Annotated in this window: 54 protein-coding genes, 1 tRNA gene and 1 pseudogene (2 of these 56 running past the window's edge); 39 read left to right on the top strand and 17 right to left on the bottom strand. The window is 38.7% G+C overall.

Going from position 1 to position 57,671, the window contains the following annotated elements; genetic code table 11:
* The 3 genes and pseudogenes from GYM71_RS02950 to GYM71_RS02960 all read right to left on the bottom strand — a co-directional run.
* A pseudogene (locus tag GYM71_RS02950) lies at positions 1-1,061 on the bottom strand (IS1182 family transposase); it reaches 716 nt to the left of the window's first position.
* Positions 1,062-1,230: 169 nt separating this feature from the next.
* Positions 1,231-1,602 carry a bacteriocin immunity protein gene (locus GYM71_RS02955; protein WP_103751979.1) on the bottom strand — a complete coding sequence of 124 codons (372 nt, stop codon included), beginning with the start codon at positions 1,600-1,602 and terminating at the stop codon, positions 1,231-1,233.
* Between the two features lie 4 nt (positions 1,603-1,606).
* Positions 1,607-2,371 (bottom strand): DeoR/GlpR family DNA-binding transcription regulator, encoded by a 765-nt coding sequence (locus GYM71_RS02960; protein ID WP_220220847.1) that lies wholly within the window; start codon positions 2,369-2,371, stop codon positions 1,607-1,609.
* Between the two features lie 288 nt (positions 2,372-2,659).
* Here GYM71_RS02960 and GYM71_RS02965 point away from each other — a divergent pair, with 288 nt between their 5' ends.
* Positions 2,660-5,059, top strand: coding sequence for a phosphoketolase family protein (locus tag GYM71_RS02965; RefSeq protein ID WP_220220848.1), 2,400 nt, complete (start codon positions 2,660-2,662; stop codon positions 5,057-5,059).
* Positions 5,060-5,132: 73 nt separating this feature from the next.
* Here the strand turns inward: GYM71_RS02965 and GYM71_RS02970 are convergent, their stop codons facing one another.
* Positions 5,133-6,488 carry a PTS transporter subunit EIIC gene (locus tag GYM71_RS02970; protein ID WP_220220849.1) on the bottom strand — a complete coding sequence of 452 codons (1,356 nt, stop codon included), beginning with the start codon at positions 6,486-6,488 and terminating at the stop codon, positions 5,133-5,135.
* Between the two features lie 414 nt (positions 6,489-6,902).
* Between GYM71_RS02970 and GYM71_RS02975 the strand changes: the two genes are divergently transcribed.
* The 3 genes from GYM71_RS02975 (at position 6,903) to GYM71_RS02985 (ending at position 12,128) form a co-directional block, all read left to right on the top strand.
* Positions 6,903-8,096 (top strand): bifunctional metallophosphatase/5'-nucleotidase, encoded by a 1,194-nt coding sequence (locus tag GYM71_RS02975; protein WP_220220850.1) that lies wholly within the window; start codon positions 6,903-6,905, stop codon positions 8,094-8,096.
* Positions 8,097-8,106: 10 nt separating this feature from the next.
* Positions 8,107-9,279: a nucleoside transporter C-terminal domain-containing protein gene (locus GYM71_RS10515; protein WP_220220851.1), complete on the top strand. Its 1,173-nt coding sequence runs from the start codon at positions 8,107-8,109 to the stop codon at positions 9,277-9,279.
* A 179-nt stretch (positions 9,280-9,458) separates the two neighbouring features.
* A complete protein-coding gene (locus GYM71_RS02985; RefSeq protein ID WP_220220852.1) occupies positions 9,459-12,128 on the top strand; it encodes a calcium-translocating P-type ATPase, PMCA-type in 2,670 nt (889 codons plus the stop codon).
* 122 nt (positions 12,129-12,250) lie between these two features.
* On the opposite strand, the gene GYM71_RS02990 is transcribed toward GYM71_RS02985, so the two are convergent.
* Positions 12,251-12,700 carry a GAF domain-containing protein gene (locus tag GYM71_RS02990; protein WP_103751986.1) on the bottom strand — a complete coding sequence of 150 codons (450 nt, stop codon included), beginning with the start codon at positions 12,698-12,700 and terminating at the stop codon, positions 12,251-12,253.
* A gap of 318 nt (positions 12,701-13,018) precedes the next feature.
* Between GYM71_RS02990 and GYM71_RS02995 the strand changes: the two genes are divergently transcribed.
* The 13 genes from GYM71_RS02995 to GYM71_RS03055 all read left to right on the top strand — a co-directional run bounded on the left by GYM71_RS02995 (position 13,019) and on the right by GYM71_RS03055 (position 26,013).
* Entirely contained in the window at positions 13,019-13,756 is a 738-nt protein-coding gene (locus tag GYM71_RS02995; RefSeq protein ID WP_103751987.1) for an amino acid ABC transporter ATP-binding protein, read from the top strand.
* An 11-nt stretch (positions 13,757-13,767) separates the two neighbouring features.
* Positions 13,768-14,583 (top strand): transporter substrate-binding domain-containing protein, encoded by an 816-nt coding sequence (locus tag GYM71_RS03000; protein WP_103751988.1) that lies wholly within the window; start codon positions 13,768-13,770, stop codon positions 14,581-14,583.
* Positions 14,580-15,218: an amino acid ABC transporter permease gene (locus tag GYM71_RS03005; protein ID WP_103751989.1), complete on the top strand. Its 639-nt coding sequence runs from the start codon at positions 14,580-14,582 to the stop codon at positions 15,216-15,218. The genes GYM71_RS03000 and GYM71_RS03005 overlap by 4 nt, the downstream gene beginning before the upstream one ends.
* Before the next feature lie 16 nt (positions 15,219-15,234).
* Positions 15,235-15,888, top strand: a complete 654-nt coding sequence (locus GYM71_RS03010; protein WP_220220853.1) for an amino acid ABC transporter permease — start codon at positions 15,235-15,237, stop codon at positions 15,886-15,888.
* A gap of 225 nt (positions 15,889-16,113) precedes the next feature.
* Positions 16,114-17,091, top strand: coding sequence for an SIS domain-containing protein (locus GYM71_RS03015; RefSeq protein ID WP_220220854.1), 978 nt, complete (start codon positions 16,114-16,116; stop codon positions 17,089-17,091).
* Between the two features lie 13 nt (positions 17,092-17,104).
* Positions 17,105-17,920: a PfkB family carbohydrate kinase gene (locus GYM71_RS03020; protein ID WP_220220855.1), complete on the top strand. Its 816-nt coding sequence runs from the start codon at positions 17,105-17,107 to the stop codon at positions 17,918-17,920.
* 15 nt (positions 17,921-17,935) lie between these two features.
* Positions 17,936-19,555 carry a peptide ABC transporter substrate-binding protein gene (locus GYM71_RS03025; protein WP_220220856.1) on the top strand — a complete coding sequence of 540 codons (1,620 nt, stop codon included), beginning with the start codon at positions 17,936-17,938 and terminating at the stop codon, positions 19,553-19,555.
* A 229-nt stretch (positions 19,556-19,784) separates the two neighbouring features.
* Positions 19,785-21,407 carry a peptide ABC transporter substrate-binding protein gene (locus tag GYM71_RS03030; RefSeq protein WP_220220857.1) on the top strand — a complete coding sequence of 541 codons (1,623 nt, stop codon included), beginning with the start codon at positions 19,785-19,787 and terminating at the stop codon, positions 21,405-21,407.
* An 83-nt stretch (positions 21,408-21,490) separates the two neighbouring features.
* The gene (locus GYM71_RS03035; RefSeq protein ID WP_103751995.1) at positions 21,491-22,423 is read left to right on the top strand and encodes an ABC transporter permease; all 933 of its coding nucleotides are present in this window, start codon (positions 21,491-21,493) and stop codon (positions 22,421-22,423) included.
* A gap of 1 nt (position 22,424) precedes the next feature.
* Positions 22,425-23,333, top strand: a complete 909-nt coding sequence (locus GYM71_RS03040) for an ABC transporter permease (RefSeq protein WP_164715361.1) — start codon at positions 22,425-22,427, stop codon at positions 23,331-23,333.
* A 10-nt stretch (positions 23,334-23,343) separates the two neighbouring features.
* On the top strand, positions 23,344-24,423 hold the full coding sequence (locus tag GYM71_RS03045; protein WP_220220858.1) for an ABC transporter ATP-binding protein: 1,080 nt from the start codon (positions 23,344-23,346) through the stop codon (positions 24,421-24,423).
* Positions 24,413-25,312, top strand: a complete 900-nt coding sequence (locus tag GYM71_RS03050) for an ATP-binding cassette domain-containing protein (protein WP_220220859.1) — start codon at positions 24,413-24,415, stop codon at positions 25,310-25,312. The genes GYM71_RS03045 and GYM71_RS03050 overlap by 11 nt, the downstream gene beginning before the upstream one ends.
* A gap of 164 nt (positions 25,313-25,476) precedes the next feature.
* The gene (locus GYM71_RS03055; protein WP_220220860.1) at positions 25,477-26,013 is read left to right on the top strand and encodes a ClbS/DfsB family four-helix bundle protein; all 537 of its coding nucleotides are present in this window, start codon (positions 25,477-25,479) and stop codon (positions 26,011-26,013) included.
* Positions 26,014-26,049: 36 nt separating this feature from the next.
* Here the strand turns inward: GYM71_RS03055 and GYM71_RS03060 are convergent, their stop codons facing one another.
* Genes GYM71_RS03060 through GYM71_RS03070 form a run of 3 tightly spaced genes read right to left on the bottom strand, consistent with a single transcriptional unit; the run spans position 26,050 to position 28,556 of the window.
* Positions 26,050-26,670, bottom strand: coding sequence for a TetR/AcrR family transcriptional regulator (locus GYM71_RS03060; protein ID WP_103752000.1), 621 nt, complete (start codon positions 26,668-26,670; stop codon positions 26,050-26,052).
* 21 nt (positions 26,671-26,691) lie between these two features.
* Positions 26,692-27,831: an ABC transporter permease gene (locus GYM71_RS03065; RefSeq protein WP_220220861.1), complete on the bottom strand. Its 1,140-nt coding sequence runs from the start codon at positions 27,829-27,831 to the stop codon at positions 26,692-26,694.
* Positions 27,828-28,556 carry an ABC transporter ATP-binding protein gene (locus GYM71_RS03070; protein ID WP_220220862.1) on the bottom strand — a complete coding sequence of 243 codons (729 nt, stop codon included), beginning with the start codon at positions 28,554-28,556 and terminating at the stop codon, positions 27,828-27,830. Before GYM71_RS03070 ends, GYM71_RS03065 begins: the two co-directional genes overlap by 4 nt.
* A gap of 189 nt (positions 28,557-28,745) precedes the next feature.
* On the opposite strand from GYM71_RS03070, the gene GYM71_RS03075 reads away from it, so the two are divergent.
* Entirely contained in the window at positions 28,746-29,525 is a 780-nt protein-coding gene (locus tag GYM71_RS03075) for a GntR family transcriptional regulator (protein WP_220220863.1), read from the top strand.
* A 113-nt stretch (positions 29,526-29,638) separates the two neighbouring features.
* Here GYM71_RS03075 and GYM71_RS03080 read toward each other — a convergent pair whose 3' ends face one another.
* The gene (locus GYM71_RS03080) at positions 29,639-30,379 is read right to left on the bottom strand and encodes a CPBP family intramembrane glutamic endopeptidase (protein WP_220220864.1); all 741 of its coding nucleotides are present in this window, start codon (positions 30,377-30,379) and stop codon (positions 29,639-29,641) included.
* Between the two features lie 219 nt (positions 30,380-30,598).
* Here GYM71_RS03080 and GYM71_RS03085 point away from each other — a divergent pair, with 219 nt between their 5' ends.
* Positions 30,599-31,447 (top strand): aldo/keto reductase, encoded by an 849-nt coding sequence (locus GYM71_RS03085; protein ID WP_220221171.1) that lies wholly within the window; start codon positions 30,599-30,601, stop codon positions 31,445-31,447.
* A 55-nt stretch (positions 31,448-31,502) separates the two neighbouring features.
* Here GYM71_RS03085 and GYM71_RS03090 read toward each other — a convergent pair whose 3' ends face one another.
* Entirely contained in the window at positions 31,503-31,817 is a 315-nt protein-coding gene (locus GYM71_RS03090) for a CPBP family intramembrane glutamic endopeptidase (RefSeq protein ID WP_220220865.1), read from the bottom strand.
* Between the two features lie 146 nt (positions 31,818-31,963).
* Between GYM71_RS03090 and GYM71_RS03095 the strand changes: the two genes are divergently transcribed.
* The 19 genes from GYM71_RS03095 (at position 31,964) to GYM71_RS03185 (ending at position 51,179) form a co-directional block, all read left to right on the top strand.
* Positions 31,964-33,106, top strand: a complete 1,143-nt coding sequence (locus GYM71_RS03095) for a CDP-glycerol glycerophosphotransferase family protein (protein WP_220220866.1) — start codon at positions 31,964-31,966, stop codon at positions 33,104-33,106.
* 10 nt (positions 33,107-33,116) lie between these two features.
* Positions 33,117-34,547: an oligosaccharide flippase family protein gene (locus GYM71_RS03100; RefSeq protein ID WP_103752007.1), complete on the top strand. Its 1,431-nt coding sequence runs from the start codon at positions 33,117-33,119 to the stop codon at positions 34,545-34,547.
* 2 nt (positions 34,548-34,549) lie between these two features.
* Positions 34,550-35,248 (top strand): glycosyltransferase family 32 protein, encoded by a 699-nt coding sequence (locus GYM71_RS03105; RefSeq protein ID WP_220220867.1) that lies wholly within the window; start codon positions 34,550-34,552, stop codon positions 35,246-35,248.
* A complete protein-coding gene (locus GYM71_RS03110; protein WP_220220868.1) occupies positions 35,248-35,706 on the top strand; it encodes a SprT family protein in 459 nt (152 codons plus the stop codon). The genes GYM71_RS03105 and GYM71_RS03110 overlap by 1 nt, the downstream gene beginning before the upstream one ends.
* A 116-nt stretch (positions 35,707-35,822) precedes the next feature.
* Positions 35,823-36,515: a MarR family winged helix-turn-helix transcriptional regulator gene (locus GYM71_RS03115; protein WP_220220869.1), complete on the top strand. Its 693-nt coding sequence runs from the start codon at positions 35,823-35,825 to the stop codon at positions 36,513-36,515.
* Between the two features lie 76 nt (positions 36,516-36,591).
* The gene (locus GYM71_RS03120; RefSeq protein WP_220220870.1) at positions 36,592-38,343 is read left to right on the top strand and encodes an ABC transporter ATP-binding protein; all 1,752 of its coding nucleotides are present in this window, start codon (positions 36,592-36,594) and stop codon (positions 38,341-38,343) included.
* 189 nt (positions 38,344-38,532) lie between these two features.
* Entirely contained in the window at positions 38,533-38,958 is a 426-nt protein-coding gene (locus GYM71_RS03125; RefSeq protein WP_220220871.1) for an SRPBCC family protein, read from the top strand.
* Positions 38,951-39,400 (top strand): MarR family winged helix-turn-helix transcriptional regulator, encoded by a 450-nt coding sequence (locus GYM71_RS03130; RefSeq protein WP_220220872.1) that lies wholly within the window; start codon positions 38,951-38,953, stop codon positions 39,398-39,400. The genes GYM71_RS03125 and GYM71_RS03130 overlap by 8 nt, the downstream gene beginning before the upstream one ends.
* Positions 39,401-39,579: 179 nt before the next feature.
* Positions 39,580-39,666: transfer RNA gene (locus GYM71_RS03135), tRNA-Leu, on the top strand.
* A gap of 162 nt (positions 39,667-39,828) precedes the next feature.
* Positions 39,829-40,476, top strand: a complete 648-nt coding sequence (locus GYM71_RS03140) for a glycoside hydrolase family 73 protein (protein WP_103752014.1) — start codon at positions 39,829-39,831, stop codon at positions 40,474-40,476.
* Between the two features lie 80 nt (positions 40,477-40,556).
* Positions 40,557-42,800, top strand: a complete 2,244-nt coding sequence (gene pcrA / locus GYM71_RS03145) for a DNA helicase PcrA (RefSeq protein WP_220220873.1) — start codon at positions 40,557-40,559, stop codon at positions 42,798-42,800.
* Between the two features lie 47 nt (positions 42,801-42,847).
* Complete coding sequence (gene ligA, locus GYM71_RS03150; protein ID WP_220220874.1) at positions 42,848-44,860, top strand: NAD-dependent DNA ligase LigA; 2,013 nt, start codon at positions 42,848-42,850, stop codon at positions 44,858-44,860.
* 14 nt (positions 44,861-44,874) lie between these two features.
* Positions 44,875-46,014: a CamS family sex pheromone protein gene (locus GYM71_RS03155; protein ID WP_220220875.1), complete on the top strand. Its 1,140-nt coding sequence runs from the start codon at positions 44,875-44,877 to the stop codon at positions 46,012-46,014.
* A gap of 12 nt (positions 46,015-46,026) precedes the next feature.
* Positions 46,027-46,329 (top strand): Asp-tRNA(Asn)/Glu-tRNA(Gln) amidotransferase subunit GatC, encoded by a 303-nt coding sequence (gene gatC / locus GYM71_RS03160; protein WP_220220876.1) that lies wholly within the window; start codon positions 46,027-46,029, stop codon positions 46,327-46,329.
* Complete coding sequence (gatA, locus tag GYM71_RS03165) at positions 46,329-47,768, top strand: Asp-tRNA(Asn)/Glu-tRNA(Gln) amidotransferase subunit GatA (protein WP_220220877.1); 1,440 nt, start codon at positions 46,329-46,331, stop codon at positions 47,766-47,768. Before gatC ends, gatA begins: the two co-directional genes overlap by 1 nt.
* A 3-nt stretch (positions 47,769-47,771) precedes the next feature.
* A complete protein-coding gene (gene gatB / locus GYM71_RS03170) occupies positions 47,772-49,202 on the top strand; it encodes an Asp-tRNA(Asn)/Glu-tRNA(Gln) amidotransferase subunit GatB (RefSeq protein WP_103752020.1) in 1,431 nt (476 codons plus the stop codon).
* A gap of 31 nt (positions 49,203-49,233) precedes the next feature.
* Entirely contained in the window at positions 49,234-50,154 is a 921-nt protein-coding gene (locus tag GYM71_RS03175; RefSeq protein ID WP_220220878.1) for a diacylglycerol kinase family lipid kinase, read from the top strand.
* A gap of 282 nt (positions 50,155-50,436) precedes the next feature.
* A complete protein-coding gene (locus tag GYM71_RS03180; RefSeq protein WP_220220879.1) occupies positions 50,437-50,817 on the top strand; it encodes a YbgA family protein in 381 nt (126 codons plus the stop codon).
* The gene (locus tag GYM71_RS03185) at positions 50,814-51,179 is read left to right on the top strand and encodes a TIGR02328 family protein (RefSeq protein ID WP_220220880.1); all 366 of its coding nucleotides are present in this window, start codon (positions 50,814-50,816) and stop codon (positions 51,177-51,179) included. The genes GYM71_RS03180 and GYM71_RS03185 overlap by 4 nt, the downstream gene beginning before the upstream one ends.
* Positions 51,180-51,384: 205 nt before the next feature.
* On the opposite strand, the gene GYM71_RS03190 is transcribed toward GYM71_RS03185, so the two are convergent.
* A complete protein-coding gene (locus tag GYM71_RS03190) occupies positions 51,385-52,383 on the bottom strand; it encodes a choloylglycine hydrolase family protein (RefSeq protein ID WP_220220881.1) in 999 nt (332 codons plus the stop codon).
* A gap of 264 nt (positions 52,384-52,647) precedes the next feature.
* Positions 52,648-53,358, bottom strand: coding sequence for a Bax inhibitor-1/YccA family protein (locus tag GYM71_RS03195; RefSeq protein ID WP_220220882.1), 711 nt, complete (start codon positions 53,356-53,358; stop codon positions 52,648-52,650).
* 175 nt (positions 53,359-53,533) lie between these two features.
* Between GYM71_RS03195 and rlmD the strand changes: the two genes are divergently transcribed.
* Entirely contained in the window at positions 53,534-54,886 is a 1,353-nt protein-coding gene (gene rlmD / locus GYM71_RS03200) for a 23S rRNA (uracil(1939)-C(5))-methyltransferase RlmD (RefSeq protein WP_220220883.1), read from the top strand.
* Positions 54,887-55,134: 248 nt separating this feature from the next.
* Here rlmD and GYM71_RS03205 read toward each other — a convergent pair whose 3' ends face one another.
* The 5 genes from GYM71_RS03205 to GYM71_RS03225 all read right to left on the bottom strand — a co-directional run.
* The gene (locus tag GYM71_RS03205; RefSeq protein ID WP_220220884.1) at positions 55,135-55,293 is read right to left on the bottom strand and encodes a hypothetical protein; all 159 of its coding nucleotides are present in this window, start codon (positions 55,291-55,293) and stop codon (positions 55,135-55,137) included.
* 107 nt (positions 55,294-55,400) lie between these two features.
* Complete coding sequence (locus tag GYM71_RS03210; RefSeq protein ID WP_220220885.1) at positions 55,401-55,679, bottom strand: type II toxin-antitoxin system RelE family toxin; 279 nt, start codon at positions 55,677-55,679, stop codon at positions 55,401-55,403.
* A 2-nt stretch (positions 55,680-55,681) separates the two neighbouring features.
* Entirely contained in the window at positions 55,682-55,909 is a 228-nt protein-coding gene (gene relB, locus GYM71_RS03215) for a type II toxin-antitoxin system RelB family antitoxin (protein WP_220220886.1), read from the bottom strand.
* A 580-nt stretch (positions 55,910-56,489) separates the two neighbouring features.
* Positions 56,490-57,446, bottom strand: coding sequence for an alpha/beta hydrolase (locus GYM71_RS03220; protein WP_244986843.1), 957 nt, complete (start codon positions 57,444-57,446; stop codon positions 56,490-56,492).
* Positions 57,447-57,604: 158 nt separating this feature from the next.
* Positions 57,605-57,671, bottom strand: partial view of a hypothetical protein gene (locus GYM71_RS03225; RefSeq protein WP_220220887.1) — the final stretch only. It continues 182 nt past the right edge of the window; 67 of the gene's 249 nt are visible here — the last part of the coding sequence; its start codon lies beyond the right edge, outside the window; it ends in the stop codon at positions 57,605-57,607.

Genomic DNA, 57,671 nt, shown 5'->3' on the forward strand with positions numbered 1-57,671 from the left:
TGCTTGCCAAAGTGGTCGGTTAGCTCAGCGTAGTTATACTCGCTGCCGTAGCCCGCATCAGCGACAATTGTATCAAAGTCGCCTAAAACGGCCAGCTGCTCAAGAAAAGGTACCAAGGTTCTGGTGTCAGTTGAGTTAGGATACAGGGCATAATCAATAACATACTGATTGCTGGTCGCAACCTGCAGATTGTAGCCCGGCTTTAGCTGCCCGTTAAGCATCGGGTCTTCCTTCATGCGCATAAAGGTGGCATCGTGGTCAGTCTTAGAGAAGCTATTGCGACCCTTAAAAAGCGCTTGGTATTCTTCGTACTTCTGGGCACGCGGCTGATAGTCGCGTCGGATTCGGTGAAACAGCTTTTTTAAGCGCCGCCGTTTTTGCTTCTGCTTAGATCCGCCGGGAATTGCTTTCGGCTCATTGGCAATCGCTTGGTCCAGTCGCTCGACTTCTGCTGCAACTTCATTGGCCAGCTGGTTTAGCCCCTGACTGCTCTGCACTTCTTCGGCTGCCATGGCCTTAACCACTTCTTCCTCCACTAATTCTTGGTAGAGTGCCAATGCTTCATCCTGCAATTTAGCTTGGAAGCGGTCAACGGCCTTGCGCCAAACAAAGGAATACTTGTTGGCATCAGCTTCAACCTTGGTACCGTCAATAAAAAGGGCATGCTCATAAACCAGGCCCTCTTCTTGAAGTAGGTGGTTAAAGTAAAGGAAGCACTTTTTAATCAGCTGGTTGGCGTGCTTGCTGGCACGAAAGTTATTAATCGTGTGATAAGACATGGTCTGCTGGTCAGCCAAATACATCATGGGCAGATTTTCAGTTAGCATCTGGGCAATCTTGCGCCCGGAAAAGACCTTGCGGCTATAGGCAAAAAGCAAGATTTTAAGCATTCGAGCCGGATGGTAGGCTGGACGACCAGTAGCAGAAGACTCACCCTCAAGCACAGCTAGGGGAATAGAGTCAACAAACTGACTAATAGCATGAACGAGGTGATTTTGCGGAATAGTAAAGTCTAAATTAAGTACTAAAGCAGTCTGGCCTGTGGTATAATTTTGGTACATTGTTTTTGGTCTCCGTTCTATTTGAAGTTGGATAATTAAATAATAACAAGACCAAGAAAGAATGTATACAGAAAAAACGTTGAACTAGTAAGTTCAACGTTTTTTTAATAGTCTAAGAAAATAGTTTCTTCCCAGACTCTTTTTGGATACATTTTATCTAAAAAAGAAACTAACTATTTTTAAATTGGCGTAAATCCGTAATGGGCCCAGAATAGACAAAGTTCAAATTGATCTTCTTTGTATTTGTACCCAAAAGTTGCAATAAATTTTGTTGCTCACAAGTTAAATGCAAATGCTCTAAAGCAATCGTTGCTTGAATGTACATCACTAATTTTCCTGTATATGCCAGCGGGTGGTCATGACAGTCGAATTTGCGCATTACCAGGCCAATTGCATCACGTATTTTGCGGTATTTACCAATATTTAGCTCATTATAGATATTGTTGAAAAAACTATTATAAAACTGTTCTAATTCTTGATAAACCTCTTTATCTAACTGTTTATTCTGAATAGCAGAATGGTTAGTAAAAAAGATTTGCATGACCTCACTTCCTTAGCACCGGAATAATTTGCGTACTCGGTGAAAAACAACTTTGCATTTCTTGTGACAAAGGTGTGTCTGTGATCAACACGTCAATTTGTTCAAGGGGAATAGACATAAAAGGAGAAGTGTTTTGACTGTTAAACTTGTATTGCTCTGCAACCACAACGACTTGCTTTGCTCTAGAGGCGGCGAGTCTGGTCAACTCAGAATCACTCATTCTATTCGAATATATGCCATCTTTTTTAACATTTGAAGTTCCAATAAAAGCGGTGTTAAAACTCATTCGTTCCAACGTTTTTAATGAAGTCACAGAATAACTAAAGCGATGTTCTTTATCAATTTTTCCACCTAATAACCGTACAGCAGGCATTCTTGATTGCATCAATTCTAGGGAGTTATCAATTGAATTGGTGACAATCTGGATATCGATACCATTAATGAGTTCGCATAGTTTTTTTAGGGTAGTGGAAGGACCAATAAAATCGCATTGGTTAGGGTGAACAAAACGTTGGGCCATCTGAGCCATTTTAGTTTTAATGGGTGAATCAATTTGGTTTCTTGTTAAAAAGTTGGGCACGTTCTCCTGATTATTTGCCAGCAGGCCACCATGAACACGGATAGCTTGTCCTGTTGAGGTTAAGCGCAACACATCACGACGAGCGGTATCAAATGAAACATTAAAATAATTAGCTAAATCTCTAGTAACTAAATGGTGTTTCTGATTCAATAACTGCCTAATTTCATGAATTCGTTCTTCTTGTGTCATTGCCATTTCTCCTAAAAATAATCTAGCATTCTTTTAAATAGTAATTAATGAAATATTCAGTATATAGTTCTTATTTTAAGTACTTATCAGTATTTGAGCAACTAAATACTTAAAAGCTGCTTATTCTAAAGCCGATTAAAATTACCTTTTGACAATTTAGGAATTAAGTAAATGCGAATTTGATAATTGGGACGAACCAATTTTTAGAATGGTTGAACTTTTTGAGAAAATTGGTATAATATTCGTATAAAGTTAATTGAAGTTAATAACAGCTATAGGAGACACAATATGGCAGTAGATTACGATTCAAAAGAATTTTTAAAGAGTGTTGATGCACACTGGCGTGCAGCCAATTATTTATCGGTAGGTCAACTTTTCTTAATGAGCAATCCATTATTAAAGCATGACTTAGAGGCAAAAGAAGTAAAACCTAAACCAATCGGTCACTGGGGTACTATTTCACCGCAAAACTTTATTTATGCGCACTTAAACCGGGTAATTAAAAAGTATAACTTGGATATGTTTTACATTGAAGGTTCGGGTCATGGTGGTCAAGTTATGGTTTCAAACTCATATCTTGATGGTTCATATAGTGAACTTTACCCGGAGATTCAGCAAAATGAAGAAGGAATGACTAAGCTATTTAAACGGTTTAGTTTTCCTGGTGGTTCTGCTTCTCACGCTGCTCCTGAAACGCCAGGATCAATGCATGAAGGTGGAGAATTAGGCTATTCAATTTCTCACGGTACCGGTGCAATTTTAGATAATCCTGATGTCATCGCAGCAGTCGAAGTTGGTGATGGTGAAGCTGAAACTGGCCCACTTGCAGCTAGTTGGTTTAGCGATAAGTTCATTAATCCAATTAAAGATGGTGCTGTTTTACCTATTTTACAAATTAATGGTTTCAAGATTTCTAACCCAACAATTGTTTCACGAATGAGCGATGAAGAGTTAACCAAGTATTTCGAAGGTATGGGTTGGCATCCGTATATTATTTCCGCCTATAATGGTGGCGAATTTGATGGTTACAAAGATCATATGCAAGTTCACAAAGAAATGGCCAAATTGATGGACACAGTTATTGAGGAAATCAAGGCTATTCAAAAGAATGCACGTGAAAATAATGATACTACTTTGCCTCATTGGCCAATGATTATTTTCCGTGTACCTAAGGGTTGGACCGGTCCTAAATTTGATGTTGATGGCAATCCAGTTGAAAACTCATTCAGAGCACACCAGATTCCAATTCCCGTAGCTCAAGACTCAATGGAACACAAGGATATGTTAATTGATTGGCTGAAGAGCTATCATCCTGAAGACTTATTTGATGAAAATGGTGCACCTACTGATTTAGTCTTGGCTGACAATGTTGACGGCGACAGTCGAATGGCAATGAATCCGATTACTAATGGTGGTAAGGATGCCAAGCGCTTAAGTCTTCCTGACTACCGGAAGTTTGCCCTTAAGTTTGACCAACCTGGTTCTGTTGAAGCAGAAGATATGACGGAATGGGCTAAATACTTAAACGCAATTGCAGAACTTAATCCAGACAACTTCCGCGGCTTTGGTCCTGACGAAACTAAGTCTAACCGGCTATTTAAGTTTATTGATGAACAAAAGCGGCAATGGGAAAGTTCTGTTCATACTCCAAATGATGAAAACTTGGCTCCAAGTGGTCGGTTAATTGATTCGCAGTTGTCTGAGCACCAAGATGAAGGTTGGCTTGAAGGCTATGTTTTATCTGGACGTCATGGATTCTTCGCTACTTACGAATCATTTGGTCGTGTCGTTGACTCAATGCTAACGCAACACATGAAGTGGTTGAGAAAGGCAAAGGAACAATATTGGCGTAAGGATTACCCTTCACTTAACTTTGTTGCTACATCAACTGTATTCCAACAAGATCACAATGGTTACACCCACCAAGATCCAGGTATTTTGACTCATATGTATGAGAAGAATCGGCCAGATTTAGTTCACGAATATCTGCCTGCAGATACTAACTCATTATTAGCCGTTTCTGCCAAAGCATTTAGTGACCGTGAATGTATCAATATTCTGGTAACTTCTAAACAAGTTCGGCCACAATGGTTCTCAGTAGAAGAGGCAGCACGGTTAGCTGATCATGGCTTATCATATATTGATTGGGCATCAACAGATGGTCACGACAAACCTGACGTTGTCTTTGCTTCAACTGAAACTGAACCAACAATTGAATCCTTGGCCGCAATTGATTTATTGCATAAGAATTTCCCAGACTTGAAGATTCGCTACATTAATGTAGTTGATGTGATGAAGTTGATGAATCCGGCAGACAATCCAAATGCAATTTCAACTGAAGAATTCGATCAATTATTCCCAAGTGATGTGCCGGTGATCTTTGCATGGCACGGTTACAAAGCAATGATGCAATCAATTTGGTTTGGTCGTGGACGTAATAACGTTCATATTCACTGCTATGAAGAAAATGGTGATATTACCACACCATTTGACATGCGTGTTGTTAACGAGCTTGATCGTTTCCACCTAGCAAAAGATGCCATTTTGAGCATTCCTCAGTATGCAGAAAAGAGTTCAGCTTTTGTTGATGAGATGGATCGCTTGCTTAATAAGCATCACCAATACATTCGTGATAATGGTAAAGATATGCCAGAAGTTACTGAATGGCAATGGACTGGGTTAAAGTAAATTGTTAAATTAATTAAAATAAATCGTTAAAAAAGACTAACATCGCGTTAGTCTTTTTTTGGTAAATTGATTTTTATTTTTGTTTTTGTGATTCGAATCCCCAGAAATAAGTTAGGACTGCCGCAGTAATTAAAGCAATTCCTGAACCCAGAATCATAAAGCCAATTGGTTTATACATCATCATAATAATGGAAAAGATATTATCAATAAGGAAGGACTTAACCATCACATGCAATGAAGCATTAATGGCACCGCCAATCCCACCAGCAATTGCGGTAATAATAATGAGGCGCTTGGAAGGCATAATCAAACCGTATAATATTGGTTCGGTAACTCCTGCAAAAATACCCGTAATCGTAATTGAGCCTGACAGACCCTTTAATTTTGCATCCTTGTTTTTAAATAAGCTATATAAAAATGTTCCTAAAGCTACGCCAATCTGCGCCCAAACAGCACACACACCAACTCCGCCAATTACATCACCACCGTACATTTTCAAGTTTTGCAAAGTGATTGGCACTAGTCCCCAGTGTAGACCCAGCACGGTCAGAAATGAATAAGCCGCTCCTAAAACTAACCCAGCAACTAATCGGCTCTTACTGAAGAGCCACATGATAATCGTAGAAATCCAGTTGCCGACAGTGTTACCAAAGGGACCAAAGATTAATACCGTTGCTGGTACCAAAATGATCAGTGAGATCATTGAATTCAAAAATATCTGTAATTGTTGTGGAATGATTTTTTTCAACAGCTGGTCTAATAGGATATATGCACCAATAATGATAAAAATGGGAAAAACAGTGGTGGAATAATCGATTGGGTCTAGTGGCATTCCAAATAAATTAAGTCCGTGTTTGCCAATTAAACCGGTAAAACTTGGCTCTAAAAGGGCTGCGCCAAGTGCTCCACCAACGAATGGATCTGCTTTAAACTCTTTGGCCAAGGTTATCCCCACGAAAATTGGTAGAAAATAAAAAATCGCATTGCCAGCCGCTGATAATACTAAATATGGCGTACTAGTAGTTGAAAGTAAATGCGTACTTGCCAAAACCGTCAGTAATGCTTTGACCATACCAGCTCCGGCCATGACTGAAAGCAGGGGCATAAATGCACCAGAAATAACCTTGGTTAGAGAAAAAGTTGAATGCTTGGCGGTTTTTGGTTTAGCGGTGATCCGCTGATTAGCTAATAATTGCTGAATAACATCGTAGTAATCGGCCACTTTGGTACCAATAACGACTTGTTCTTGTCCACCACTATTTACCACGCTGATAACGCAGGGCAAAGCCAATAATTTATCTTTTGCTACTTTTTGATTGTCTTTTAACTCGAACCGTAGTCTGGTAACGCAGTGTACCAGGCTATTGACATTATCTGGCCCGCCAACATAGTTTAAGATGGCTTGCGCATCATCGCTTATTTTACTCATATTGTCTCCTGTATAATTATAAATAAGTTTGATTAAAAACAACTTATTTTTATCATATTTTTTTAAAAATTAAGCAACATTATAAGTTAGATAATTACCGATGTCAATGCCGCTAATTAAGAAGTACTGATACGAAAAAGCAACAGGAAAAGCATTTTTAGATTAGCTAGGTGTTTTAACTAAAAATTAAATATGCGTTAATAGCAGTGGCTAAAGCCGTTGGAAAAACTTAACTGCTTTTTGCTGGGGAAAATTTACTACTAATACTTTTGACTAAATTAGGTGAATGTTTGGTGAGTACTTGTCGGCTTATCTCGACCCGGTTGCGATCAAATTTATATTGCCATGGGCATTCGAGATATTATAAAATCAATTGATAGTATAAATTGCTAACTAATGAGTAAAGGAAAGAAAATGACTAAGCAAATTAATGTTTTAACTACAACGGATCTTCACGGGTTTATTGCAAATGATAAGCCGCAGCCCGCATTAGCATTGCAGGGCTTAAAAGATAAATATCCCAATAGCCTGTTAATGGATAGCGGCGATTTTTTTGTTGGCAACCCGTTAACAACTTATTTTTGTGATCAATATGAAGTTTCGCCTTTGGTAAATTATGCCAATCGCGTGGGCTTTGATGTTATGGTGCCAGGCAACCATGATTTTGACCATGGTATTACCTATTTAAAAAAGCAAGTTAAAAATTTGGCTGCTGCGTATGTTTGTTGCAATGTCTTTTCCGAGCAAAATGAACTTATTTTTCCACCTTATGCCATTAAAGAGGTAGCAGGAATTAAAATCGGGGTTATTGGCCTTTTAACAAGCAGAATGTCGATGATTAGCGACTTTGATGTTACTAGTGGGGTAATCGTCAAGGATGCACTACCAGAGTTGCAAAAACAAGTTGCAGCGTTACGGGATAAAGTAGATCTTGTTTTAGTCGGCTACCACGGCGGAATTGAGCGTGATTTAGCTACTCATAACGAAATAAACTACGCTACGGGAGAAGACGAGACCTTTAAGTTGGTTTCACAAACGCCTGGAATTGACGGCTTTAGTTGTGGCCACCAGCACCGCGTTAATCAAGGGAAAATTAAGCAGACGTTAGTCGTTCAAGGTGGTTATCAAGGTAATTATTACGGTCATTTAACTTTTAGCTTTGATGATCAAGATAAGCTTGTGTCTCGTGATGAAGAGATTATCAAAACTAGTACTCTGCGAGCACAATCTGGTGATTTTTATCCGGAAGAAGATTATCAAGCTTGGCTGCAAGAAAAGCTGGACCTCAGTCATTTAACGGAATTTCTACAAGAAAAGTTTGCCCGCAGACATTTAGGAATCTTTATCAATTTGAAGGGACAAAGTAGAAAAGAAGTAATCGATTCTTTTACTATTCCATACGGTGTAAGAATTTACCATTTAACTCAAAGTGAGTACCAGGCTTTTACTAAGCAGGACTGGGCCATTAAAGTCGAAGATTATCCTGCTGGTGCACGTGACTTTACGGTTTTAACCAATTCATATGAGATACCAGAGTACCGGTTAACAGACCAGTTCGTTGACAATATCTTTGATGAATATTCTTACTATTTAAAGCAACACGCATAAGGAGAGCATAATGGGAGTAATTGGAATAATTTTAGTGTTGGCACTACTTTATTGGGTTAGTTTTGATCGCAAACAAATTGACTATAAATCAATTTTGTATTTGTTTATTACAGAACTTGTCTTTTTGTTTTTAATTTTAAAAACAACTATCGGCAATTGGATTATTAACGGACTATCTGGCAGTCTCAATATTATTAGTGCTTCGAGTAGCAAAGGGGTAAACTTCGTTTTTGGTGATTTGAAAAATCCACAAGCGGCTTCACAGTTCTTTCTTGATGTGCTTTTGCCGTTAATTTTTATTTGTGCTTTGATTGAGTTACTGCAATACTTGCGTATTTTGCCTTTTATTATTAAATATGTAGGTAAAGTACTGAAAAAGCTTTTTCACATCGATGAAATTAATGCATTTACAATTTTAAGTTATCCTTTTGTAAGTAATGGGGTTTTTGTTCCATTTAAAGATCAAATGAAAGACATGGCCCCGAACCAGTTATTTACTTTATCAATTTATACTTTGTCAAATACAACGGTAACAATGATTGCATCGTACATGCATATTATTAAGTCCGAATTTATCATTGTTGCATTGGTACTTAACTTATTTACTTCAATTATCGTTGCCAAAATTGTTGCACCATATGATATTTCACAGGTAAATTATGAAATAACAACCAAAAGTACTAATAAGAAATCGCTGATTACGCGCCTGATTGATAGTATGAATCTCGGCTTTAAACTGGCAATCAACATTTCAATTTCGATTATTGGTTTTGTATCACTAATTACTTTTGTCAATATTATTTTTAAGTCTGCTTGTGGTAAAACCTTGACGGCCTTGATTGGTTATGTTTGTGCTCCTGTTGCTTTTCTAATGGGAATAGATCCTCAATCAATGGTTAGTGCAGGTACAGTATTGGCTACAAAAGCTTTTACTAATATTTTTGTGGCAATTAACCAGATTAATATGAATACTGTTCCGCTTAAAACCCAGGCAATTGTGAGTGTCTTTTTAATTTCCTTTGCCAATTTGCCTAACTTGGGAACAACTTTGGGAATTATGCATACGATGGTTGATGAAGAACACGGTGAAGCAATTGCTAGCCATGCATTGCGCTTATTCCTCGTTGCAACAGCGGTCAGCATCATTAATGGTGCGTTAGCCGGACTGTTTTATTCATTTTAAATTGCATTGACCTTGTTAAAAATGCCAATTTTATTTATAATAAAATCATCATAAGGGAGTAACAGCAATACCTGCGATAAGCCCAACAACCGAAGAGATACTTCTGGACTTATCTTAATTAGTGAGACTTGTGTGTGGAGAAGCATATAAGTCTCTTTTTTATTATTTAGGAGGTCAAAATGCCCCAGAGTTTTTATAATCAGTCAGTAGAAAGTGTTGAAAAAGAACTGTCAACAACTTGCAAACTGGGTTTGAGCCCAGAACAAGTAAAGCAATTGCAAGAAAAAGACGGTCCAAATAGTTTGGCAAGTAAGAAGAAAACGAGCCTGTTTCAACGATTCATCGCCCAGTTTAAGGACTTTATGATTATCGTTTTGATTGTAGCAGCATTACTATCTGGTTTTGTTGCACAAGAATGGACAGACGCAGCAATTATTATGATTGTCGTGATTTTGAATGCAGTCTTGGGCGTGTTCCAAGAAGCTCGTTCGGAAGAGGCCATTAATGCCTTAAAGAAAATGGCTACACCTAATGCGCATGTGCGGCGTAATGGGCAAGTAGTTGAAATCCCAAGTACGCAGCTAGTGCAAGGTGATATTGTCTTACTTGAAGCTGGTGATGTTGTTCCAGCAGATTTACGCTTAACGGTCACTAAAAGCTTAAAGATTGAAGAGTCGGCTTTAACCGGTGAATCTGTTCCAGTTGATAAAGAAAATGGAATAATTGCTGAAGATAAGGTGGCCCTTGCTGATCAAGACAACATGGCTTTTGCCAATACCAATGTTACTTATGGCCGTGGAGAAGGAATTGTCACCCAAATTGGGATGAACACCGAAGTCGGTAAGATTGCCACAATGCTTAACAATACCGATGAAACAGATACGCCATTGAAGCGTAACCTTAATCAATTGGGTAAGACGCTGACAATCATGATTTTAATCATTTGCGCAGTTGTCTTTGTGGTCGGCTTTTTCACCAAGCAAGGAACCGAACCAACACAAAAATTAGCAATCGATATGTTCTTAGTTGCTGTTTCACTTGCGGTTGCGGCCATTCCTGAAGGCTTGCCCGCAATTGTAACCATTATTTTGGCTCTAGGAACCCAAGTAATGGCTAAACACAATTCAATTGTGCGTAAATTGCCAGCAGTTGAAACACTGGGCGCTACTGATATTATTTGTTCAGATAAAACGGGAACTTTAACTCAAAATAAAATGACAGTTGAGCAAGTTTACTATGATAATCAGGATCACAAAGCTGCCCAGCCAATTGCTGCTAATACTCCAGCATTGATGGCAATGGTCTTAGCAAATGATTCTAAATTAGATGATAATGATCGTTTGCTCGGTGATCCAACTGAAACAGCCCTTATTCAATATGCGCTAGATCAAAAGATTCCGGTTCACCAAATGTTAACCGATTATCAACGACTGCAGGAAGTTCCGTTTGATTCAGAGCGGAAGTTAATGAGTACGGTTAATCGAGACGGTGCGCAATACTTTGTTGCTGTAAAGGGTGCTCCTGATCAATTGCTCAAACGGGTAACCAAAATTGAGCAGAACGGTCAGATCACTGCAATTTCAGCGCAGCAGAAAGAAGCAATTTTAGAAGCTAACCAGAAAATGGCCAAAAATGCTTTGCGTGTCTTAGGATTAGCCTATAAAAATATTGACCAGTTATATGATGAGCCAACAACTGATAATGTTGAACAGGATCTAGTTTTTGCTGGCTTAGTTGGAATGATTGACCCTGAACGTCCGGAAGCAAAGAAGGCAATCGTTGAAGCTCACGAAGCTGGAATCAGAACGGTAATGATTACCGGTGACTTCCAAGTTACTGCGCAAGCAATTGCTGAGCGTTTAGGAATCTTGAAGCCAGGCCAAGATGAACGAGTTGTGACAGGTGCACAACTTGATGAAATCAGTGATGACTACTTGCAAGAACATGTTCCAGACTACAGTGTTTATGCCCGTGTATCACCTGAGCATAAGGTTCGCATTGTTAAAGCTTGGCAAGCTCGCGGCAAAATCGTGGCTATGACTGGCGATGGTGTTAATGATGCGCCGAGTTTAAAACAGGCTGATATTGGTATTGGCATGGGAATTACTGGAACTGAAGTTTCAAAAGGTGCTAGTGACATGATTTTGGCTGACGATAATTTTGCCACAATCGTTGAAGCCGTTAAGCAAGGTCGTAAAGTTTTCAGCAATATTCAAAAAGCAATTCTATACCTAATGAGCTGTAATGTTGGTGAAGTCTTGACCGTCTTCATGATGACAATGCTTGGTTGGGATATTCTGGCACCCGTACAGCTGCTTTGGATTAACTTAGTTACCGATACATTACCAGCGATTGCTCTTGGCCTTGAGCCAGTCGAACAAGGCATAATGAAACGGGCACCGCGTGGACGAAAGTCCAACTTCTTTAGTGGCGGCGTTTCTAGTTCGATTGTTTACCAAGGAATTCTGGAAGGACTGCTAGTTTTGACAACTTACCAGTTAGGGTTAAACTTTGGTCCGCATATGGATAATGCCAATTTGCAGCATGCAGATGCGTTAACAATGGCATTTTTGACCCTGGGACTAATTCAACTGTTCCATGCCTTTAATTCGAAATATATTCACCAGTCAATCTTTTCTAAACATACTTTTAGTAATAAGTGGTTTAACTGGGCAATTGTTATTTCGGCGGTGGTAATGGCTGCTGTTGAATTGCCATTTATGACGAAATTCTTTGATGTTACGGAATTAAATGGTTTACAATGGCTCATTGTTCTTGCAGCTGGTATTTGCATGATTATCATTGTTGAAATTGTTAAATTCTGCCAGCGCCAAGCAGGGCAAAAGTAATTTTCAACGTTTAAAATAAAAAAGCTGATCAATCTGTTTTGATTTGTGTTTCCGCAATTTTATTGAAAAAATGGCGGTCACTTCAAGTAGACGATCAGCTTTTTTATTGCTTTTAATAGTTGTTAATTGATGATACAAGCGCCTATTTGGGCTAAATAAGTGGCATCGGTTTTGTCGAAACGATTGAACTTTTTACTATCAAGGTCTAAAACCGCAATTAGCTTTTGGTCCTGCATAATTGGCAAGACAATTTCTGAATTGGTGGCTGAATCACAGGCAATATGTCCTGAAAATTGATGCACATCAGGAACTATTTGAATTTCATGGCTAGCAGCCGCTGTTCCGCAAACACCTTTACCCAGCGCAATATGCATACAGGCAATTGGTCCCTGAAATGGTCCTAACAACAATTCGTCATTTTGGTAACGGTAAAAACCGGCATAACTGACATCAGGTAAATTATTGTAGAGCAGTGCACTAAGATTACTCATATTGGCAATTAGGTCGTGTTCGTCTTTAAGCAGACTCTGAGCCTGCTTAAGTAACATCTGATAATTATTTGCTTTATCCATCTTTTTTCTCCTTTCATGCTAGTTTAAACTAACGCTTTTAGTTTTGAAAGTGCTAACAGAGTTTTTACATTTTTACCGGAAGTGTATAATATTGAGCAAGTCGTTTTTGATTAGCAAAAAGAATTAAGCATAAAAGCAAGCGATTATTGTCAATATAAACTATATATTCTCTTTAAGTTTAGTAAGATTTATATTACAGTTTTGTATAAATTTTCATTAAAAATAGTGCTTAACTTTTAAAAATCTTAACGGCTATAGTAAAATAGAGTCAATGACTTATATATTTTTATTGCAATGACTATGAAAGGGGCGATGACAATGTCGATGATAGAGTTCCATGACGTGCAAAAATATTATGGCCATTTTCATGCACTGCACGACATTAATTTAGAGATTGATGAAGGAGAAACGGTGGTTCTAATTGGGCCTTCTGGCTCAGGTAAGAGTACTTTAGTTCGAACCGTAAACGGCCTAGAATCAATTCAAGAAGGTAAATTGATCGTAAACGGACACGATTTATCTGATCCCAAGACTAACTTAAATATTTTACGTAGAGATGTTGGCATGGTTTTCCAGCATTTTAACTTATACAAAAATAAAGATGTTCTTGAAAATATTATGTTAGCTCCACGGATTGTCAGTCACATTCCAGAAGAAGAGAACAAAAAACAAGCAATGGAATTGCTTGAAATGGTCGGTCTGGAAAAGTGGGCACACAATATGCCATCACAAATTTCTGGTGGTCAAAAGCAACGTGTTGCAATTGCGCGAACACTAGCAATGAAGCCTAAACTTATTTTATATGATGAACCAACAAGTGCACTTGATCCTGAAATGATCGATGACGTTCTACAAGTTATTAAAAAGGTAACTAATGAGAGCGGAATGACTTCCCTAATCGTTACTCATGAGATGGGTTTTGCTAAAGAAGTTGCTAACCGGGTTATCTTTATGGATAAAGGTCAAATTGTTGAAGACGATGATACTACAAGCTTTTTCAAACAACCTAAGACGGTTCGAGCACAACAATTTTTGAGTAAAATTATCTCTCACTAAGGAGGCCAATTATGAAAAAAAAGTTTTGGCTGTTTCCTTTATTAGCGTGTATCTTGATGTTGACCGGCTGTGGCAAAAGTTTGAGCGATCAATCTGTTTTAGATAATGTCAAGCAGTCAAATACGATCACCTGGGGTGTAAAGGGTGATGTTAGATTATTTGGCTTGATTGATGTCCGCGATGGTCAACAAAAAGGCTTTGACGTTGATATGGCTAAGGCTATCACTAAGCATATTCTCGGTCCGAAGGGACGTGCTGAATTTGTTACCACCACTTCACAATCGAGAGTTCCGCTATTAAAAAATGGCAATATTGATGCGGTGATTGCGACGATGTCGATTACGCCTGAGCGGAAAAAAGTAATTTCATTTTCGAAGTCTTACTTTGATGCTGGGCAATCACTACTTGTTCCCAAGAGTTCAAAAATAAGAAGCACTAAGGATTTAAATGGTAAGACCGTTATCGGGGTAGTCGGTTCTAATTCAGTTGATAACATTAAAAAGGCTGCGCCGAAAGCGAAAGTAATCGAACTGCAAGATTATGCTCAGGCAATGAACGCATTGAAATCAGGTCAGGGTGACGCTTTGACAACTGATAATGGTATTTTGTTTGGTTTGGCAGTTCAAAACCCAGGATATGAAGTTCGAGGTGGTACGTTTACTGTTGAACCTTATGGTGTTGCAGTTGATAAGGGACAAACCGGATTCACTAAGGCTGTTGATAAGGCAGTTCTTGAAATGCAGCATAGTGGTGAATACAATCGCTTGATTAAAAAGTGGTTCGGCGACGTTCCAGGATTTAATTATAAGGAGCTGTATCGCCGATGATTAACATTTTTACAAAATTTAGTGGCCAACTGCTCGTTGGATTAGGCTGGACCGTATTTTCCAGTGTGATTGCATTGTTTTTCAGTTTAATAATTGGAACAATTTTCGCAATTATGGAAGTAGTTCCGAGTAAAGTAGCACGCGTTATTGGACGTGCGTATGTTGAAATTTTACGTAATATTCCGCTATTAGTTATTACCATGTTCTTTTATTTGGTTATTCCAATGTACGTGGTTAAGATTAATGGTTTTACAGCGGGAACAATTGGCTTAACGCTTTACACTTCCGCATTTATTGCTGAAACCATTCGTTCAGGTATTCAATCTGTCTCTGGCGGACAGATGGAGGGTGCACGTTCTACCGGTATGACATACTGGCAGGCAATGCGTTATATTATTTTGCCGCAAGCATTTAAAATTGTAATTCCACCATTAGGAAATCAGTTTGTTAACTTGGTTAAAAATTCGTCGGTTCTGGCATTTGTGGCTGGATTTGATTTGATGTATCAAGCAAACTCGATTGCTTCAACAACTTTTGATACTATTAACAGCTATCTAGTAGTTGGAGTTTTATATTTAATTATCACGTTGCCGCTTAGTTACTACATGCAGCATTTAGAGAAGAAATTAGCCTAAGGGGAGGGACAGTGAAATGCAAAATTGGATTAACGCCTTTTCGTGGCTAAACATGCGCTTTTTATTGATGGGCCTCTGGGTAACGATTTATATTTCTGTAATTTCGGTTATTTTGAGTTTCATCTTTGGGTCAATTCTGGGTATTATTAGATATTCGAAAATTAAGTACGTTTCAAAGATTGTCGGTTTCATAATCGATATTATCCGTAATGTACCCTTGCTGTTAATCATCTTCTTTACCTACTTTGGGTTGCCCAATTTTGGCTTCAGACCGGAAACAATTCCTGCTGCCATTATTGCGATGACAGTTTTTGAATCAAGTATGCTAGCAGAAATTGTTAGGTCAGGGATTCAATCAGTCTCAGGTGGTCAAATGGAAGGTGCTAGATCGACTGGAATGTCCTTTGTTCAAGCACTCTGGCACGTTGTTTTACCACAAGCTTATAAAAACATGGTACCAACAATTATTAGTCAGTTTGTTTCACTGATTAAGGACACATCACTGGCCACAATCATTGTGGTGCCAGAAATGATGCAACACGCACAAGTTATTTATGGTCAAAATGCCAACTATATTCTACCGATGTTTGCGGCTTTAGCAGTACTTTACTTTATCGTCTGCTTTACCCTGTCAATCATTGGTAACGTAATCGGAAAGCATTTGACTTAAGCTGAAAATAAAATTAATTAACTTAAAAAGATTTCACATTTTGTGAAATCTTTTTTTGTTGTAATCCTTTTCATAACTACTAAGATGACCAATAACACCTTTAGCATCGGCATGTTTTATCATTCGCTGTTATTAAAATATCTTTAAAAAATGCTTGACATCGAAACTCATTCAACTTATCTTATTATATAACATCATATAACAGCAAAAGATGAGAGGTAAAAAATGAAAAAAGAATATCAGCAAGAAATAAAAAATGCAGTTGCAGCTTGTCAAAAGGTTGCAGGCATTAATCATATTTATTTTGCCGCCTGTGGTGGTTCCATGGCTTTCATGCAACCCGCAGAATATATCATTAACAGAGAATGTGATATTCCGGCAACTATTTTGCCAGCACGCGAATTTACTAGTCGCAATCCTCATGCTCTGAATGAGCATAGTATCGTTGTGACTTGTTCACATTCTGGTAGTACGCCCGAAACCAATGAAGCTGCCAAATTTGCTAAGAAAAAAGGTGCTTTAACAATTGGCATTGCTTTTACCCCTGATTCAGCTTTAGAAAAAAATTCTGATTATACTTTGCACTACAGCTGGGGCAAAGGAACGGATGCTGCGGATTTAAACACAGGCGTCTTGTATGGTTTTATTTTTAGCTTTTTAAAAGCAATCACTGGTGATGCAAAATACGCCAAAGCAATAGCTGCACTTGATGACTTAGAAAAGATGGCTGAAAGAACGCGGCAACAATTTGGTGAAACGGCTAAGAAATGGACTAGTGAGTTGAAGCGAGAGAAGTTGATTTATGCCGTTGGTTCCGGAATTAATGCCGGAGAAACTTATTCTTTTGCTGCATGTTGGCTGCAAGAAATGCAGTGGATAAACAGTAGCTACATTAATTCTGCAGAATACTTCCACGGACCTTTTGAAATTACTGACTTCGATGTTCCATTTATCATTTGTGAGGGCATGGGCGTGACAAGACAAATGGACGCGCGCGTAGTAGATTTTGCCCAAAAGCACAGTGATAAAGTTTACGTGATTGATAATGCTAAATACGACATGCATGAAGTTGATGACGAATTTAAAGAGTACTATTCACAAATCTTGTCTGGGGTTGTTTTCCGAATGTTGGCAGAAGGCTTTTCATACGAAAGAGGACATTCATTAGAATCACGTCGCTATATGTGGCATTTAGACTATTAAGGGAATTTGACCCATGAAAATAATATCGATTGGTGATAACGTTGCCGATACTTATGTTAAGCAGCGAGTTTATTTTCCCGGAGGTAATTGTGTTAATGTTGCGGTTGATGCTAAAAAAGCAGGAGCAGAAACTTCTGCGTATTTGGGCATTTTAGGTGATGATGATCGTGCTGAACACATTGAAAAAGCGCTTCAACAAGAAAAAGTTGAGCTGGTTAATTGTCGTAAGGCATACGCTCCCACAGCTCAACCACGAGTAATTCTCACTGATGAAGGCGACCGTACTTTTGTTGCAGGACCACAAAATTCAGCTCTGCACTTATTGGCTCTAAGGCTCACACAAGCCGATTTTGCCACAATTGATCAATTTGATGTTGTTCACGCTGGGATTGATTCAGGAATTGACGAATATTTACCTGAATTACATCAACGAGTTAAAGTTTCCTTTGATTTTTCTATTTCTCTGGATAAGGACTACTTTAAAAAGACCTTGCCACAAGTTGATTATGCTTTCTTTTCAGGCGAAGAGATGTCTGATAGCGAAGTCGTAGAATTTGCTCAGAAGTACTTAACTTTAGGCCCTGAGGTCATTGTGATTACCAGAGGTGCCAAGCCGGCTTTTCTGCTAACTTCACAAGAATCTTATTATCAAGAACCGCAACTAATTAAGGTTGTTGACACAATGGGAGCCGGTGACAGTTTTATAGCCGGATTCCTAGTTAGTTACTTAAATAAAAATAATTTACATGAAGCGGCAGAAGCGGCAAGCAAGAATGCAGCTGCGACCTGCCAATTATCTGGTGGTTTTGGTCATCAGAAATCTTTTTAGGAAAGAGTGATAAAGATGAAAAAAGGCGCAATTATCGCTACAGCAGCGGCGTGTTTCAGCATGCTCTTAACGGGCTGTCAAAATAAAGCTACTTCAAATGCGAATAACCAATCGAAAATTACCATTGTCCAAAATGCTCCCGTTGATTCGTTAGATCCAATCTTGGCTTACCAAAATACGTCATCGATTGTTGTTGCAAATACAACCGAAGGTCTGTACACGATTGATGCTAATGACAAGCCACGCTTGGGTTTGGCATCTAAAGTTGAAACAAGTAATCATGGTCTTACCAAGACTTTTACAATTCGTGACGATGCCAAATGGTCAAACGGCACGCCAATTACTGCCAATGACTTTGTCTTTGCATGGCGCCGTTTATCTAATCCTAAAAATGCTTCAGCTTTTAATTTTCAACCTGGTGCAGCCGGAATTAAAAATGCCGATGATATCGTAGCTGGGAAAAAGCCGGTTAGTTCGTTAGGAGTTAAGGCAAAAGGATCGAAAACATTAGTTGTCGAACTAGACCATGTTGTTCCGTATATGAATAAGTTGTTGGCATTCAGTGACTTTGCTCCGGTTAATCAAAAGTACTTTGACCAAACCGGCAAAAAGTTTGCTCAAGATGCTAATCACCTAATTTCTTCGGGACCGTACAAGCTTAAGGATTGGAAATTGGGTGATAATACAATTCAACTGGTCAAGAATAATAAATACTGGGATGCTAAAAATGTGAAGGTCAATAACGTTAAGATTGATGTAATTGCCGATCCAGAAAAAGCAGCAATTGCCTTTGAAAACGGTAGTGCAGATTATGTTCATTTAAGTGGCCAATTGGTTGCCAAGTACCGTAAGGATAAGAATTTTGTTAATGAAGTTGGTAATTTTACGCAGTACCTAATGTTTAACATGAAAAAGCCAGGTCTAAATAACGAAAACTTGCGTAAAGCTATCTCTACCAGTATTAACCGAAAGGAAATTACTTCGCACATTTTAAAGGACGGTTCTATTCCAGCGCACTCCATGGTTATGAAGGACTTAGTCCAAAATCCTGCTAACGGGAAAGATTTTGCGGATGAATCGACCACTAATTTATCTGCTTATGATCCAGCTGCCGCAAAACAATATTGGAACAAGGCCAAAAGCAAGACTGATTTAAGATCGTTCACTTTACTTTATGATGATAGTGATCCTGCTTACGCCAATGTTGCTGCCTATGTAAAAGCACAAGTCGAGAAGAATTTACCAGGGATGAAAGTTAACTTGCAGCAAGTTTCTAAGAAAACTCGTCTTGACAAAATGGCCAAAGAAACCTATGACGTAACGCTTACACGGTGGGGGCCAGACTATGCTGATCCAACGGCTATTTTGAGCATGTATCAATCAAAAAACGACAGTAATTACGGCAAGTGGTCTAATTCAGAGTTTGATCAGTTATTAGCACAAGCAAATAAGACGACCGACAAGTCTAAGAGATACCAACTTTTGCTTAAGGCCAACAATATCTTAATTGACAGCGCTTCGTGTCCACCGCTGTATCAAATTGGTGCTCCTGTTTTAAAGAGAGCTAATATTAAGAACTTACCGATGCACATTGCTGGTGTACCATTCTTCTTTAAGTACGCAGTAATAAAGTAAATGGGACAGAAGTTTAGCTAAAAGTAAAATATTTAATTAAGATATTTTTAACTAATATTAAATTTTATTAAGAAATTACCTTGACATATTATAAAATTACAATTATCTTATCATATAAACCCTAAAAAGTTGGAGCCAGCTAATTTACGAAGCAAACAAATAATTACAATATGTTTAGCAATACCAAGTAAAGCTGAGGTCCAAAAAATGATAAGGAAGAGTGATATTTATGAAAAAAGCAGCAGTGCTTGCTACCGCCGCCATCTCTTGTTTTGGCATGTTGCTAACAGGCTGCCAAAAGAAGTCAAATTCAACAGCTAGTAATCAGGATAAAATTACCGTTGTGCAAAATGTACCGGTCGATTCGCTTGATCCGACAATTGCTTATCAAGTCACATCATGTTTAACAGTGGCTAACACAACCGAGGGATTGTATACGATTGACGCAAATGAGAAACCGCAGCTCGGATTGGCCGAAAAAGTTGAGACTAGTAATAATGGTCTAACTAAGACATTCACAATTCGTAAGGATGCGAAGTGGTCTAACGGTGATCCGGTTAAAGCAAACGATTTTGTCTTTAGCTGGCGCAGGTTTGCTAGTCCAAAGGTAGGCTCTCCTTATAATTTTGAAATAATTGCATCAGGAATTAAAAATGCTAGTGCAGTTGTTGCTGGGAAAAAGCCACTTAGTGCACTTGGTGTTAGGGCTAAGAATGATAAGACTTTAGTAGTTGAATTGGAACATCCTGTACCATTTTTAAGCAAATTGTTGTCTTTTAGTTCCTTTGCCCCGATTAACCAAAAATATTTCGATGAAAATGGTAAAAAGTATGCACAGGATTCAGATCATTTGCTTGCTACCGGTCCGTATAAGGTAACAAATTGGAAATTAGGCGATAATACCGTTCAATTAGTGAAAAACCCTAAGTACTGGGATGCCAAAAACGTTAAGGTCAAGGAAGTTAAAATCGATGTGATTACGGATCCGGAAAAAGCAGCAATTGCCTTTGAAAATGGCAGTGCCGATTACGTTCATTTAAGCGGTCAGCTTGTTTCGAAATACCGCAAGGACAAGAACTTCCAAGAAGAAGTAAGCAACTTCATTCACTACTTAATGTTCAACCTGAAAAAGCCAGGATTTGATAATCCGGATGTGAGAAAAGCAATCTCTTACAGTATTGATCGCAAAGAAATCACAACTCATATCCTAAAGGATGGCTCTGTGCCAGTTCATTCAATGATTATGAAGGGCTTAGCAAAGGATCCAGCTACTGGTAAAGACTTTGCGGATGAATCAACCACTAATTTTTCGCAATACTCTCCTAGTGAAGCGAAAAAATACTGGAATAAGGCTAAAAGTAAGACTAAGTTACGTTCATTCACTCTGCTTTATGATGACAGTGATCCCGTTTATTCCAACCTTGCCGCTTATATCAAGGCGCAAGTTGAAAAGAATCTTCCGGGAATGAAGGTTAACTTACAGCAAGTTGCGAAGAAAACAAGATTAGATAAGATGGCTAAGTCAACTTTTGATGTTGCAATTACTCGTTGGGCTCCTGATTACGCTGATCCGACCGCCGTTTTAGGTATGTATACAACGGGCAATGCCAGCAACTATGGTAAATGGTCTGACCCAGCATTTGATAAGTTAGTTAACCAAGCAGGCGGTATGGCAAATCAAACTAAGAGATTCCAAACCTTGCTTAAGGCAAATGATCTTCTAATTGATAGTGCTGCTTGTCCGCCACTATACCAATCTGGTGCTCCAGTTCTGAAACGAGCAGATATAAAGAATATGCCAATGCATATTGCGGGTGTACCATACTTCTTTAAGTATGTATCCATTAAATAATTTGGCAAAAAATGAATTAAAAATGGGGCTGAGCATTTGTCTCGGTCCTATTTGTTTCTAACAGGAAGTAAGGAGGGATGAACTTGAAAAAATATATATTAAAAAGAATTTTGATTGCAGTTGTGACCCTGTTCTTGATTACCTTAATTTTATTTGTAATGGAAAAAGCAATGCCAGGTTCACCGTTTAATGATGAAAAGATGTCGCACGCTCAAGTAGCGGCTTTGTACCGAAAATATGGCTTGGATGGACCAATACCAATTCAGTTCTTTAATTATTTAAAAAATATGATCACCGGTGATTTTGGCGTGTCATATACCGTTCAGGTAAATACGCCTGTCACAACAATGATTTTTCAGCACTTTACCATTTCATTGCAGATTGGTTTGCAAGCTACTGTTTTGGGTTCTATTTTGGGCTTTTTCATGGGTGTATTGGCAGCCATTAAGCAGGGCAGCATTTGGGATAACTTAATGACCGGGATTTCAGTGTTAGGAATAAGTTTACCTAACTTTGTTGTCGCTTTGATTGTTTCGTTATTATTCTCCTACAAGCTAATGGTATTTCCTGGAACTTACCAACAAACACAGCCTTTTGCTTCAACCATTTTGCCAACGATTGCCCTAAGTACTTTTACCATGGCAAGTATTGAACGGTATGTCCGCAATGACATGATTACAATTATGGATTCTGACTACTACCGATTGGCAGATTCAAAGGGCATTAAAAAGTACCAGTTAATTTTGCACCACGTGATTCGAAATACATTAATTTCGGTTATTACGGTTTTGGCGCCATTAATGATTGATTTGATTGCCGGTAGTATGGTTATTGAAAAGGCCTTTGCGATTCCCGGATTGGGGACTTTGTATATCAGTGCGATTCAAGCCAATGATTATAACGTTGTTTTAGGAATTACCTTCTTTTACGCAGTTTTGTTCATTGGCATAATGCTAGTAGTGGATATCCTTTACGGCTTAATTGATCCACGAATTAGATTAGATGAGGGTGAATAAAATGACTGAAATTAAAGACACCGATTTTGAATTTGCCCAAAATCCAGAAGTTGAAGATCATTATTCTGGCAAATCATATTCGTATGGGCAGCTAATTTGGCATAGATTTTTACGGAATAAAGGAGCAGTAATTAGTGTTATTGTGCTGGTTATCATCGCTTTAATCGCTTTTTTAGCTCCGCATATTAGTCAATTTTCGCCAACCACGCCATATCCCAACCAATCTAACCTTGCCCCTGGGACAAATGGTCATTGGTTTGGAACAGATAATTTGGGACGAGACATTTTTGTCAGAGTAGCAGCTGGAACTTCGGTTTCGCTCCGAGTTGCCCTCGTAGCCATGGTTATTGACCTTGTGATTGGAACCAGTTATGGTCTGATTTCAGGTTATTTTGGGGGCAAAATCGATTTATTTATGCAGCGGATTACCGAAATTCTGAGTACAATTCCGATGATTATTATTGTTACTCTCCTTGTGCTGGTAATGAAGCCGGGACTAGTCAGCATTATTACCGCGATGATGATTGTTGGCTGGATTAATATGAGCCGGATTGTGCGGGCGCAAGTTTTAGAATTAAAATCACGTGAATATGTTTTATCTGCCAGAACCATGGGAGAATCAAACTTTAAAATTATTTTTTCCCAGATTTTACCCAATACCTTAGGGCAAATTATCACGACATTTATGTTATCAATTCCTAACGCAATTTTCCTTGAAGCATTTTTAGCATTTATTGGATTGGGAGTTCCTGCGCCATTGGCATCGCTGGGGACTATGATCAATGATGGTTATACTCAAGCCATTGTTTATCCTTATATGGTCTTTTTCCCGGTCTTATTTCTCGCCTTAATTATGCTTAGTTTCAATATTATTGCCGATGGTTTGCGTGATGCAATTGAAGGAAGCTAGGTGAAGCGGTATGTCTGAAACAATTTTAGAAATAAAAAATTTACAAGTTGAATATCACACTGAACATGGCGATGTCCAAGCAGTTCGGGGAATTAATTACCAGGTTAAAAAGGGTGAAACGGTAGCACTTGTTGGTGAATCTGGCTGCGGCAAATCTGCTAGCGTCAAGACCATTATGGGTGAAAAAGAAGCTAACCAAGTTATTAAGGCTGGCGAAATCAACTTTACTTACCAGTCTAAAGGACAGGAACGGACCATTGATTTACTGAAAATAAGCCCGAAAGAAATGCAAAGTCAAATTAAGGGTAAAGAAATTGCAATGGTTTTTCAGGACCCAATGACTTCCCTTGATCCTACTATGAAAATAGCTAAACAGATTGCGGAGGCAATTAAGGCATCTAATCCGCAGATGAATAAGGAGCAAATTAACAAGCGCGTTATTGAACTGATTGAAACTGTCGGTATTCAAAATGCCAAGGTCGTCATGGAACAATATCCACACCAACTTTCCGGGGGAATGCGGCAGAGAATTGTGATTGCAATTGCTTTATCTGGGAATCCCAGCTTACTTATCTGTGATGAGCCGACGACGGGACTTGATGTTACGATCCAGGCAAAAATCCTTGACTTGATCAAGTCTATTCAGAAAAGTCGCAAGCTTTCTGTTATTTTCATTACTCACAATCTGGGCGTTGTAGCTAATATTGCCACGAACGTTAACGTGATGTATGCTGGCAAAATTGTCGAAACGGGCACAAGTGAAGATATTTTCTTTGATCCCCGACATCCGTATACGTGGGGATTACTTGAGTCGGTACCAGATGTTAATGAAAATGTTAAAAAACTGCCGACGATTGCGGGGACAATTCCGGATCTGACGCAACCAATTGTTGGGGATGCTTTTGCACCGCGCAATAAATATGCGTTAAAGGTTGATTTTAAAGAGCAGCCACCAATGTTTAAGGTTAATGACCATCATTATGCTGCCACCTGGCTGCTTGACAAGCGCGCACCTAAAGTTGAAGTTCCTGCAATTCTCCAAAAAAGAATTGCAAAAATGAAGAAAGAAGCTGAAGTCAATGGCGAATAATATTCTTGAAGTACACCATTTAAAACAATACTTTCCAATTGGAAAGAAAAAGATCGTTAAAGCTGTTGATGATGTTTCTTTTAATATTGCCAGTGGCGAAACTTTTGGCTTAGTTGGTGAATCAGGTAGTGGTAAAACAACAATTGGTCGCTCGATTATCCGCTTGTATAAACCTACCTTTGGTGAAGTACTGTTTGAGGGCGAACAAATTGGCGGCAGTATGGATAAGAAACGGACAGCTAAGCTGCGCAAGGACATGCAGATGATCTTTCAAGATCCTATGTCTTCGTTAAATCCGCGTAAGAAAGTGGGCGACATCGTCAAGTTAGGTTTAGATATTCATTATCCGGAATTAAGTAAAGACGAGAAAATGGCTCGCGTGATTAAAATGCTGAAAGTCGTTGGCCTTGATAGTTCCTTTGTTAACCGCTATCCCCAAGAGTTATCTGGTGGTCAGCGTCAAAGAGTAGGAATTGCCCGCGTAGTGATTATGAATCCTAGACTGATTATTGCTGATGAAGCAATCTCTGCTTTAGACGTTTCGGTGCAAGCCCAAGTAGTTAACCTGCTCCAAGAAGTTCAAGAAAAAACAGGTAGTGCAATGCTGTTTATTGCCCATGATTTAGCAATGGTCAAGCACATTTCCAGTCACATTGGGGTCATCCATCTCGGTCATATTGTTGAGACGGGACCAACTGAAGCAATTTTTGCTAATCCCGTTCATCCATATACTAAGAGCTTACTAACTGCAATTCCAATTACTGATCCAATTGCTGAACAGAAAAAGCAACTGTCTGATTACCATGCTTTTCGTAATCAATATGTGAACAAGGCAATGAAAGACTTAGGTGATGGCCACCTGGTTTTAGATGATGGCTCATGGTCATAATTTTTTTCAAGCAGCTTTTGCTGATTTAGTTTTAATAAATAACAGCTTGCAAAAAAGTTTTTTTATTGGTATCTTTAGTCTGTATTTTTAGTATTTACAGAAAGCTATGTAGAAAAGTTAATTAACTTAGGTATGCAGCTCTGTATGTTAATAGGAGAAAAATAATGGCTAGACCAACTAGTAAAGCTGATTTGATTGAGGCAAGCAATACTGCTTACGAGAAAATAGTTGACCTCATTGATTCTTTACCCGAGAAGGCGCAGACTGGCAACTTTGCTTTTGAAACTGATAAATTAAAGGGTGAGCATTGGAAGCGGGATCGCAATATCCGCGATGTGCTGATTCACTTATACGAGTGGCAAAAACTGCTATTGGAATGGATTGAAAATAATCAGGCAGGAAAAGCACAGGACTTTTTACCAGATGGCTATAATTGGCGTAATTATGGTGAAATGAATCAACAAATATGGCAAAAACACCAGAAAACCAGTTTAAAAGAAGCTGAAGAATTACTGGCTAAAAGTCACCAGCAGGTAATGAAATTACTTGCGACTTTTTCTAATGATCAACTATTTACCAAGAATGTTTTTTCTTGGACCGGGAATAATACTTTAGGAACCTATTTTATTTCGAATACTTCTAGCCATTATGACTGGGCATTAAAGAAGTTACGTAAGTACAAAAGGTCTTTAAAACAATAATAAAAACCGTTGGCAATCTTGCCAGCGGTTTTTAAGTTACGCAGTTAATCCGAGGTAAATTTGTTTTTTGATTAAAGCTAAATCAGCATTTTTATCTTGAGAGTTAATGCCAAATACTTTGACTTGAACGACATACGTAAAAATGGGGCTAATAAAAATTCGTAAGAGTTGAATTGAAGTTAGGTCAGAATTGATTTCACCAAAACGCTTTTTTAAATCGTCAAAATAGGCGAAAACTCCATTTTTACCTGTAACCTCAGTTTTAATCAGGTCAATAATCTTATTGTCCGTTAATAATTCTTGGATAAATAATTTTAGAAAATCAAAATTAATTAGTAAAAATTGAATCCGATCCTCAACTAAAAATGAAATTAACTTTGTTAAATCATGATAATCATCCAGTTGCACAAAGAAATTATCTTTAATTTCAGTTAACATCGGGCTTAATAACTTGGCCAGTAAATCATCCTTAGATTTAAAGTATTTGTAAATTGTTCCTTCGCTGACGCCAGCTTCGTGAGCTATTTCTGCCGTTGTAGTCGCATGGAAGCCTTTTTTTGAAAATAATTTCAGCCCCGCTAATAATACTTTCTTTTTACCAGAAGGAATCTCTTGGTTTGCAATTTCTTCTTGATAACTTGCCAAAACTTTAACCATATCTTATCTCCCAAGTGGTTTTTATACTTTACGATATCTCTTTAAACCTACTACATTCAGGTATATCAATATTACCAGAAAAATGAGCAAAGCTAAAATATCACCAGTTATGCTGCTTAACCCCTTACCATAGAGCATAATTTTGGTTAGGGCATCGCCCGTGTAGGTTAATGGTAGAATTTTACCGATATATTGAACCCAATTGGCCATTGTATCTAGTGGAATTATTCCGGAAAAGAATACTTGGGGAACGATAACAATTGGAATCAGCTGCATCATTTGAAATTCGGACCCGGCCAAAGTAGATAGCAAAAGACCGAAAGCCAAAGCTACGAGGGCAAGTAGGAAGCTGACTAAAATAACATTGAAAATGTTACCGACGACTTCGATTTTTAATAGCCAAATGGTTGCCAAAACAATGACGGTAGCTTGAGCTATCGAAATTATGCCGTAACCAAACATGTAACCAAAAACAATCTCGCTTCGTCTGACTGGAGTTGCCAGCAAGCGATCGAGTGTGCCACTGGTTCGTTCTTTTAATAAAGCCATTCCTGAAATGAGAAAAACAAATAGGAAAACGAAGAAGCCTAGTAAAATTGGGACCATTTTGGTAAAAAAGCCAGTATCCTTATTGCCGTATTGGTAATGATTGACAATTTTAACATTACTCGTCTTTTTATTCTTAGGTGCTCGAGGCAATGTTTTGGCAAGTAAGGGATTAGCTTTAATAAGTTTTGCTTGCATTTTTTGCGTCTTTTTAAGTTTAGAAGTCAAAATTTGAAAACTATTCTTAGTCAATGCAGCGTTTAGTGCCTGTTTAGTCAGAACTGTTTTACCAGAATCCGTATTTGCATGCGTAACGTCATATTTGTTGTCATGATAGTAGATAACGGCATCAACTTTGTGACTTTTCAGTTCTTTAGCAGCAACTTTTTGATCCTGGTACTTAACCGTATCAATGCCATCAATTTTTCTTAATTTCCGTGTGATTGACTGGTTAACATCTACCGTGGCAATTGTTGCTTCGGATTTAGAGTTAGCTGAAAACATTACATTCATCAGCCACATTACTAAAATTGGTGCAAGAAACATTAACGCCAATGATCTTTTGTCACGGAATAATTCTATTAGAACCTTTTTGGTAATTGCTAAAGTTCTCATTCTGCTGCTTCCTCACTTTCTGCCTTTAAAAAGACGTCTTCAATTGAGTCAACCTGATACTGTTCTTCTAATTTCTTTGGTTCCGCAAAAGCAATGATTTTACCATTTAAAAGTAGGGCCACGCGATCAGTCAGCTCCGCTTCGTCCATTACGTGCGTCGTAATTAACACGCTCCGACCTTGGTCACGGATTAACTTAAGTTCGTGCCAAATTTTGCGGCGCAATGATGGGTCAATTCCGACCGTCGGTTCATCAAGCACTAGTAATTCTGGTCCGCCTAAAAGGGCGATAGCTAGTGATAACCGCCGCTTCATGCCGCCAGAATAATTGGCTACTCGTTTATTTAAATCAGGGGTTAATTCAACCACATCTGCTGTATAGGCAATTTCTTGTTCCAATTCAGTCCCCGACACGCCTTTCATCTTGCCAAAAAATTGAAGATTTTCTTTCGCGCTTAGAGTTTCGTACAGGGCATCAGATTGTGCCATATAGCCAATTTGACTTAAAATCTGGCGGTTAGGCATTTGTGTACCTAACACAAGCGTTTCACCACTGTCGACTTTTTCCATCCCAAGCATGGTCTTAATCGTAGTTGACTTTCCCGCTCCAGAAGGGCCGATTAGACCAACGATTTCTTTCGGCATGACATTGAGGTTAATATCATGTAAAACGGTTTGCTTACCATAGGATTTTTGTAAATGAGTTAAATTAATAAGATAAGCCATAAGTTCCTCCTTTAATAAGTGAGCGTTCACTCACTAATAGATAGTATTGTAGTGAGTGCTTACTCACTTGTCAACTAAAAGTGATAATTTTCTTAACCAAAACTCTTAAAAATGGTGTTTAAATTAAACTTAGAGTTTGTGATTTTGTTCTTTATTTAGTAAGATTGAATAAAATAAAGGAGTATAGTAATGAGTTCTGATAAACCAATTGAAGCTGTTATGCCGCTTTATAAGAAAATCTACCTAGATATTAAACAACAAATTCAAGCAAATAAATTACAGTCTGGACAGAAGTTACCAAGTGAACAATTTTTGTGCAAAAAATATCAAGTAAGTCGAATAACTGTCCGTAAGGCTCTGAAGTTACTAACTGATGAGAGACTGATTGTGACGGTTCAAGGAAAGGGATCCTACGTCAATATTAAAAAGATGATAGGTAAATTGGATCAGATTCAAGGCTTTTCAGAATTCGCTGGGTCACGTGATCAACCAAGCAAACCCAAAATTTTAAAGCGTGAAATTTTAAAAAATGCGGCAATAGCTAAAGAGTTATTGCTGGCTGAAAAAGCAGATCTAGTATATATCAAACGCCTTTTCGAAATTGCGGATGTTCCAATTGCAATTGATGAAGCGTGGTTGCCGGCTGAGCGCTTCCCAGATTTATTAGTTAAAATTGAGGCCGATTCTTCGCTTTATGATTACCTAGAGCGCAAGTACCACGAAATTCCCACCAATTCGTACCGTGAGATTAGCACAGTTTTGCCCAATACTAAACAAACAGAAATTTTAAAACTGAACAAAGTTGTGCCACTCTTTGATGTTAATAAAACGGTCTATAACCAATTTGAACAGCCCTTAGAGTTTTCTCATTACGTAGTTAGAGGTGATGAAATGACCTATACAGTTGATTCATCGGCTGATAGTGAATTTCATTTGAATAATAAGAACAAAGAGCAGGGAAAAAATTAACTGAATCTTGCTATGTTTACTATGAATTGCTTTATTAAGCCAAAATAAATGCTTCTCTTGATCAATCAGGAGAAGCATTTTTGCACGTTAATGTTTAATAATAAAAGAATGACCTATTTAGTTGCTAATAACAGAACTAAAAAGGCAAGCGTATCGAATAAGAAGTGAACCAGAAAACTAACCCACATATTGTGCGTTTTGATAAAGGCTAGGTTTAACACGATGCGGGTAAAAGCCAGCCCTAAAATGACGTAGCCCAGATTATAGTCGTATGTAGACAAATGAAGTAGGGCAAATACAAGTGCTGAGCCAATGTTACCCCACCATATAGGGGCAGGTAAATGCAGACTAGTTGCTAGTTGCGTAAGAGCTAGCAAGGGCATGATTGCTAAAAATTCTTCGCCCATAATTTGGATAGCACTGCTAAAGCGCTGGTAAAAGAAGATTGTCCAAACATGCGGAGACTTTAGGGTTAATCCGGCAGCAGCGTTTCCTGAAACGGAACCAAAAATATTCTGTGAAATTATTCCCGTTACTACTGAAGTTACGTAAGCAACAATAAAGAAAGCAGCAATCAATAACCATTCTTTAGCGTGAGGGAAATGAAATAGTTGCCGCCACCTGTTGTTGGTAGCGATTTGAGCACCAATAATTTGGATAGCAAGAAAAACAGTAACGATAATTAGTTGGAAAATAGCTGCCACGATACTAGGGTGGTTTTCATCAAAGGCTAAAAAGTCTGGTATTTGAATCCCGGGCATGATTAAACAACAATATGCAAGCAAGTTGGAAAAGATAATAATTAACCATTGTTTACCTGATAATTTAAATGAATTTGTAAATGATTCTTCCATTGAAGTAGCCCTCCTATATTGTTTATTGTAGAGTGGTGCCAACCAAATAACAATTTTGGGGCTCACCGGGGCAATGATTTAGCTATTACAGTTTTTATCCTATTATTGGCCAGATTATAAACTGCTGTTGCGCTAAATTGCTCTTTTAGCTAATGATATAGTATGCTTAAGTTAGCCAGATAATATTGAAAATATATTCTAATAGAAAGGAACTTAATGATGAAAACAGTGACGATTAATCAGCAAAAATTGCCGGCCTTAGGTATTGGTACATGGGAAATGGGTAATTCGGCTGCGGCAGAAAAAGAAGAGATTAAGGCAATTCAAGCTGGTCTTGATGCTGGTTTACGCGTGATTGACACGGCAGAAATGTATGGCAATGGCCGCTCGGAAATTTTAGTTGGGCAGGCTATCAAGCCATATCAAAGATCGGATTTATTTTTAATTTCTAAAGTTTTACCTCAAAATGCCTCTGCTGCTAAAATGCAACAAAGTGTTGAGAATAGTTTAAAGCGTCTGCAAACAGATTACCTTGACTTATATTTATATCATTGGCGAGGAATGGTTCCACTTGAAGAAACGGTTGAAACACTTCAAAGCTTGCAAGAAAAAGGCTATTTTCGGGCTTGGGGCGTTTCCAATTTTGATATCGCTGATATGGAAGAATTATGGCAATTGCCTAGTGGTAAAAATGTGGCTGCCAATGAGGATCTATATAACCTAGAGACACGTGGAATTGAATACAGTCTCTTGCCTTGGCAAAGAAAGCATCATCTTCCTTTAATTGCCTATAGTCCACTGGGAAGAGGACCAAAAATGGGCAGTACGATGACCCAAGATCCAGCTGTGATGGCCGTTGCACAAAATCATGGTGCTACTCCTTTTCAAATTCTACTAGCTTGGGTAATGCAACAACCTGATGTTCTTGCTATTCCCAAAAGCAGCAGTTCCAAGCATTTGCTCTCGAATTTAAAGGCATTAGAAATCGACCTGACTCCCGATGACTTAGCAATTTTGGCAAAAGCATACCCGAAACCAACTAAAAAAGAACCATTAGCAATTTATTAACTAATGGTTCATAACTGATTTGATGTGATTAATTTTAAGAGTGGGAATTAAGTGATTAAAGCAAGAAAACGGTTAAGATTAAATCCCAGAACATATGAAAGATAATGGGCACAAAAATATTTTTGCTTTTGATAAATAGTAGACCAAACAAAATTCCCAGAATGATTACCGTAAATTCAGCCCCAGAAGCGAAGTTGCTTAAAAAAGTTCCGGTTCGATACCAGATTGGGAAATGAATAACCAAAAATAAAATACTATCGATTAACAGAGCAACCCATGTTTTAAATTTGGTTAATAATGCATTTAAAATCCAGCCACGAAAAACTAGTTCTTCAGTAATGCCAACAATTAAAAAGCTGCCAATTATCAACAACTTTAGAATGCAATTGCGTAAACGCTGTCTACTGGCAAAAGCGGTGTAAATAGTTAAAAAACTAAAAAATAAAGTAAAAAAGCTTGAGTTTGCTCAAGCTTTTTCTGTACCCTTATACTAAGTAAGAATTGGGAAGTTAAAGTATGAAAAATTGGTTATTTCGAATTTACATGTACCTGATGAAAATTGGTGCACGATTTACGAAAATTAGGGAAAACAAAATAGTAGTTTTAAATGGGGCCGGCAGATCGGGATCAAACGGTTATCTTTTTGCTAAATATATGAAGAAAAATCATCCTGAATATGAAATCACTGTGGTTGAGCCGTGGCCCTCGTCACACTTGCCGCTATCCACTTGGCGCGAAATCGGAGCTGCCAAGTTTATTTTAACCACGCATCAACCATTTAAAATTCACGCTAAGCAGGTTAACATTCAATTTTGGCATGGCATTCCACTTAAGCGAATGGGAATTATGGCTAATAATACTAAGCGCAAAACCGACATGCGCAATGCTAAACTTTGGCAAAAAAATGCGGATGTAGTGTGTTCGAACTCAGATTTGTATGAAACACTTATGAGTGCTTGCTGCGCCATTGAGACTACCAAATACCAAAAAGTGGGCTTTCCGCGCTTGGATGCATTAAAGCATCCTGCATTGTCAAAGGCGCAGCTATTGACCGCTTTATTTAAGGTTCAAGATGAGCAAGCTCAAATTGCGATCTATATGCCGACATTTCGCTATGAAATGGAAGATGAACAAATCATGGCCCAGATTAAGGCCGGCAACTTTTTTGCCTTGCCGGATTTTGATGCTGAGTCTTTAAATGAGTCTTTAAAGGCAAAGCACCAATATTTAATTGTTAAACTACACCCGTACGAGATGCAGCTTTTAGGAATGCAGACCAGTCACTATTCTAATATTGCTTACCTTAATAATGACTATTTATTTGCGCATGATTATGATTTATATGAGCTCTTGGGCAATACCGATATGCTTATTACTGACTATTCATCAATTTATTTTGATTATTTAATTTTAGACAAGCCAATTATTTTTGTAACTAATTATTTGAGGCAGTATGAGCAAAAACGGGGACTTTTGCTTGGTCCTTATGAAGAAGTAGTTCCTGGTATTTGCGTTAAAACACAAGCAGATTTGCTTGCTGGGCTTAGTGCACCTGACCGAAAACAACAGAAACGGCAATATTGGCTGCACCTAACTAATCAATTGCAACATGAATCAGCGTGTGCGGCGATTTATACCTTAATGGCAAATCAGTATTAGAGGAAAAATTGTGAAGAAAACATTTTTAAATATTTTATATAATGCGGTTTATCAAATTTTTCTCGTTTTGGTACCGTTAATTACGGTACCGTATCTGTCCCGCATCTTGGGACCAAAAACTTACGGTATCTATAGTAATGTCAACAATATTGTGCAATTCCTGATGATTTTTTGTACTTTGTCAGTTTCTTACATTGGGATGAGAACCATTTCGCAAACACGCGCTTTCGGTAATCAGCAAGAATTAACGGATGCATTTTGGGGATTATGGTATTTTCAAGCGTTAGCTGGTCTGGTTACGATTATTTTGGTGGTTGCTGTCACCAGTTTTTGTCATCTTAAATACGGCAATTATCTATTATTGATGGTGCCATACTTAATCTCGGCACAAGTTGATATTTCCTGGTTTTTCCAAGGGTTGGCAGCCTTTGGCCGGGTGGTTTTAAAAAATACGGCAGTAAAGCTTGTTTCAGTTGTGCTAATTTTATTATGGGTTAAACAACCAGGGGATTTATGGAAATACATGTTAATCATGTCAGTTTCCACAATGCTAGGTTCATTTGTTTTTTGGTTTGATATTCACCGCTATGTCGGTGGACCAGTTAAGCACTTTTATAAGTACCAAACAACAATTAAAGCAATCATCACACTGCTTATTCCCCAAATTGCGACCCAAATCTATACGTCGCTTGATAAGCCAATTTTAGGGCTTTTTCAAAATTCCACTCAGGTGGCCTATTACGATAATTCACAGCGTATTTCGAATATGGTACTGGGAATTGTGACTAGTATTTCACTTGTAATTATGCCCAAAATGGCTGGTGAGGGTAAAAAGGAACAACGAGTTATTTTAAAAAAATCACTTGAAGCAACGGTAATGCTGGGAACGATGTTTGCCGTGATTATCATGGCAAATACGAAAGAATTTGTCCCATTTTTCTTTGGTCATAAATTTATTCCAATGACACCACTGATGTTCTTTTTTGCACTAACAATTGTCATGATTCCAACCGGTGGCGTTTTTGCCAACCAATTTGCCTTAGCCAATCACCGCGACCGTGATTATGCATTACCAGTAATTATTGGTGCCTTTCTTGAAGTGATTTTGAGTTACTTTCTTGACCGCCTTTATGGTGCAACCGGGGCGATGGTGGCAATCTTAATAACCGAATTTATTGTTTTGCTTTTGCGCTTGTGGATTGTGCGTGACGGCTATGACTTTAAGTATTCCTTTAAAGAAATTCCCAAGTACCTACTTATTTCCGTTATTGTCCTGGCAGTGGGGATGATTTTGCCACCAATAGTTTCATCAGCCTTTTTCAATATGGTAATAAAGTCAATAATCATGTTCCTTCTATATGTAGGATTAATGTTTTTGATGAAACTTGATTTTAACCAAGATATTATTATGTTACTAAAACGATTTTTTACACGAGGATAGAAATGATTCCTAAAATTATTCATTATGTTTGGGTCGGGGGTAATCCTAAACCTAAAAATATTCAGCGGTGCATGAAAACGTGGCAAAAGCACTTGCAGGACTACCAGATTATCGAATGGAACGAAGATAATTTTGATATTCATGAAAATAAGTACGTTGAACAGGCCTATAAGGCTAAAAAATGGGCGTTTGTTTCGGATTACATTCGGGCCAAAGCTGTGTACGAAATGGGCGGAATCTATTTGGATACGGACGTCTTAGTGTTAGATAACCTTGAATCCCTTCTTAATAATCGTGCCTTCGTTGGTTTTGAAAATCCGGCTAACCCGTTTACCGCCGTTTTTGGTGCAGAGAAGCATCATCCACTGCTGAAGGATATGTTGGCTTATTATGATGACCGTAACTTTTCATTTGATCATAATGATCAATTGGCGGGAGTTAATACGGTCTCAGTTTCCGATATTTTAAAAACCAAGTATCAAGCGCAGCCGAATAATAAGGAGCAAGTGTTAAGTAGTGGAATTCATGTTTATCCCGACGGTATTTTATGCAATCCATCGCCAAAGTCAAAAACCATTCATGTTTTTACCGGCACTTGGATGGAAGGCGCTAAACCACTAAAACGCAAATTAGTAACTGCTCTAAAAGTGCGCATTAAGACCCAAAAAGAAGCTGCACTTTACGCTAAGATTTTTCGCTAATGACGCAAGAAGAACTGCAAAAGCTGGTGGAAGAGGTTTCGCTGAAGTATTTTGGTAAGCCTTTTTGTTATGATGTCAAAATTAATTCCCGCATGACAACAACAGGGGGACGCTACCACTTAGCCGATCATCACCTCGAAATTAACGCTCATTTTTTAGCACCGCAGTACCGAGACGCCTTAATTGGCATCATTAAACACGAATTGGTGCATTATCATTTGCATCTTGCTAGCAAAGGTTATCGGCACCGTGATGCTGACTTTAAGGTGTTATTAGCAAAGGTGGGCGGCAGTCGTTATGCCCCTGATATCGGGTTAAAACGTAGCCGTAGAGTTAACTACATTTACCGCTGTCAAAGATGCGGTCAAACTTACCACCGCGTGCGTCGGATTAACGTTCGCCGGTATGCTTGCGGCAAGTGTGGCGGAAAGCTGAGACTTGATGGGACGCCGCATTAATGATATAAAAATTAATCAGTTTTGTTTGACAATTGATTAGGTACCAAACTATAATTCAAGTATAAACATTAGGTACCTAACTAAAATCAAAAAATAAATATTAAGGAGATTTAATCATGAGTCAAACAAGTGATAATTTAATGAAGCAATTACATTTCATTATGCGTGCAAGCCGTTATTTCATGTTTGAAAATAAACTGCCGATTTCGGGTCAAAAACGGGTTTTGGCGGTACTTAAGCTTGAAGATGGTCTAACACAAAACTATTTAGCAGAAATTTTAGCCTTAAAGCCTGGTTCACTGGCAGAATTGTTAAAAAAGATGGAAGCTAAAGGGATCATTAGACGTGAAACTGATGAAAAAGACAAACGAGTAAAACGGGTCTACTTGACTGAAGAAGGTCGTGAAGAGGCTAATAAGCTAGACGCACTGAAAAAGAAGCAAGATACCACTGCCTTTTTTGCCGGATTAAGTGAAGATGAACAGACCAATTTTAGTCATTACTTGGAGAAGATCGCTGATGGCTGGGATGATGACTTTAAACACGAAGCACAAAAGTTTGTTGATCCCACTTTTCGGATGCAAGCTTATTCAAAGTGGCACAAGTATGCTGAAAGCCACGACTTTTCTAAAGAAGAAATGCGCCAAATGTGTCACCGAATGCATAACCGGCACCATTACCATGATGAATACTGCCGCGATTTCAAACGACCAGATTTTAAGCATAAATATTGTGATTTTGATAAAAAATGGGAATATGACCGCGACTTTTGGCGAAAATTTTGGCATAATGAAGATGAAGAAATATAATTAGAATAAAGTAAAAAAAGTTTTTCAGTTAATGAAAAACTTTTTGTTTAGACAAATTTAGAAAGCCGGTATTTTAATGGCGTTCAAGTCACGTAAAGGTAAGACTAAGCAAGTTAAGCTAAGCGATTTCTTTCATTTATTAAATCAATTGGACTTAAAGAAATCTCTGTTTGTTATGGGCTTAACTTTTAGTCTAGTTACTAGCGCGGCTAATCTAGTTTTACCACTATTAACTCGTGACCTAGTTGATACAAGTAAATGGGACAAGTTTAACTATCATAGTATGGTAATTATTATTGTTATTTTCGTTGTTCAGCTGGTGTTAGGAACTCTGGGCGGCTACATTTTACGCTACTTCGGTGAAAGTGTTGTTAAGAGTTTGAGAGAGAAGTTATGGAACCACTTATTATCATTGCCAATTTCTTATTTTGACGAAAATAAAGCTGGCGAAAGCAGTTCGCGGTTGGTTAATGATACGGGAGTCATTAAAGACTTAATTGCTTCGCAATTTCCCAACTTTATTACTGGGGCGATTCAACTCTTCTTTTCGCTGATTATCCTGTTTGTGATGGATTGGCAGATGGCTTTATTGATGTTCACGATTGTCCCAATTGTGGTACTCGTTTTATTACCTGTTGGTCGAATCATGGCCAGGCTGGGACGAAAATTGCAGAGCGCCACGGCAGAATTTAACGGTGACGTTAGTGAAAAGCTGTCTGAAGTGCGGCTAATTAAAGCCAGCAATGGTGAAAATTTTGAACAAAAGCACGGGCAGCGAATGATTCAAAAAATATTTAACATTGGTGTAGTGGATGCCCGCGTGGAAGCTATTTTGCAACCAATCATGACTACTTTAATGATGGCCGCCTTTGCCGGCATCTTAGCTTTTGGCTTAATTCGTGTTGGCCAAGGCAGTTTATCTAGTGGATCCCTAGTTGCTTTTCTACTTTATTTATTTAATGTAATTGCTCCAGTGGCCAATTTTGCGACTTTCTTTTCTCAAATTCAAAAAGCGCTGGGATCGACTGAACGGATTCAAACGATTTTAGCAATTAAACCAGAGAAGGACAAAACTAGTCCGAAGACGGATTTAGCTAATAAGACGTTAACGGCTGAAAATTTAAGTTTTAGTTATGAACCAGGGGAGCCAGTTTTAGAATCGGTTTCATTCACCTCCAAGCCTAATTCGGTAATCGCCTTTGCTGGCCCAAGTGGTGGTGGGAAATCAACCATTTTTGCCCTAATTGAACGTTTTTACCAACCTGATAGCGGCAAAATTATGATCGATGAGCAAAATATTGCTGAGATTGATTTGGAGAATTGGCGCTCGCAGATCGGCTATGTTTCGCAAAATAGTGCCATTTTTTCTGGTACGATTCGTGATAATCTGACTTACGGCTTGCCTGGCAGTTTATCTGATGCTGAACTGTGGCGCGGATTGGCGCTTGCTTATGCTGACAAGTTTGTCAAAGATTTTCCTAAACAAATGGACACTGAGATTGGTGAACGCGGAATTAAGCTTTCTGGCGGACAAAAGCAGCGCCTGGCAATTGCACGTGCCTTTTTACGCGATCCCAAAATTTTGATGCTTGATGAAGCAACGGCTAGTTTAGATTCTGAATCTGAAAGTAAAGTACAACAAGCATTAGATAAGTTAATGGTGAACCGAACCACTTTAGTCATTGCTCACCGACTCGCAACGATTGTTAACGCTGACCAAATTTACTTTATTGAACATGGTCAAGTAACTGGTCACGGTACACATCACGAATTAATGAAAACCCATCCGCTATATGCACGTTATGTTAATGAACAGATGGTAGACTAGCATTACTGGCAGATAATGGCATTCTTGATTTAAAAATTTAACTATACTTCTAATAATCATCCATTGTTGCTTTAAACTTGGATGTTTTTTTATTTGCCTCAAAAATTTTTTACTAAAAAGGATATATGATTTACAGCTAAAATAATAAGTGCTAATATTATATAAGCACTTATTATAAGGAGAACAAAAATGAAATTTAGTTACGAACAAGAAACGGACTTAACCGCAGCAGATATTTGGCAATATTATGCCAATATCGACAATTGGTTTGCCTGGGAAGGAGATTTAGAAAAGGTCACTTTAGACGGGGACTTCATTCAAGGCACTAAAGGCCAGATGAAATTAGAAGGTCAGCCGGCAATGGATTTTGTTTTAGAATCAGTTACTGCAAATGAGGAGTTTACAGATCGGACACCAATCCCGGGAATGGGAGATGTCTATTTCACTCATCAGATTGGGAAAAAAGGTGCTAAGACGACCATCACTCATTCGGTTGAATTTGTTCCGCAGAATAGAGAAACTAATTCTGCGGACTTAAAATTTGTTGCAGAAATATTTGCAGATGTACCAGAGTCCATTTTTGCATTAGAAAAGGCGGCAAGAAAGAATGACTGAGTTTTCATCAAAGTATCGTGATGATTCAGCTGCATCTTTAGGTTTATCGTTTGCTAAAGTCTATAACAAATGGCATAAGCAAATTAAGGATGCACTTCAGGCAATTGAACTTACCCACCCGCAGTTCATTGTACTTGCATCTCTAGCATATCTTAGCCAAGATGAGGTCGAAGTTAATCAAGTTGCGCTCTCAAGACAAAGCGGGATTGATGTTATGACAGTTTCAACGATTTTAAAAAATCTCGAGAAAAACAATTTAGTCAAACGGGAAGTCTCTTTAACAGATACGCGAGCTAAGGCAATCAAGATGACTGCCACAGGTATGGAAAAAGTCAATGAGGCAACGCCAATCATTGAAAAGATTGATCAGGAATTTTTTGCTGTCCTAGGGGACAAGCAGGCTGAGTTAAATCAAATTTTGCAAAAATTAGTCAACCAATAATAGCGTAAAAAGCATTGGGCAGACATAAAGCATTAATCTGAAAATTAGGACAACTAATTGGAAGTGTTTGTTTTATGCCAGCATCTTTGCTTTTTTGTCGTAAAGAGCAAGCTCAGGCAATTTATTTTTAAAAAGCTCTTGTACTAGAATTAATTTTGGGTTATAGTATTGTATGTGTTGCGGGCATGGCGGAATTGGCAGACGCGCAAGACTAAGGATCTTGTGATCGCTTTTAGATCGTGGAAGTTCGAGTCTTCTTGCCCGCACTAAAGATAAATGGAGCTTTGGCTCCATTTTTTGTATAGTTTAATTATGGCACCACTAACTTTAAGGTGCTTTTTTTATTTTAAAAATTAATTACATTGCATGACTTAAGCTAAGAAGAGTTTATACTTATAGATAATGATTAAGAAGTAAGGGTAAATTTCATGGCGAAAAGACGTAAGGGAAAAAAGCAGTCTAATTTTGTAATTATACTTCGCACGTTTATTATTTTGTTTGTGTTGATAATTGCATTTGTGGCATTTAGATATTATCGCCGGCAAGCAATTCAGTCAGAACAAATCAGGCAGGAACAGCTAGCACGTGAAGAGGCAAGACAAAAAATTATTCGGCAGCATAAGGCTTTTATTAAGGAAATTGGTCCGATTGCTAAAGAAGTTGACCGCGAGTTTGAGCTTCTCCCGAGTATTACAATTGCGCAAGCTTGTCTTGAAAGTGACTATGGTCAAAGCAGTCTGTCGCAAAAATATAATAATTTGTTTGGTGTAAAAGGCACTAATCCTAATACTTCAGCAGTTTTAACTACGAAAGAGTACGTTAAGGGCAAATGGATTGTGGTCAAGGCGCGCTTTCAAATTTATGATTCTTACGAGGCATCAATTAGGGCACATGCTAGGCTTTTTCAAAAGGGAACCACTTGGAATAAGCAACAATATAAACACGTTTTAACCGCCAAAGATTACCGCAAGCAGGCTCACGCACTTGTTCAAGATGGGTACGCCACTGATCCGAATTATGCTGATAAATTGATTAAACTAATTGAACAATATCATCTTGATCGGTTTGATAAATAAAAGGCAATCTATCCTAAAAGATGCCTTCTTTTTTGGTACAATAATATAGTTACAAAATTTGGTTTGTGAAGGGAATTAGCATGAGCGAAGAAGCAATTTTAACAGGATTAAACGAGCAACAGCAAAAAGCTGTCCAGATTACTGAGGGGCCATTATTGGTTGTTGCCGGTGCGGGATCAGGCAAGACCTCTGTTTTAACCAGGCGAATCGCCTATCTCGTCGAAGAAAAGCAGGTTCTGCCGTGGAATATTTTGGCAATTACTTTTACTAATAAGGCTGCTACTGAAATGCGCGAACGGGAACAAAAATTACTCGGGCCGCAGGCAAATGACATTTGGATGTCGACTTTTCACGCTCTTTGTGTTCGAATTTTACGGCGTGATGCTGATAAAATCGGTTATGGCAGTAATTTCTCAATTGCTGATTCATCTGAACAATTAACACTAATTAAGCACATTGAAAAAGAGCAGAATCTCAATCCTAAGGTGTATGAACCGCGACGCGTATTATCCGCTATTTCTAATGCTAAAAATGATTTATTAACTCCTGATGCCTTTGCCGCTAGTAGCTCGACCCCGTTTGACAAGGTTGCTGCACAAGTATATCGAGAATACCAAAGGCGGTTAAAGCATGACCAGATTATGGACTTTGATGATTTGATTATGCAGACTTTAGTTTTATTTAAAACGGATCAGGCAGTTTTACACTATTATCAAAATAAATTTCGCTATTTGCTTGTGGATGAGTATCAGGATACTAACCAGGCGCAGTATGAACTCTGTCATGAATTAGCTGCCCAGTATAAAAATATTTGCGTTGTCGGTGATGCCGATCAGTCCATTTATGGCTGGCGCGGAGCAAATATGGAAAACATCATGAACTTCGAAAATGACTACAAAGATGCTGGCGTCCAAACAGTTAAGCTAGAGCAAAATTACCGCTCAACTGGTCATATTCTTTCAGCCGCTAATGCCGTGATTGAGAACAATCATAACCGAAAAGCCAAGAAATTATGGACAGACCAGGGAGACGGGGATAAGGTTACTTATTACCGTGCCCAAAGTGGTGACGATGAGGCGCATTTCATCATTTCAAAGATTCAAGAAGAGGTTAATGATCATAATCGCTCTTACCACGATTTTGCTGTTTTGTACCGGACAAATGCTCAATCGCGAACAGTCGAAGAAGCCTTTGTTAAGTCTAATGTTCCTTACCAAATTGTCGGCGGCCATAAATTCTACGATCGCAAAGAAATTATGGATATTATGGCATATCTTAAATTAGTGGCTAATCCCAGTGATTCGATGAGTTTTAACCGGATTATTAATACGCCAAAAAGAGGTATCGGCAATGTCAGTGTGGAAAAGTTTACGACTTTTGCTCGTGACAATAATTTGTCACTTCTTGATGCATTTAGCCACTTGACAATGACCGGCTTAACCGTCAGAGCAGCCAATAAATTAAGTGATTTTGGTGCAAAACTGCGTGATGCCATTGAGTATGCTAAAGATCACAGTGTGACCGGCTTAACGGAAAAGATTTTGCAGGATTTTGGTTATACTGATGCGCTAAAGGCTGAAAAAACGATTGAAGCCGAAACAAGACTTGAAAACTTGGATGAATTTCTTTCTGTAACTAAGCGTTTCGATGATCAATATGAGCCAGAAGATGATGAGTCAAACGCACTGAGTGATTTTTTGGCTGAAGTTTCGCTGTTAAGTGATCAGGATGACCTGGCTAACAATGATGATCAAGTGGCATTAATGACACTTCATGCGGCTAAGGGACTGGAATTTCCTGTTGTCTTCTTGGTAGGAATGGAAGACGGACTGTTCCCACTTTCACGTGCACTTTTAGAAGATGATCAGCTAGAAGAAGAACGCAGACTGGCTTATGTCGGCATTACCCGTGCTAAGCGGAAATTATATCTAACTAATGCTTACTCTAGAATGATGTATGGCAGAATGCAGAACAATCCACCATCAAGATTTTTGGATGAGATCGACCTAGCTGATTTAGAAACAGAAAATGCGGCTGCTCCAAGTATGGCTGATAGCAATTTTCAAGTTCAAACGGCTCCGTTTGCAAATGTTGATGAGCGTGCCCGTGCGCAAGTTTATACTCCAAAGGTCAAGCCTGCAGGTGCTGTGGGGGCTGAGAAAAAAGGTTGGAATGTTGGCGATCAAGTTGAACATAAGGCTTGGGGACGCGGAGTCGTTGCCAAGGTTAATGGTACTGGTGAAGACATGGAGCTTGATATCGCTTTTCCAAATATTGGAATCAAGCGCCTTCTAGCAGCATTTGCCCCAATTAAAAAGGTATAATGAAATCGGTAAGATCAAAATAATATTTTTTAATCAGGAGGAACAAAATGGCAGATTTAACTCTTGATGAAGCCAGAAAAGAAGTCGCTTCGCTTAGAGATAAGCTCGATCAGTGGGCTGATGCATACTATTCAAAAGATGCGCCAGAAGTTGAAGATAATGTTTATGACCAAAACTATCAGCGGTTAGTTGAATTGGAACAACAATTTCCGCAACTGGTTACGCAAGATTCAATTACGCAACGTGTTGGTGGTCAACTTGACAGTGAATTAACGAAGGTTACCCACCAGGTGCCAATGCTTTCAATGGGGGATGTATTTTCCAAAGAGGAGCTGCGTGCCTTTGATGAGCGGGTGCAAAAGCAAATCGGTCATGAAGTTGCCTATAACGTCGAACTAAAAATTGACGGTTTATCAATTAATTTGGAATATACGGATGGCAAGCTTACACGGGCGTCAACGCGTGGAAATGGTTTAGTCGGTGAAGACGTAACGCCGAATGCCCGCTTTATTTCAGATATTCCACAAACCTTGCCGGAAAAATTAACCATGGAGGTACGTGGCGAGTGTTATATGGGTAAGGAAGCTTTTGCCAAGTTAAACAGTGAACGTGATGAAAAGGGTGAGACCGTTTTTGCTAATCCGCGGAATGCTGCTGCCGGATCATTGCGCCAGCTAGATGCTAGTATTACCAAGCATCGTAATTTAAGTACTTTCATTTATACTTGGGTTAATCCTCCTGAGGAAATCAAGAGTCAGCATCAAGCAATTGAGAAGATGACAAGTTTAGGTTTCCACACTAATCAAACAGGTAAACGACTGGCTAAGATGGATGAAATCTTTGCGTTTATTGATGAATACACCGCTAAACGTGATTCACTGCAATACGGCATTGATGGCATTGTACTTAAGGTCGATGACTTGAATTTGCAAAACGAACTGGGCAATACGGTTAAAATTCCGCGGTGGGAAATCGCCTATAAGTTTCCACCAGAAGAGCAAGCAACAGTTGTTCACGAGATTAAATGGACGGTTGGCCGTACCGGTGTTGTAACGCCAACCGCAATCATGGATCCAGTACAGCTGGCTGGGACAACCGTCTCACACGCTGTTTTGCATAACGCCGATTTGCTCAAGCAAAAAGACGTCCGGATTGGTGATACCGTGATGCTGCATAAAGCTGGCGATATTATTCCAGAAATTTCAGAAGTGGTCATGGCCAAACGCCCTAAGGATAGTGAACCTTATCCGATTCCAACAGAATGTCCTTCATGTGGTGAAAAATTAATTCACTTAAAAGATGAAGTTGCATTGCGGTGTGTTAATCCTTCATGTCCTGCTCAGATTGAAGAGGGCATTACCCACTTTGCTTCGCGGCCAGCAATGAATATCGATGGTCTAGGGCCGAAAATTGTTCGGCAATTAATTACAAACGATTTAGTTCACAACGTAGCTGACTTATACCATTTACAAGCCAGCGATTTAGCTAAGCTTGATCATTTTAAGGATAAGTCAATTAATAATTTATTGACTGCAATCAACAATTCGAAGAGAAATTCGGTTGAATTACTGTTAACCGGTCTTGGAATTGATCATGTTGGTGCTAAAGCTGCGCGTTTAATTTCCCAAAAGTTTAAAAATATGACAAAGATTATGGAAGCGGACGTGCAAGAAGTAGCTGCAATCGATACAATAGGCATGACAATTGCAGAAGCATTGACGACTTATTTTGCGCAAGATGAAGTGGTCGAACTAGTCAAAAAACTGCAGGCTAGTGGTCTTAATATGGATTACTTGGGTGAAACCGAGGAACAAGTAGAAGAAATTCCTGATAATTATTTCAAAAATAAGACGGTAGTTTTAACCGGAACGCTTTCCCACTTTACTCGTAGTGAATTTACCCAAAAGTTGCAAGCACTGGGTGCTAAGGTAACCGGGTCTGTTTCTGGTAAAACTGACTATGTCATTTATGGTAAAGATGCTGGTTCAAAATACACTAAGGCGCAAAAGCTTGGTGTGCCGTTATTGACTGAGGAAGAAGCAATTGCTCAGGTTAAATAAAGGAAACAAGTAAAGTGAAAAAATATCTGCAGATAATCGCAATTTTAGGAGCAGCAGTTAGTTTAACAGCTTGTGGTAATTTAAAAAATTCCAATCTGGCTAATAATGCTAAAACGTCATCTAGTTCAAGTACTAAAACTTATCAGACTACAGAAACCGGTAATAACGGTTATACGGTTTTATTAAAAAATGGTCACTATGTTACTAGTCCGATCGCTGGTTTAACAGCAACCGATAATGATAATTCGGTTGACACGCGTGAACTTGAACGTGGGCTTATTCAAATTTCTAAAGAGGCATTTTCAACTAACTCATTTGTTTTTCAAGAAGGGCAATACATTACATCAACGGTTGCCAATGACTGGTTAGGTCGAAAATCAAAATCTAATCCTTTAGGACTTAATCCCGAATTAGGAACGAAGAAAAAGTACAATCCGTATTATTTGGAAGAAATCATGGAGCAGGACTTTTTAACTGGCTCGGGGTCAAATTATCGCATAGGCGGGATGAGTATTGGCTTAGCCATTAATTCGATTGATTATTATCAAAAGAAAAAGGGTGGGCCAGAATATCAAATGACAATTCCGCGTTCAGCCCAAAAAAAATATGGCCAGCAGACTGCTGAACAAATAGTGGCGCGATTACGGAAGAAAAAAGCGTTAAAGAATATTCCGATTACGGTTGGCCTTTTTGCTAAAGAAAGTAAAGATTCGTTAGTTAGCGGAAGTTACTTTTTGAGCGGGACAGCGGCTGCTAATAGTAGTAAAATAACTAAATGGAAAACTATTAACACCCAAACAGAGGTATTGCCAACTATTGGTAATAAAAAAGCAATCAACAGTAGTAACGCTTCAAGCTTCAACAGTTTTAAGGAATCAATTCAAAATTATTTCCCTAATATTAGTGGCGTTACTGCTACGCTGCGCTATGAAAATGGCAAACTAGCACAAGAAAATATCTCGATTACAACACAGTTTTACGGCTATGAGCAAATTCAAAGCTTTACTAGGCTTGTTTTGTCAACTGCGAAGAAATATTTAGCTAGTGATGTGCCGATTGAAATAAAAATTGGTTCGGTAAACGATATTCAAGCGTTGGTTGCCAAGGAAACAGAAGATAGTAGTTATCAAGTCCATATTTATGGCGGTGAATAGGGAGGTATATGCGTGGAAATCACAGAAGAAACAATTAAGCACGTTGCGACTTTGTCGCGGCTTGAGATTAATGATAAAGATATTGAAAAAGTGACTGAGCAAATGAGTTCAATCATCAATATGGCTGATCAGTTATCAGAAGTTGACACTGATGGTGTTGGCGAAACGGTACAAGTAGTTGACCGTGATACTGTATTTAGAGAAGACAAACCTGAGCACTGGCAAGACCGTGATGAATTAATGAAAAATGTTCCTGAACAAGCCAATGGCTTTATCAAGGTTCCTGTAATTATTAATAAGGATGAGGACGAGTAATGAATTATTTAAATGAAGATATTGACTCATTAAACGAAAAGCTTGCCCAAGGAACATTGTCCGCAGACAAATTGGCGCAAGATACAGTCGCAAACATTAAAAAGACGGATGACAAGCTAAACGCGTGGATTACGGTTCAAGAAGATGCCAAGCCAGCAGAAAACTTGGATTTTGCTAAGAATAAATTAGCTGGTATCCCAATTGCTATTAAAGACAACATCATTACTAAAGATGTTAAGACAACAGCCGCTAGCCATATTTTAGACAATTATATTCCAGTTTATGATGCAACGGTAATTGAGCGCTTAAAGAAGGCGCAAGCAACTTTTGTCGGTAAAACTAATATGGATGAATTTGCGATGGGGTCATCAACTGAGCACTCATACTTTGGCGCAACCCATAATCCGTGGAATCTAGATAAGGTACCTGGTGGTTCATCTGGTGGTTCTGCAGCAGCTGTTGCCTCTGGCCAAGTAGTTGCCGCTTTGGGTTCCGACACCGGTGGTTCGATTCGTCAACCGTCTGCTTTTAACGGTATTTTTGGTATTAAACCAACTTATGGTCGTGTATCTCGTTGGGGCTTAATTGCTTTTGCTTCCTCACTTGACGAAATCGGGGTAATGAGTAAGCGTGCTAAAACTTCGGCACAAGTGCTTAATGTTATTGCCGGTGCTGATGACCATGATTCTACTCTTTCAACTAGAGAAGTGCCTGATTTCACTAAATACATCGGTAAAGATGTCAAGGGAATGCGGGTAGCAGTTGTTAAGGAATATATGGATGCCGTTGATGGCGAAGTGCATGATATCATTCAACAACAAATTGATACTTTAAAGGATGCTGGCGCCATTATTAATGAAGTATCGCTTCCATTAACTAAGTATGCCGTTCCTGATTACTACATCATCGCATCAAGTGAAGCATCATCTAACTTACAAAGATTTGATGGTATTCGTTATGGTTACCGCTCAAAAGATGCTAAAAACTTACTTGATGTTTACGTTAAATCACGTTCAGAAGGCTTTGGTGAAGAAGTACAGCGTCGAATCTTGCTTGGTTCATTTGCTTTGTCTGCTGGCTCATATGACCGTTTCTTTAGACAAGCTTCCAAAGTAAGAACCTTAATTTGCCAAGACTTTGACCAAATTTTTGCTGAAAATGATGTTATCGTTGGACCGACAACAACAACACCAGCATTTGGAATTGGCAGTGAAATTTCTGATCCAATTAAAATGTACAATAACGATATTTTAACGATTTCTGCTAATTTGGCTGGAATTCCTTCTGCTAGTGTACCTGCTGGCTTGGTTGAGGGAATGCCAGTTGGCTTCCAAATTATGGCTAAGCGCTTTGACGAAGGCAGTATTTTCCAAGTTGCCGACTTTATTGAACGTAGTAACCAATTTTATGAAAAAACACCAGCTGGAATGGAGGATTAATTGATGAATTTTAAATCAACGATTGGGTTCGAGGTTCACTTCGAACTAAAAACTAAGAGTAAGATTTTCTCACCTTCACCAGTTAGCTATGGTGCAAAGCCGAACACAGAAACAAATGTCATTGACTGGGGAATGCCTGGTGTCTTACCTTACGTTAACAAGGATGTTTACCGTTTGGGAATTATGGTTGCGCTAGCAACACACTCACATATTTTGCCAACCACCCACTTTGACCGGAAGAACTACTACTACCCAGACAGTCCTAAGGCTTATCAGATTACGCAATTCTTCCAACCGCTTGCTCGTGATGGTTATGTTGAAATTGAATCTCATGGTAAAAAGAAGCGAATTGGTATCCATGAAATGCATATCGAAGAAGATGCCGGTAAGAACACGCACGGAACTAACGGCTTTTCTTACGTTGACTTGAACCGTCAAGGTGTTCCGTTACTGGAAGTTGTTTCTGAACCTGAAATTGCCGATCCAGATGAAGGTTATGCATACCTTGAAAAACTACGGAAGATTGTTCAATTTACCGGTGCTTCCGATGTTAAGATGGAAGAGGGTTCAATGCGTGTTGATACTAACATTTCAATTCGCCCTGCAGGCCAAAAAGAACTTGGCACTAAGGTCGAAATGAAGAACTTGAACTCGTTTGAACATGTTCGTAAGTCATTAGCTTATGAAGAAAAGCGGCAAGCACAAGTTTTGCTTTCAGGTGGCCGGGTTCAGCTGTCAACTCGTCGTTTTGATGAAGCAACAGGTAAGACAGTTCTTGAACGGGTTAAGGAAGGCGATGCTGATTATCGTTACTTCCCAGAACCTGACATTGCGCCTGATCACATTAGCCAAAAATGGATTGATGAAATTGAATCCACCTTGCCGCGTTCAGCTGAAGAGCGGTACAATCAATATGTAGGCGAGTTTGGCTTAAAAGATTATGATGCACAAGTTCTTTTGCAAACGAAAGAAAGTTCAGACTTCTTTGATAAGACAGTGGCAGCTGGTGCTGATCCACAACTTGCAGCTAACTGGATGAATACACAAGTTAATGGTTACTTAAATGATAACCGGGTTGAACTAACAGATATTAAGTTGACACCTGAACATTTAGCTGCAATGATTAAGCTAATTAAAGACGGAACAATTTCTTCTAAGATTGCCAAGAAAGTTTTTGCTGAAACAATTGCTAACGGCACTGATCCAAAGAAATACGTTGAAGATAAGGGCATGGTGCAATTATCTGATACTAGTGTATTAGAGCCAATGGTTAAAGAAGTGGTTGACAATAACCCACAATCGGTTGAAGACTTTAAGAACGGTAAAGACCGTGCGATTGGATACTTAGTTGGTCAAATTATGAAACAAACTCGTGGTAAGGCTAACCCGAAGGTAATCAACCAACTTCTAAACCAAGAATTACAAAAGCGGTAAAAGTAAATTTTAAGTAATAAGGTAGTTAACTATGACTAAAAAAGCAAGATTGATTTATAATCCTGTATCTGGTCACGAACAGATGCCTAAGAATGTCGCAGACATTTTAGACGTCTTAGAGCGAGCTGGTTATGAAGCCAGCGCTTTTAGGACTACGCCAGAAAAGCAGAGTGCACAAAAAGAGGCTACTCGTGCTGCCAACGATGGTTTTGATCTCATTGTCGCAGCTGGTGGCGATGGCACAATCAATGAAGTAGTCAATGGAATAGCATTTTTAGAGCAAAGACCAAAGATGGCGATTATTCCAGCGGGAACGACTAACGATTATGCCCGTGCTCTGCGTATCCCCCGTGATAGTATTAAGGCAGCCAGTAAGGTAATTCTTAATAATAAGACCCGCAAGATGGATATTGGCCAAGCAACCTTTGCTAAGGATACGCAATACTTTGTTAATATTGCGGCTTGTGGCTCTTTAACGGAGTTAACCTATGGCGTCCCTTCAGAAGTAAAATCTGCGTTAGGTTATGCTGCTTATCTCATTAAGGGTGCAGAAATGTTGCCGCACTTGACTGAAAATGAGATGCGCTTAACCTATGATGCAGGCGTTTACGAGGGAAAGCTATCAATGCTTCTACTGGGAATGACAAACTCGATTGGTGGCTTTGAACAGATTATGCCAGATGCCCAACTTAGCGATGGCTTATTCCAATTAATTATTGTTAAACCGGCGGATCCAGTTAAGTTATTGAAGCTGATGGCTTTGGCCCTAAATGGTAAGCACGTGGATGACCCAGACATTATTTACACTAAGACTCATAGCTTAAAGATTGAACTGATGGGAAAGAGTGTTGGCCGCAAATTACCAGTTAATCTCGATGGGGAAATCGGTGACTACTGCCCTGTTACTTTTAAAAACTTACAGCAACGCATTGAATTTTTTGTTGGTGAATAATAAAAATTATAAAAAGGAGCAATTACTTTTACGAGTAATTACTCCTTTTTTGCTAGTCGCTATTATAATTATTTTTCTGACCGGTTGTCTCTAGCAAGTATACTCATTAGACTTATTGCAACAATGTTTTGGAAAGCAAGATTCTGGATTTTTGGGCCAATTTTTTCCTGGGCAAAATTGACTAGGTAAGGGTAAATTATTTGTTTGAAGATGGTACTTAGTAATAAAATGCAATTAAAGTTATTTTCTTACTAAAAAATATCAAAAGCCGAGGCAAGAAAAATGGATAAATGGCAAGAAAAATGGGCATATAACAAGTACTGGGTAATGGCTCATTCGCAAGCATATTATGAGCGGATTAGATTGCTAGCCAAAAATAACGATTGGTCAGATGCAAAAAATGCTGAGTTTGAAGACTTACTGACAAAAGCGGCCTGCCAGCCGCCAACAGTTAAAACGTTAACTAACGCTTACCAGCATGTTTGGGGTTACTTTAAGAAATTTGCGACGACTGAAGAAAAACAAACTTATTTACGGTTATTGCAAGAATTATCACCACAAACTGATAAATTAGGACCGTTTTTAAGCCGCTTAACTGAAAAGTATCAAGTTGCTTATTTACTAAACTCGCGTTTAATGCAGGAGTGGAATGAGAAATCATGAGATTATGGCACCAAGATTTAATTTGGCAATTACCGCGGCAACAATTATTAGGACAGCATCGCGAAATTGCCGCTTTACGTGGACGCGGCTGGGGTAAACCTCATGCCACCGTTAATTATGTTTTTCAATATTCGCCGTATAAATTGTATCAGTTTCATTTATTAGTACTAGCCGAAATGGAGCGGCGCCATTATCACCCAAATAGTAACTGGTTTGACCCATACTACCGTGGGCAATATTGTTCCAAGTATGAAAACTTGCCGGCGGTCCCTTGGACTGATCCAATTTATCCTGAGCACGATGATGCCTATTTACAGAGTTGCTTGGAAAATTTAGCCCATAAGGGAATTGAGTTAAATTAAGGTAGGGTTTATTAAAATGTGGATATAGCTGTGTAGCCGTATGGGTAGGTTTTAAAATAAATAGCCAAACAAAAAAGATGAGCACTTAAAAATAAATGCTCATCTTTTTATTTATCAATAAATTCAGGAATCACGCCTGGTGGCAAAAGCAACTGCCCGATAGCTGAATATGATAGTAACTAGCCATACCTTTATGCGACTCAAATTAGTTTAGTCGTTCAATATCTTCTTTAGGATTTACCTTAAATTCACGATAATCTGTTTCGGCTTCGAGTTCTGGGGTTAATTGAACGCACCTAATCCGTTGGTTGCCGTAAGTAGAATAATAATAGGTCTTTGATTCTGCACAAATATAAGCAGCATAGCAGGTAAAATCAAATGTTTGGTCAGGAGTTACTACAATGCCGCGTGGGATGCTGACAGATTCGAGGATGTGATGAGCCAAAGTCACTGCACCAATTTCATCTTTTGGCTGCTCAACATTATTTTTCATAAAAGCTGTCCTAACAAAACGCGAAGTTGGTGTAAAGTCGCCAGGGAGGCCAAATGTACCTGAGCCTTGGCTAAAAGGTTTCAAGGTTTTGCCCAAGAATGCAACATCATCATGTTGCTTAGGTGTGACCGCTAAATAGTTGCGCAAATTAGTCTCATGCCAGTGGTAGTCAGGACTGTTAGTCATCACGCCAATCGAGTCTTCAATAAGGTGAATGCCATCTTGTTGGGGTTCCACAATTAGGCTTGCACCTGAAGTGTCGGAGAAAATGTAGTGAAGAGGAGGAACAACCTTTAAAGTTGGATTCCCCTCGTCAACAATGGTAATTTGCTTTTTAAATAGGTCTTTAACTTCTGCCAAAGAAGCTGCTTGCGCTAAAATTACCGAAATGATTTTGTCAGGAGAAACCGCCCAGGTACCAGGAGCCGCTTGTTCTTGATATGAAGCATATCCGGGGAAATAAAGGACGGCTCCAGTAACACCAGCATCATTAACCCCGTCACAAGTAATCGGACCATCATCAAGGCTGCCCATACCGATAAAAGCATGTTTACTAGTAATCTCTTGTCTAGCTTCGTAAGAAACAGCGAAAGTCTTTTGTTTTGGTACAAAAACCACTTGTTCTGCCATTTCCATCATAAAATCCATTGTTCGCGATAAAAAGTGCTTCTTATCCTTAGTTTCCATTGTGAAACTGCTGCAGCCAATCATATTGCTACCTCCATATGTATAATAATGTCATTAATTTTTTTAATATGAAGAAAAGTATAAGAGTAATAGTAATATAATTCAAGCTATTTCTAATAAAAATATTAAAGAATAGCCACTAGTTAAAATGGATTTATAGTTAACCACAATTGTTGCAGCCCAAATGCTATAGAGCCCTTTTATTTAAGCAAAGAAAAACCCTCTCCAGAAAAGAACAATACATTCTAATCCGGAGGGGGTAACTTCATTATAACTAACTGCGGCTAATTAGTTGTTATTGCTGCCTGTTCCGCCAAAGATTTCAAGTAAAAACATGAAAATATTGACAAAGTCGAGGTACAACTGCAGGGCACCAAGGACAGCTAAGCCAGTTTCTGCGACCTGATCACCATAATTGTTATAAATGATTTTCATTTTATTAGCGTCACTAGCGGTTAGACCGGTAAAAATAATAACACCGATGAATGAAAAGATATAAGTAATGGCTGGATTATGCAAAAACATGTTGACAATCCAAGCTACTAAAAAGCCAATGAGTGCAGCACTTAGATAAGAATTCCAGTTAGATAAATCTTTCTTGGTAATAGTGCCAAACACGGCCATTGCAATAAAAACCGCTGCTGATGAAATAAAGGCAGTGGTAATTTGCGTACCGGTGTAAAAACCAGCAATTAGTGCAAACTCGAAACCATAAATTACTGCTAAAACGCCTAGCATTACCAGACTGGCAACCGGGTTGCGGTCGGCCTTAAAGCTGATTCCCATTGACAGAGCAAAGGGAACCAGCAGGATTAACCACATAATTGATACTGGCATGTTCATGACAGCAGTTCGAAAAACGGTCATGGTTAAGTAAGCAGTCAAGGCGGAAATTAACACGGCCCCAGCCATAAAACCATACATTTTGGTTAAAAAGCCGTTCGTCTCGCTTATAGTGTGGATTTGGCGCCGATCTGAATTTGTTTCAAAATTATTCATAAAAACGTCCTTTCTAGTTGAAATGATTAGTAATAAAACTAACACATTTTTAGATGTGAGTGAAGAGCAATTAGTTAAATTAAATCAAAGTTAAGAATGACCTAGAATGTTACTTTTTCCGCTTTTTCTAGTAAAATAGAGAAGTTAACTAATTGTTTGTAAAAAAGGACAAAAAATGGAAAAAAATCAAATTATTGAATTAGAAATTACTGACTTGTCATATGAGGCCATGGGTGTGGCGCACTACGAAGGGATGACCGTTTTTGTCACCAACGCTTTGCCAGGTGAAACGGTCAGTGCCAAAATCTTAAAGGTCAAGAAGAACTTTGCCTTTGCAAAAATCGAACAAATCATCAAGGAAAGTCCCGACCGTGTGAACATTAAGCTTAATCAATGGGTGCAAACTGGTCTAGCTTCGCTTGCTCATATCAACTATGACAAGCAGCTTGAATTCAAACGGAATCAAGTGGTCAATTTATTGCAAAAAGCGCACTTAGACAATGTGGAAGTCGGCCAAACGCTGCCGAGCCCTGAAGAAACAGGTTACCGTAATAAGGCGCAAGTACCTGTGCGTGAAGTTGGCGGTCAACTTGAAATTGGCTTTTTCCGGCGTCATTCACACGATCTGGTGCCGCTAACCAATTTCTTTACAACTGATCCAGAAATTGATCGCGTCTTAGTTGCTGTTCGCGATGTTTTACGCCAATACCGCGTTCCGGCATATGATGAAATTCATAATGAAGGTGAAGTAAGGTACCTCGATGTCCGTCGCAGTAAAGCAACTGGCGAGATTATGGTCATCTTGGTTTGTTTACATAAGGATTTTCCGCAACTGCCAAAAGTTGCGGAAGCGATTAAGACAATCGAAGGCGTAACAAGCCTTGTGTTAAATTACAATCCGAAGAAAACTAATGTAATTTTGGGCAAAGTCGACTACTTGATTTTTGGTAAGCCGCAAATTACTGATCAAATTGGCGATGTGAAGTTCAGAATTTCACCGGAAAGTTTCTTCCAAATTAATTCGCTGCAAACGCCGCGATTGTATGACTTGGCAATTAAAAAGGCAGAGCTTACGCCAGATGATGTTGTCGTTGATGCTTACTCCGGTATTGGGACAATTGGGTTGACGGTCGCCAAGCATGTTAAATCCGTTCGCGGGATCGAAAGTGTGCGTGATGCGGTCAAGGATGCCAATAATAATGCCGAAATCAATGATCTGCACAATGCCAAATATGTGACCGGTAAAGCCGAAGAGGTAATGCCAAAGTGGGCAGCTAAAGGGATGAAGACTGATGTCATTTTTGTTGATCCGCCAAGAAAGGGCTTGACGCCAGAATTTATCGATGCGGCTGTTAAAACCGGCCCCAAGAAGATTGTTTATATTTCATGTAATCCAGCTACCATGGTGCGCGACTTACAAGAATTCCAAAAATTGGGTTATGATTTTAACCGCATTGATCCAGTTGATATGTTTCCGCAAACGCCGCACGTTGAGGCGGTGACGGTGCTGGAACGGACTAAGAAATAGGCGATAAATCTTAATCATAATGTGTTGATAGACAATTAAAAGTGTATCTTTTCCGACTTTGCTAATGGGAAAAGATACACTTTTTGCTTTTGACGGTTGAGTATGCAATTGGTCTAGTTTTTGAAAAAGGTCGCTCCGTATTGTCGCTCTGTATTGCTCAACCTTTATGATGTGAAAGAGACTCTCGCAGGCCCTATTGTCGGGGCAGGCCGCCCGCCGCGACATGCTTTGAAAAACGTGGTGCTGCTTTAGGGTCTGGCAATATGCTTTGGACTGGTGTGCGCAGCCCAAGTATCAATTGTTTGATGTGATCCAGCGCTAATTATTTGCGCCAGGGAGCAGCTGCTGCAAACTTCTTTGAGCAAATTAAGAGCTTGTAATTTTTGTTCAGCGGTAAATTTAACCATAGTAAAACCCTCCAGATGGATTTTGGTCCAATCTAGAGGGTTAACTTCCCAGCCTATGCTCTTCTTATATTTTATTTTTAAGGCCTATAGGGCGGATAAAAGTTAGCTTATCTTTTTCGTTTGTAGACGTCATTTCTTTTACCTGCCTTTACGACAACAACGGTAAAAACTTCGTCTTGAATATCAGCAATGATGCGATAACTACCAACCAGGTAACGCCATAAAGTACCAAGTTCACCTTCTAGGGGCTTACCCCAAATGCGTGGATTATCTGACCCTTCGATGTGTTTGTCGAGCCAATTAATAATTCGCCGCTGAACAGGCTTATCAAGACTTTTCTTGAAATCTTTCAGCGCTTTTTGATTGAACGACCACGTGTATCGCATAATCAAAGACCTAATTGCTTCTTAACATCATCACGAGATACAGTTTGGCCGTGGGATTCGCGGATGTTTTTGACTGCATCTTGGTAGTCAAGACTATCCTCGAGCTTTTCTAGAACAGCATTACGCATAAATTCGGTAGAAGTTTGACCATCAAGATTTGCTTGTCTATGAATCAGGTTTAAAACGTCTTCATCAAAACGAATGGTAGTAGATTTAGTAGCATTTGCCATGTTTAGACCTCCTCAGATATGTTAATGATATTATACCATAATAGAATGCAGATGCGTTCTACTATGCTTTTTAAAGCATCAATATTCCTCGACCGTCATAAATGAGGTACTTGCCATTTATCCCTAAAACGGGCCAATATTTGAAATTGTGAAATCAAGTTAACAAATACGATGCTTTTTATTGAGCAAAAGTAATTGTCCAACTTAGTTAGCGGCACGTGGAGGCGGAAACGGTGCTGGAACGGACTGAAAAATAGGTGATAAGTTGCGGTCTGGCTGCATTTAACAATGATTAAAAGTGTATCTTTTCCGATTTTGATGATGGGAAAGGGTACATTTTTGGCATTTTATAATTTGAAAGTTGTGCTTTGTGGAAAGCTGAATTTAATCATTAAGCATCTTTATATATTCACTTGATATGAATAGACTATATGGACATCACAGATTTCTTAAGCTGTTTTCTCATATACAATTATACTAATTTATTTATTAAACTTAAAAAATAAGCTAAAGCATATTGACTTTTCTATCATGCTCATTAAAGCGACTAATCGAAACGTCTACAAAGACAAAGCCTAATCTATTTGACATATTTGGCTAAGAACGAAGCAACACGTTTTTTATATTCTTTAGGATGAACTGAAAAGGATTTAGCATGTTTAGCTTTTGGAGCAACCCATATTTCCTTTGGTCCTCTGGTAGCCTGATAATTAGAGTAGATCATTTTGGTTGGGACAAAATGATCTTCACTACCATGAATAAACAACATTGGTCTATAATTTTTATTTAATTGCTTAACACTAGAGGCATCGCCCATAAAATAACCGACTTTCAACTTATTGATGCCACTTAAAATTTCAACGAGAGGAAAACGGGGAAATGCTGGCATATTATAAAGCGCTCCAGCTTCATATTCTATTTCGTCTTTAACGCTAGTATAACCACAATCTTCAATAAACGCCTTAACTTGATGAGGTAGTTTAAGACCACTGGTCGTCATGGCAGTTGCACCACCCATGCTTATGCCATAAATTACAATTTGTTGCTGCTTCCCTTTTTTTCGCAGTAAATAGGAAACCCACTTTTTGGTATCGTCCTTATCTGGCCAACCATAACCAATATATTTTCCTTCGCTCTCTCCTTGAGCACGAGGTTCAGGTGTTAAAGTATTGTAGCCTAGCTCGTAAAATAAGGCATCAAATATACCTGCATCTTCCTTGGTGTCCGTATAACCGGGCAAAACAATAACTGTTTTACTAGAATTTTTATATGGAATGTAGTTAGCGTCTAATTTATATTTGCCATCGGCAGAAAGCATATACCACTTTTCTTTTGGAGTTTTCTTGAACCAGACCTTTTCGTGGTAAAGTGGATCGGATTTCTTGATCACATTGCTAGAAGAACTTAAAAAGCTTTTTTCACCTGGTACACATGCTACTGTGAAAAAATAATAGCCAGCTCCAACAAATGATAAACACACTAGTAAGATAATCACAATTAAGGTAAACCACAGTTTTTTATGTTTCAACTTTTTCAATTGATAATCCTCCCTTCCTATGAGGAGTAGTTAATTTGCGTAGCCCCAGCAATACTTGAAAAAATGGCCGAAGTCAGCGGGCCAGCAATTGCTAAAATGGCATTTAAAAGACCCATTGACGAGGCTAGAATCTTTCGATCGACTGCGTTAACGAGCCACTACATTAATTTAGGGCTGGCAATCCTGATGAAGAAACCAAGAATGGTAAATGAAATTAAACAAGCA

The sequence above is a fragment of the Lactobacillus panisapium genome, assembly GCF_019469265.1.
GTDB lineage: Bacteria > Bacillota > Bacilli > Lactobacillales > Lactobacillaceae > Lactobacillus > Lactobacillus panisapium.

Excerpts from the sequence above, each read along its gene's own strand:
- GYM71_RS02975 (WP_220220850.1), top strand. The coding sequence starts at position 6,903 with ATGACTAAGCAAATTAATGTTTTAACTACAACGGATCTTCACGGGTTT.
- GYM71_RS03125 (WP_220220871.1), top strand. The coding sequence starts at position 38,533 with ATGAAATTTAGTTACGAACAAGAAACGGACTTAACCGCAGCAGATATT.
- GYM71_RS02990 (WP_103751986.1), bottom strand. The coding sequence starts at position 12,700 with ATGGATAAAGCAAATAATTATCAGATGTTACTTAAGCAGGCTCAGAGT.
- GYM71_RS02955 (WP_103751979.1), bottom strand. The coding sequence starts at position 1,602 with ATGCAAATCTTTTTTACTAACCATTCTGCTATTCAGAATAAACAGTTA.
- GYM71_RS03040 (WP_164715361.1), top strand. The coding sequence starts at position 22,425 with ATGACTGAAATTAAAGACACCGATTTTGAATTTGCCCAAAATCCAGAA.
- GYM71_RS03015 (WP_220220854.1), top strand. The coding sequence starts at position 16,114 with ATGAAAAAAGAATATCAGCAAGAAATAAAAAATGCAGTTGCAGCTTGT.
- gatB (WP_103752020.1), top strand. The coding sequence starts at position 47,772 with ATGAATTTTAAATCAACGATTGGGTTCGAGGTTCACTTCGAACTAAAA.
- GYM71_RS03055 (WP_220220860.1), top strand. The coding sequence starts at position 25,477 with ATGGCTAGACCAACTAGTAAAGCTGATTTGATTGAGGCAAGCAATACT.
- GYM71_RS03140 (WP_103752014.1), top strand. The coding sequence starts at position 39,829 with ATGGCGAAAAGACGTAAGGGAAAAAAGCAGTCTAATTTTGTAATTATA.
- GYM71_RS03045 (WP_220220858.1), top strand. The coding sequence starts at position 23,344 with ATGTCTGAAACAATTTTAGAAATAAAAAATTTACAAGTTGAATATCAC.
- GYM71_RS03115 (WP_220220869.1), top strand. The coding sequence starts at position 35,823 with ATGAGTCAAACAAGTGATAATTTAATGAAGCAATTACATTTCATTATG.
- GYM71_RS02960 (WP_220220847.1), bottom strand. The coding sequence starts at position 2,371 with ATGACACAAGAAGAACGAATTCATGAAATTAGGCAGTTATTGAATCAG.
- GYM71_RS03080 (WP_220220864.1), bottom strand. The coding sequence starts at position 30,379 with ATGGAAGAATCATTTACAAATTCATTTAAATTATCAGGTAAACAATGG.
- pcrA (WP_220220873.1), top strand. The coding sequence starts at position 40,557 with ATGAGCGAAGAAGCAATTTTAACAGGATTAAACGAGCAACAGCAAAAA.
- GYM71_RS03180 (WP_220220879.1), top strand. The coding sequence starts at position 50,437 with ATGGATAAATGGCAAGAAAAATGGGCATATAACAAGTACTGGGTAATG.
- GYM71_RS03210 (WP_220220885.1), bottom strand. The coding sequence starts at position 55,679 with ATGCGATACACGTGGTCGTTCAATCAAAAAGCGCTGAAAGATTTCAAG.
- GYM71_RS03050 (WP_220220859.1), top strand. The coding sequence starts at position 24,413 with ATGGCGAATAATATTCTTGAAGTACACCATTTAAAACAATACTTTCCA.
- GYM71_RS02995 (WP_103751987.1), top strand. The coding sequence starts at position 13,019 with ATGTCGATGATAGAGTTCCATGACGTGCAAAAATATTATGGCCATTTT.
- GYM71_RS03060 (WP_103752000.1), bottom strand. The coding sequence starts at position 26,670 with ATGGTTAAAGTTTTGGCAAGTTATCAAGAAGAAATTGCAAACCAAGAG.
- GYM71_RS03175 (WP_220220878.1), top strand. The coding sequence starts at position 49,234 with ATGACTAAAAAAGCAAGATTGATTTATAATCCTGTATCTGGTCACGAA.
- GYM71_RS03030 (WP_220220857.1), top strand. The coding sequence starts at position 19,785 with ATGAAAAAAGCAGCAGTGCTTGCTACCGCCGCCATCTCTTGTTTTGGC.
- GYM71_RS03110 (WP_220220868.1), top strand. The coding sequence starts at position 35,248 with ATGACGCAAGAAGAACTGCAAAAGCTGGTGGAAGAGGTTTCGCTGAAG.
- GYM71_RS03085 (WP_220221171.1), top strand. The coding sequence starts at position 30,599 with ATGAAAACAGTGACGATTAATCAGCAAAAATTGCCGGCCTTAGGTATT.
- relB (WP_220220886.1), bottom strand. The coding sequence starts at position 55,909 with ATGGCAAATGCTACTAAATCTACTACCATTCGTTTTGATGAAGACGTT.
- gatA (WP_220220877.1), top strand. The coding sequence starts at position 46,329 with ATGAATTATTTAAATGAAGATATTGACTCATTAAACGAAAAGCTTGCC.
- GYM71_RS03010 (WP_220220853.1), top strand. The coding sequence starts at position 15,235 with ATGCAAAATTGGATTAACGCCTTTTCGTGGCTAAACATGCGCTTTTTA.
- GYM71_RS03070 (WP_220220862.1), bottom strand. The coding sequence starts at position 28,556 with ATGGCTTATCTTATTAATTTAACTCATTTACAAAAATCCTATGGTAAG.
- GYM71_RS03020 (WP_220220855.1), top strand. The coding sequence starts at position 17,105 with ATGAAAATAATATCGATTGGTGATAACGTTGCCGATACTTATGTTAAG.
- GYM71_RS03025 (WP_220220856.1), top strand. The coding sequence starts at position 17,936 with ATGAAAAAAGGCGCAATTATCGCTACAGCAGCGGCGTGTTTCAGCATG.
- ligA (WP_220220874.1), top strand. The coding sequence starts at position 42,848 with ATGGCAGATTTAACTCTTGATGAAGCCAGAAAAGAAGTCGCTTCGCTT.
- GYM71_RS03195 (WP_220220882.1), bottom strand. The coding sequence starts at position 53,358 with ATGAATAATTTTGAAACAAATTCAGATCGGCGCCAAATCCACACTATA.
- GYM71_RS03005 (WP_103751989.1), top strand. The coding sequence starts at position 14,580 with ATGATTAACATTTTTACAAAATTTAGTGGCCAACTGCTCGTTGGATTA.
- GYM71_RS03120 (WP_220220870.1), top strand. The coding sequence starts at position 36,592 with ATGGCGTTCAAGTCACGTAAAGGTAAGACTAAGCAAGTTAAGCTAAGC.
- GYM71_RS03105 (WP_220220867.1), top strand. The coding sequence starts at position 34,550 with ATGATTCCTAAAATTATTCATTATGTTTGGGTCGGGGGTAATCCTAAA.
- GYM71_RS02985 (WP_220220852.1), top strand. The coding sequence starts at position 9,459 with ATGCCCCAGAGTTTTTATAATCAGTCAGTAGAAAGTGTTGAAAAAGAA.
- rlmD (WP_220220883.1), top strand. The coding sequence starts at position 53,534 with ATGGAAAAAAATCAAATTATTGAATTAGAAATTACTGACTTGTCATAT.
- GYM71_RS03095 (WP_220220866.1), top strand. The coding sequence starts at position 31,964 with ATGAAAAATTGGTTATTTCGAATTTACATGTACCTGATGAAAATTGGT.
- GYM71_RS03075 (WP_220220863.1), top strand. The coding sequence starts at position 28,746 with ATGAGTTCTGATAAACCAATTGAAGCTGTTATGCCGCTTTATAAGAAA.
- GYM71_RS02965 (WP_220220848.1), top strand. The coding sequence starts at position 2,660 with ATGGCAGTAGATTACGATTCAAAAGAATTTTTAAAGAGTGTTGATGCA.
- GYM71_RS10515 (WP_220220851.1), top strand. The coding sequence starts at position 8,107 with ATGGGAGTAATTGGAATAATTTTAGTGTTGGCACTACTTTATTGGGTT.
- GYM71_RS02970 (WP_220220849.1), bottom strand. The coding sequence starts at position 6,488 with ATGAGTAAAATAAGCGATGATGCGCAAGCCATCTTAAACTATGTTGGC.
- GYM71_RS03185 (WP_220220880.1), top strand. The coding sequence starts at position 50,814 with ATGAGATTATGGCACCAAGATTTAATTTGGCAATTACCGCGGCAACAA.
- GYM71_RS03065 (WP_220220861.1), bottom strand. The coding sequence starts at position 27,831 with ATGAGAACTTTAGCAATTACCAAAAAGGTTCTAATAGAATTATTCCGT.
- GYM71_RS03000 (WP_103751988.1), top strand. The coding sequence starts at position 13,768 with ATGAAAAAAAAGTTTTGGCTGTTTCCTTTATTAGCGTGTATCTTGATG.
- GYM71_RS03130 (WP_220220872.1), top strand. The coding sequence starts at position 38,951 with ATGACTGAGTTTTCATCAAAGTATCGTGATGATTCAGCTGCATCTTTA.
- GYM71_RS03205 (WP_220220884.1), bottom strand. The coding sequence starts at position 55,293 with ATGGTTAAATTTACCGCTGAACAAAAATTACAAGCTCTTAATTTGCTC.
- GYM71_RS03190 (WP_220220881.1), bottom strand. The coding sequence starts at position 52,383 with ATGATTGGCTGCAGCAGTTTCACAATGGAAACTAAGGATAAGAAGCAC.